We start from the raw sequence: 48,766 nt of genomic DNA on the forward strand, positions 1-48,766 counted from the left end.
GCATACAGTTTAACCTTAATTATTTATCAGAACGACCAACTGCCCAAGGCGAGGATTCTAGATTTATAGTGCCTAATTCATCTGTAAAGCAAAGCTTTTTAAATGGTAGGTTAACAGCTAGCCTACTTTGGCAAAACATGAGTTTAGGGATGATTAATAGCAACGAACAACGCATCACTACCCGCGGTAGAGATTTCTTTACCACAACCAATTACATTCATGAGAAAGATATCTTCATGATTAACCTAAGCTTTAACCTAAACCCTTTAACCAAAAAGTTAAAACTACCTAGTAGCGAGTTTGGGGAGAGAGAGTTTTAAGTTTTAAAAAACATCCACAAAAAAATAAGCAATAAATAATTGCAGATATGAATATTTATATTTTACTTTGTATTTCAAAGTACTTTTAAATGAAAGAAAAATATCTAGAAGATATCAAAGAAATTAAGGAAATCATGAACCGCTCAACAAGGTTTATTTCTTTAAGTGGCTTGTCTGGTGTTTCTACGGGTTTAATAGCATTGGCTGGGCTTACAGCGGCATATCTTATCGTTTTCCAAAAACAAAACTGGTTAATAGAACAAGCTGTAAGTATAGATGCTACAAACTTATTTTATTTATTACTTATTGCTGTGGTAACGCTAGGCCTGTCTATTGGCTCGGCTATTTTCTTCACTACGCAAAAAGCTATCAAGCAAAGTCAAAAAGTTTGGGATCAGCAAAGTAAAAGATTGCTGGTTAATTTAGCTATTCCTTTACTTACTGGTGGTTTGCTATGTTTATTGCTTTTATTTAAGGGTTTTATTGGGTTTTTGCCAGCTTTAACACTTGTTTTTTATGGCTTAGCACTTATCAATGCGAGTAAATACACATGGCCAGAGCTCAGAAATTTAGGTTTGTTTGAGATTATTCTAGGTTTAATAGCTATGCAATTTATAGCATATAGCCTTTTGCTGTGGGCTTTAGGTTTTGGAGTTATCCAAGTTATTTATGGTTTAATTGTCCAAAAGAAATACAAATAGTGAAGGAAGTCTTAAAAGATTTAGACAAAGCATTTGAAAACAGAATTCGGTTAGGAATTATGTCTGCCTTGGTTGTAAACGACTATATAGATTATACTTCCTTGAAAGAGCTTCTAGATGTTACCGATGGTAACTTAGCTAGCCATTTAAAATCTTTAGAGAAATGTGGTTATGTAAGCTATGAGAAAGCCTTTGTAGACCGTAAACCTAATACCAATTACACTGCAACAGAAAAAGGTAAAGAAGCATTTATCAAACATATAAAAGCGATAGAGCAACTTCTGCAATAGAAATATCAATAAAAAAATAAAATTTTAAGATTATGAAAATGAAAAGCTTAATCATCATTTTAGGGGTAGTGGGTGCAATATTGCTTATTCCATTCATCGCTATGCAATTTACTTCAGAAGTAGATTGGTCTTTGTTCGATTTTATCCTTATGGGGATATTATTGACTGGTACAGGTTTATTAATCGAATTAGTTATCAGAAAAATAAAAACCAATCCGCAGAGGTTAATGGTGTTGGGAGTTATTCTACTTGGTTTCTTTTTAATTTGGGTAGAATTAGCAGTAGGTATATTTGGGTCTCCTTTTGCAGGGAGTTAGGTTTTAATCGATATTTAGGATTCATGAAATCATTCTAAAGGGCAGCAATGCTCTTTTTTTATGCTTTAATTTTGTGTTTTCACTATTTCTATCAATAAAAATTTAAATTTGATTAAATAAAGCCTAATTAAATAAACGCCTCTTAACAGAGCACACAACCATTTTATGAGAAAATATAGATACCGCTATTTTAGCCTTTTTCTTGGGTTTACATTTTTAAGTGTATTTTGTACAAGTATTCAGGCGCAAACCCAAGAAAGAGCTAAATACAATTTTAATGCTGCATGGAAACTTTTTGTTGGAGATGTAGCAGAAGCACAATCACCAGATTTTAACGATAAAGATTGGAAAGCAGTTACATTGCCAAGTGCTTGGAATGAAGATGCCGCTTTTAAACTACCTATTCATGAGCATCCAACAGGGATAGTTTGGTATAGAAAGCACTTTGTTATACCAGCATCAGCTAAAGGAAATAAAGTTTTTTTAGAATTTGAAGGTATTAGGCAAGCCGGAGATTTTTATGTAAACGGTAAACATATTGGCTTTCATGAAAATGGTATCACAGCTTTTGGTTTTGATATTAGCGATGTTATAAAACCCGGTGAAGAAAATATTATTGCCGTAAGGATAGATAATGCCTGGGATTACAGAGAGCGAGCTACAAAAACCAAATACCAGTGGAGCGATAAAAACTTTAATGCCAATTACGGTGGTATCACTAAAAATGTTTGGCTACACGTTACTAGCAAGCTTTATCAAACTTTGCCTTTATTCTCTTCTTTACAAACTACAGGACCATACATTTATGGGCAAAATTTTAATATAGCTAAGAAGAGAATGACTTTAGTAGCCCAAACTGAGGTTAAAAATGAATATCAGGAAGATAAAATATTTGATTATGAAGTTGAAGTAAAAGATATAGAAGGGAAAATCATTAAACTAATCCATGGAGGTAAAGTAGCCATTAAGGCCGGAGAAACTAAAGAAATTAAGGCTCAAGCTGCTTTAACAGATGTTAATTTTTGGAGTTGGGGTTACGGATATTTATACACCATCAATACCAAATTAAAAATAAACGGCCAGCTGATAGATGAAGTGGCTACCAAAACCGGTTTTAGAAAGGTAGAATACCAAAATGGCATGGTTTACCTTAACGATAGAGTTTTGATGATGAAAGGCTATGCTCAACGCACCAGTAATGAGTGGCCCGCTTTAGGGCTTTCTGTAGCGCCTTGGTTAAGTGATTACAGCAATGGCTTGATGGTAGAAAGCAATGCTAATTTGGTTAGATGGATGCATATTGCCCCTTGGAAACAAGATATTGAATCTTGTGATAGAGTTGGCTTAATACAAGCTATGCCTGCTGGCGATGCTGAAGCCGATGTACAAGGCGTAAGATGGCAGCAGCGTGTTCAGGTGATGCAAGATGCCATAATCTATAACAGAAATGCACCAAGTATTTTCTTTTACGAGAGTGGTAACGATGGGATTAGTGAGGCACACATGCTTGAAATGAAAGCATTAAAAGAAAAGTACGACCCACACGGAGGAAGAGCGATAGGTTCTAGGGAAATGCTAGACAGCAAAGTGGCAGAGTATGGTGGCGAGATGTTATACATCAACAAAAGTGCTGATATACCTTTATGGGCAACAGAATATTCTAGGGACGAAGGCTTAAGAAAATATTGGGATGAATTTAGTCCGCCTTTTCATAAAGATGGCGATGGGCCTCTTTACAAAAATATGCCAGCCAGAGAGTATAACAGAAACCAAGATTCTCATGCCATAGAAAACGTTATCAGGTGGTTTGATTATTGGCGAGAAAGACCTGGTACCGGAAAACGTGTAAGTTCTGGCGGTGTAAACATCATTTTCTCTGATTCTAATACCCACTTCAGAGGGGAAGAAAATTACCGAAGAAGCGGCGAGGTTGATGCACTTAGAATTGCTAAAGATGGTTTTTACGCCCACCAAGTGATGTGGGATGGCTGGGTTGATGTAGAAAATCATCGGGTACATATTATTGGGCATTGGAATTATCAAAAAGGAACGGTTAAAAACATATATGTTATTGCTTCCGGAGAAAAAACTGAGCTATTCATCAATGGTAAATCAAAAGGTTATGGAGAGCGCAGCCATAATTTCTTATTCACTTTTAAGAATATTGCTTGGGAACCTGGTGTCATAAAAGCTATTAGTTACGATGCAGCCGGTAAAATATTAGCTCAAAAAGAAATAAAAACTGCTGGCGAGCCTTATGCTTTGCGTTTAAGTAAGATGATGAATCCCGTTGGCTTTAAAGCCGATGGCGCAGATTTAGTTTTGGCAGAAGTTGAGGTTATTGATCAAGCAGGAAACCGTTGTCCTACGGCTTTAAACATGATTAATTTTAGTTTGGAAGGCGAAGCCGAGTGGCGAGGTGGTTTAGCACAGGGCGCTGATAATTATATTTTAGCCAAGAATTTACCGGTTGAGTGTGGTGTAAACCGAGTTTTAATTCGCTCTACCACCAACGCTGGTAAGATAATGTTAACCGCAAAAGCAGCAGGTTTACAAAGTGCCTTACTAGAATTTAGTTCTATCCCGGTTAAGGTAGAAGGCGGTTTGTCAAAAGAAATGCCAGCTGATGGTTTAAAGCCTCTATTAAAAAGAGGGCCAACACCATTAAGTCCATCTTATCAAGTGTCTGGAAAAACTTTAGAAATTAAGTCTATTAAAGCAGGTGCAAATCAAGATGTCTCTTTTGCAAGTATAGATGATAATGAATTAAGCGATTGGTCTAACGATGGTAATTTAGCTACCGCTTGGATTACTTATACATTTAAAGAAGCTTCAGTAGTAAATGAGCTTAATCTTAAGCTTAATAATTTCAGAACTAGGATTTATCCACTTCAAATAAAGGTTGATGATCAAGTGGTTTTTGAGGGCAATACCCAAAAAAGTTTAGGCTATTTTAAAGCTATTTGCAAACCTGTAAAAGGCAAAACACTAACTATTAGGTTAATGCGGGAGAACTCTGGTAAAGATGATAGCCAGATTGCAGCAGAAATGGGAGGTAAAAAGTTGGATGATGGTATAGCAAGAAATGATGCAAATGCAAAAGGTAAGCTCAGCATCATTGAGGTAGAGATTATTCAAATAGTTAAATAAATTTTTATAAATTACACTAATAATTAATATAAATCCTAAAATTAAAACAAATGAAAAGAATCTTTTTAAGTGTAATTTTTGCCTTAACAATAGTTTGTGCGGTACAAGCTCAAGAAGCTAAACCTGCTATGTCCAAAGAACAAGCAGCTGCTCTTAAGGAAGCTAGAGCTAAAGAAGAACAAGAAATTTTTGCTAAATCGGGTTTAACTGACGCAGATATTGTTCAGGTGAAAGCAATTTCAAAAGAAATAGATCAGAAAGTACGTGAAGTAAAAAAAGAGCAAATTTCTGAAGAAGACCAAAAAGCTAAACTTAAAGTATTGAGTGCTGAACGAAAAGAAAAAATCATTGCGGCTATTGGTGAAGCAAAATATAAAGCTTGGCAACAAGAAAGAAAAGCTGTTGCGGATGCTAAAAAAGCTGCTGCTCCTACAACAAACTAAAAATAAAAAAGGTGGTTTAGAAAAACTAAACCACCTAAACATATATACTGATTGGCTTAAATTAAGCTAATTCAAAACGGTCAAGATTCATTACTTTGTTCCAAGCGGCAACAAAGTCTTTTACAAATTTTTCTTGTCCGTCTGCACATCCATAAACTTCTGCAATAGCTCTTAATTCAGAATTAGAACCAAAAATTAAGTCTACTCTTGTACCTGTCCATTTTACAGCGCCAGTTTTACGGTCTCTACCTTCAAATACATTTTTAGCATCTGCTGTAGCTTGCCATGTGGTGCCAAAGTCTAATAAATTCACAAAGAAATCATTAGATAATACTGCTGTACGGTTGGTAAATACACCATGTTTAGAACCATCAAAGTTTGCGTTTAATACACGTAAACCACCAACTAAAGCAGTCATTTCTGGTGTAGTAAGTGTTAAAAGTTGTGCTTTATCTACCAATAACTCTTCTGGTGAAGCGGTATGATGTGTTTTTAAATAGTTGCGGAAACCATCAGCATGTGGCTCTAAAACTGCAAAAGAATCAACATCTGTTTGTTCTTGAGAAGCATCTGTACGACCAGGAGTGAAAGGTACTTCAACATGGAAGCCAGCATTTTTCGCAGCTTGCTCAATACCTGCACATCCACCCAGTACAATTAAATCAGCAAGAGAAACTAATTTTCCATCAGTTTGAGCTGCATTAAAGTCTCTTTGTATTAGCTCTAATTTATCTAACACTTTAGCTAATTGAGAAGGATTGTTAACTTCCCAATATTTCTGAGGCGTTAAACGTATACGAGCACCATTAGCGCCACCACGTTTATCAGAACCTCTGAAAGTAGAAGCAGAAGCCCAAGCTGTAGATACCAATTCTGAGACGCTTAATCCTGATGCTAGTATACTTGCTTTTAAAGCAGCAATATCTTGGCTATCTATTAATTTATGTGTTACAGCCGGAACTGGATCTTGCCAAATTAATTCTTCCGCAGGTACTTCTGGACCTAAATAACGAGATTTTGGTCCCATATCGCGGTGCGTTAATTTAAACCATGCTCTTGCAAAAGCATCTGCAAATTCATCAGGGTTTTCGTAAAAACGTCTTGATATTTTTTCGTAAGCTGGGTCTATCCTTAAAGCTAAATCTGTAGTTAGCATAAACGGAGCATGTTTTTTAGCTGAGTTATGTGCATCAGGTACAGTACCTTCGCCAGCGCCATTTTTTGGTCTCCATTGGTGTGCTCCGGCAGGGCTTTTAGTTAATTCCCACTCAAAACCAAAAAGATTTTCAAAGTAATTATTACTCCATTTTGTAGGCGTAGTTGTCCACGCACCTTCTAATCCGCTGGTAATGGTATCTTCACCGTTTCCAGTGCCGTAAGTGTTTTTCCAGCCTTGGCTTTGCTCTTCTATCCCGGCTCCTGCAGGTTCTTTACCCACATATTTGCTAGGGTCGGCAGCGCCGTGTGTTTTACCAAAGGTATGTCCACCAGCTATTAAAGCAACTGTTTCTTCGTCGTTCATCGCCATACGGGCAAAAGTTTCACGAATATCACGAGCAGAAGCTAGTGGGTCTGGGTTACCATTTGGTCCTTCTGGGTTAACATAAATTAAACCCATTTGTACAGCAGCAAGAGGGTTTTCTAAATGACGGTCGCCACTATAACGCTTATCGCCTAACCACTCTGCCTCAGAACCCCAATAAATATCTTCTTCTGGTTCCCAAACATCATCACGGCCACCACCAAAACCAAAAGTTTTGAAACCCATAGATTCTAGCGCACAGTTACCTGCTAAAATCATTAAATCTGCCCAAGAAAGTTTCTTGCCATATTTTTGTTTGATAGGCCAAAGTAATAATCTTGCTTTATCTAAGTTGGCATTATCTGGCCAACTGTTTAAAGGCGCAAAACGTTGTGTTCCTGCTCCTGCACCACCTCTTCCGTCGGCAATACGATAAGTACCGGCACTATGCCATGCCATACGAATAAAAAACGGACCGTAATGACCGTAATCTGCCGGCCACCAGTCTTGCGAGGTAGTCATTAACTCATATATATCTTGCTTAACAGCGTTAAGGTCTAAAGATTTAAATTCTTCGGCATAATTAAAATCCTTATCCATAGGGTCAGACAAATTAGAGTGCTGACGAAGAATATTTAACTTTAATTGATTTGGCCACCAGTCGCTGTTTCTGGTACCACCGCCTGCACTTTTTCTAAGTGCTCCGCTAGAGAAAGGGCATTTTGCTGCGCCGCCTTCATTAACATCAGCTAAGGTTGTTTTTAAATCTTTTTTCTCTTCCATTACAATAATATTTATGTATGATATATAATTTTTTCTGAACTCTAAATTAAAGGTATAGGCATGATAATTTTCATCTATATTTCTGATAAGGATATAGCGAAAATCTATTAAGTATAAAATGATGCTTCAAGATAAGCAAATTATTAACAATAAATTAGCTTATTTCTTAAGAGGGATGGTTTTGAATAAAAACTATTGCTAGCTTTTCAAAAGCCAGCAATAGTTACTAATGTTTGCTTAGGGTTGAGCAACCCTTTTAATGATGAAATTTTGTATCCCGCTAGGCATTTCCCAGCTTACTTTTACACCTTCCTGATAGCCTAATACCGCTATCGCCATAGGGCTAAATACTGATATTTTATTTTCTTTCATATTGGCTTCTTCTACAGGAACAATCTGAAAAGAAAAGGTTTTCTTACTTGTTAAATCCTCAATAACTACTTGAGCGTATAAACCAATAACGTTTTCTGGAAGGTTGCCTGTTTTAATAATACTTGCATGCTTAAGCTCTTCCATGAGTTTTTTTCTGTTAAAATCAGAAAGTACTGAGGTTTTGAAATGTTTTTCTAGTAATTGATGTTCTTTTAAACCTAATATTAATTGTTCTTTTGTCATGTCTTTATTTTCTATGTTATAAAACATGGTTCAAATAATAAATGCTTACCACCTTAAATGAGGAGGTATTTTATCATTATACAAAAACCATATAAACTATTTGATAATTTATACCGCCCCATAAAATATCTATGGGGCTTAAGAAATAAAGGCTTTATTTGAAGAAAGTAGCAAGAAATTAAATAGTAATAAGTTTCTAATAGCTATGATTTTAGCTTTATGGTTAGAAACAGTAATAATTGCAAAAAGAATCATCATTATAAACTTAAGAATTAGTAAAACAAGCAGTTTAATGGGGCCCCTTGTGAATTGTTTAAGTTGGGGCTTAAATGATAAAGTCTTTAGAAGAATGAAATTGCGAAGAAGAAACACATGATGAGCTACTCCCTAAAAACATAGGTGCATTTGTTGATGCAAAAAAAACGTTTTGAAGAGAATAAATCATGGTAGATTAAATCATTGTTTCTTATCAAATATAAAGAATTCGGTAACTAATCGGCAATTTTTATTAATTTTCCCTCATGGCTTCGGTACTTATCATATTTGCACATCCGGTTTATGAGAAATCTCGGGTAAACCAATATTTGGTAAAAGCAGTAAAAGGTTTAAAGCAAGTTACTTTTCATGATTTGTATGAACTTTACCCAGATTTTGACATCGATATCAAAAAAGAACAAAAATTATTAGCCAAGCATGATATTATTGTGCTACAGCACCCCTTTTACTGGTATAGCATGCCTCCGCTTTTAAAGCAGTGGCTAGATTTAGTATTAGAATATGGATGGGCTTATGGCAAAGAGGGTACTCAACTGAGAAATAAAAAGCTGTTTAATGCTATAACTACTGGCGGTACTTTTGAAGCTTATCAAAAAGAAGGTCATAATCGTTATACCATTCCAGAGCTTTTATATCCATTAGACCAAACTGCTTTTTTATGTAAAATGACTTATTATCCGCCTTTCATTATTCATGGTACGCATCGTCTAACTGATGTTGAAATGCAGCAATTTGCTCAAGATTATCAACAAATCATTACAGGCTTAAGAGATGATTTATTTCTAGAGGATGATTTGGTAAGTGCTGCTTATATGAATAACTTAATTGACAAACCTTACTCGCTATAGTTATGGATAAATCTTTTCTATTTCAGGCAATTGTTTATTTAGCTTCGGCAGTTATAGGCGTTAATATAGCTAAGCGCCTAGGCTTGGGAACTATTTTAGGCTATTTACTAGCTGGCGTTGCTATTGGTCCGTTTGTTTTAGGTTTTGTGGGCGAAGAAGGGAAAGACATTATGCATGTGTCTGAATTTGGCGTGGTCATGATGCTTTTTGTGATAGGTTTAGAGTTAGAGCCTAACCTTTTATGGCGCATGCGTAAGTTGGTTATAGGTTTAGGTGGGATGCAGGTTTTGGGTACAACCATTGCAATTAGTCTTGCGGCATATTTTTTAGGACAGAGTTGGCAAGCGGCTTTAGCTATTGGCGCAACGCTTTCTTTATCATCAACAGCAATAGTGATGCAAACTTTAAACGAGAAAAGTTTACTCAAAACTTCATCCGGGAATTCCGCATTTGCAGTATTGTTATGTCAAGATATTGCTGTTATTCCCTTATTGGCTGTTTTTCCAATTTTAGCAACAGAGGTGGTTGATAATCAAAGTGCAAGTTTGATTGGAAACTTCTCAGGCTGGCAACAAACTTTAATTGTTTTAGGCGCTATTGCAATCATTATTGTGGCAGGTAAATATGTAGTGGGTCCGGTTTTTAGATGGGTGGCCAAAACCAGACAAAGAGAGTTATTTATGGCAACAGCACTTTTGCTTGTTTTCTTAATTGCAGAATTGATGATTGTAGTAGGTCTAAGTCCTGCTTTAGGGACTTTTTTAGCAGGTGTTGTATTAGCAAATAGCGAGTTTAGGCATGAATTGGAAAGCGATATAGATCCTTTTAAAGGTTTATTATTAGGCTTATTCTTTATATCTGTTGGGTCTACCATAGATTTTGGCTTAGTAAAAGATAATTTTCTGTTAGTAATTGCCTTGGTTTTAGGTTTGATGTTCTTAAAAGGTATTATCTTGTATGTGCTAGGAAAATCTTTCGGTTTAAAAGGCGACCAGAATATGCTCTTTGCAGTTTCTTTAGCGCAAATGGGTGAATTTGCTTTTGTACTTTTTTCTTTTGCTGGTCAGTATGCCTTAATTAGTGCCGGAGATATAGATTTATTAATTGCAGTAGTTGCGCTTAGTATGGCGCTTACACCGCTATTCTTTGTGGTGAATGAAAGGCTTATCTTACCTAAGTATTTCACCAAAGAAAAATCAAACCGTAGGGCTGATGAAATTCATGATAAAAACCCGGTTATTATTGCAGGCTTTGGCAGGTATGGTAATATTGTTGGTCGTTTTTTAAGGGCCAACGGTGTATCTGCAACAGTATTAGATAACGATTCTGATAGGGTAGAGCTATTAAGAAGATTTGGCTATAAGGTTTATTATGGTGATGCATCGAGGTTTGATTTAATGAAAGCCGCAGGAGCAGAAACCGCTAAAATCATTATCATTGCGATGGATACACCACAACAATGTTTAGAAATGGTAGCTATGGTAAAGAAGAATTTCCCTCATCTGAAAATATTGTCTAGAGCGTATGATCGTAATGATTCTTTTGATTTGATGGAGTCTGGTGTGGATTTTATTTATCGTGAAACGCTTGATTCTTCTTTGCGTTTAGGTGCCGATGCTTTACAAATGATTGGTTTTAGAGCTTATCAAACACACAGGGCGGCCCGTACTTTTTTAAAGCATGATGAGCGTGTTCTGGCAGATTTAATCAAACACAGGCATGATAGCAAATCTTACATCAGCGTAGCGAAAGAAAAAATAACCGAGTTAGAAGAGCTTATTTTACGGGATATTAAAGACGAAGGAATTTTAGAAAGAGATAGCGGCTGGGATAGCGATAAGCTAAGAACAGCCCCAAAATCTTAAATGGTTTTCATCTTTTTGATTAAGCCCTCAATAACTTTAGGGAAGTGTTGATGTTCTAACTGCTGCCCTTTAAACTTTATCATTTCTAAATCGTCTGTGGCTTCAATTTTAAACCTCGCTTGTTGTATAACTTCTCCTTCGTCAAAATGCTCGTTTACAAAATGGATGGTAATGCCAGATTCTAGCTCTTTATTTTCTAGAACAGCTAAATGCACTTTATCTCCATACATACCTTTACCACCGTATTTAGGTAATAATGATGGATGTATATTGATGATTTTATTAGGGAATGCTTTTAATAAGTTTTCAGGAACCAACCATAAAAAGCCCGCAAGTACAATTAAATCTATTTGTAAGTTTTTGAGTAATTGTACCACGTCATCGGTCTCTCTAAATTCTTTTCTATCAAAAACATGAGACGGAATTTCAAAGTTATCTGCTCTTTGCAGTACGTAAGCATCAGGATTATTGGTTAAAACAATAGCAACTTCTGCATCATTACTTTTTTTGAAATATTCCATGATTTTTTGGGCATTAGAGCCCGAACCAGAGGCGAAAATAGCTATGCGTTTCTTCAAAACTTCTTAATTTTTGTATCAAAGATAAAAGTTTGAACGTTTTTTAGAAATCCTAAATGAGAAAATGAAACTTAAAGCGAAAAATGAAGTAAAAAATGTTTGTTAAATGTAAATTAAATAAGCTCGATACTTTTTTCTAATTTCATTTTAATATCAAATAGGCAAATTGCCAAGAAGTGCTTAAATAAACATCCATGAATATATTAATTGTTGAAGATGAATTTGATGTTCTTAAAGTGATTAAAAAAGCACTTGAACAAGAAAATTATACGGTTAGTGTAGCTATGGATGGCAATACGGCCTTAAAAATGTGCCTCGAGCATCATTTTGATTTAGTCTTACTTGATGTCATGCTGCCAGAAAAAAATGGTATTGAAGTTTGCCGAAGGTTGAGAAGTGAGGATTACACTGTCCCCATTTTAATGTTAAGTGCGCTAGACTCAACAGAAAATGTAGTTACAGGTTTAGATGTTGGTGCAGATGATTACCTAGCTAAACCCTTTAAATTGGTAGAGCTTCTAGCCCGTATAAAGGCTTTGTTAAGAAGAAAGCAAGCTGTTTTACCCAAGGAAAACAATACCATTAAAATTGCCGATTTAGAATTTAACTCCGAGGCTAGAACTGTTTTTAGAAATGGCGAGGCTATTAATTTAACCGCCACGGAGTATAGGTTGTTAGAGTATTTTATCAAAAACAAGAAAAAAGTATTATCAAGAATAGATATTTTAGAAAATGTTTGGGATGTTACTTATGATTTAGGTACCAACGTGGTTGATGTTTATGTAAATTATCTTCGTAAGAAAATAGATAAAAACGCAAGTCAAAAGCTTATCCACACCAAAGTAGGCATGGGTTATATCTTGAACGACGAATATGAGTTTTAAACAACAGATAACATTAGCTTTTACTGGTTTAACAGCATTAATTTTTTTGATGATTGGTTTGATGATGTATTTTTTAACTGAGAAATACACCCGTCAAGAATATTTTACTCGACTAAAATTACGCTCTGAAGTAGCTGCAAAGGCGGTATTTGGGGCCGATAAATTAAGTAATAACATTTATCAAGAGGTAAGAAAACAACATTTGCAAGCTTTACCTAATGAGAAAGAACACATCATTAAAGTAGAAAACGGAAAACCTATTCTAGATGCAGATGCAAATCTTCCATCGGTATTAATAAGAAAAGTTATACAAAGTAATTATGCAGAGTATACCCAATACGGAACTTATTTTGTAGCCACACTTTACAGAAATTCTCCCAATGAAACTTATATCGTTGCTATTAGTGCTACAGACCCAGTAGGTAAACAAGATTTACAGCGCTTAAAGTTTATTTTATTGTTTTGTTTTTTGGTAATGAGCTTATTGTCTTATTTTATTGGGAATTGGTTTGCTATTCGTTTTACTGCTCCAATTTCTAAAATGATAACCAAAGTGAATAATATTAGCGCTTATAACCTTGATTTACGTTTAGATCCATCAAAAAAGGCTAAAGGAGAAATGGAGAAGCTAGCTATTACATTTAACAATATGCTAGATAGACTAGAAACGGCTTTCCAAATTCAAAATAACTTTGTAAGCAACGCTTCGCATGAATTAAGAACACCTCTAACAGCTATTTTAGGTGCGGCAGAATTAGCACTAATGAATCCGCAGGGGGATAACAAAGAAGCTTTAGAACTTGTTTATAAGCAAGCATCACGCTTAAATGATATAATAAATGGTTTATTAAAATTGGCCCAATCTGGCTATAACTATAAAAAGCAGTTAAATGATGTCATTAGGTTAGATGAGTTATTGCTATCTATCATAGAGGATTTAAATGTTACCAATCCAGATAACCGGGTTCAATTAGATTTTTCTGAACTACCAGAACAAGCTTCTGATTTAGCACTTTTTGGTACAGAACCCTTGTTAAGATTGGCTATTAATAATATTATTCAAAATGCTTGTAAATACTCTGATAATAAGCCGGTTTTAGTTAAATTGTCTACTAAAAAGGATAAAATATGCATACTTGTGTCAGACCAGGGTATCGGTATCCCACAAAAAGATTTAGAACATATTTTTGAACTTTTCTTTAGAGCCTCCAATCATGGTGATAGGATGGGCTTTGGGTTGGGGCTACCACTTTCATATCGTATTTTTAAAGTACATCAAGCTATTTTGGACATACAATCTGTTGAGAGTAAGGGTACAGATGTTTATGTATATTTCAACAAGAAGACTTAATCTCACTAGAAAGAGTCTCATCTATATGATTAAAATCCTCTAATGTTATATAATCCCTATAAAACGGTTTTTTTAGTTTAATACATCATTAAAATTTTAAAGTGCTTGTAAAATTTAATGTCCTTCTAATCTGTTTAATTGCTTTTTAATTTCTGTTTAAATCTGTTTTAAGTGTTGTAACAGATATTTATGAAAAACAATGGAGATTATGAAGACAATCAAAAATATTTTAGTTCCTACCAATTTAACCGTTGGTTCTTTAAGTGTGGTACAATATGCTTTGCATCAGTTTAAAGGCTATGCTTTTAATATTACACTGTTGCATGTTTTGCCATTACCAGACGCTATTTCAGATTTGTTGATGCTATCAAGAAAATCAGATGAAAATGAGCATATTCCGGCCGAATTTCATGAGGCTGTACAAAGGCTTACTTTATTATTCCCACTTCGTATTTCAGGCATCCAGATAGAACATCAATATGGTTTATCCGCTTCAATTTTATCGCAAATCATCACTAGTAAAGAGATAGATTTGATTTTACACTGTAAAACAGTATTTAAAAGTGCCGCCAATAGTGATGAGCAAAAGCTATTGAAATTGCTAGACGAGAGCGCTTATCCGGTGTTGTATGTTCCAGAAGTTCCACTTACTGATACTCCCAAAAACATCAGTTTTATTTTAGAAGAAAATGTAAACTGCGTTGCTATTTTAAAAAATATGTTAGACCAATTGTTGGTACAAGCCCAAACAGAAATAAGATTGGTTGCTGCAATGCCCATAGCAAAAGTTGCAACTTTAATATCGCAATTTAAAAACGAGGTAGAAAAAGGGAAGCTTTTTGGCATTTATAAGTTTTCTATACATATGCTTCAGGGCGAGAGTTATGAAGAATCTGTGATGCAATTTACAGAAGATTTTGAGGTTGATATGATTTTCTTGTTAAAGAAAAAAACATTTTTAAATAGGTATTTTATCAATCAGCATATCCTTAATCAAACATTAAAACAAGCCAGAATTCCAATATTTACACTGGCTTAAAAGTCTGGTATGATTGTTTTGGTTTAGTGTTTGCTTATTCTCAAATATGTTTCACCTAAAAAACATTGTCATGGGAAAATTAAGTCATAAAAGAATCGCTATTTTAAGTGATCATGGTTTTGAGCAATCTGAACTTACAGAACCTAAAAATGCTTTACACGAAGCTGGTGCGTTGGTACACATTGTATCGCCACAAAAAGATAAAATTAAAGCTTGGAATGAGGATAACTGGGGGATAGAAGTTAAAGTGGATATTCATTTAACTGATGCTAAAGCTGATGATTATGATGCTTTACTTATACCAGGCGGTGTAATGAACCCTGATTTTATGCGTAAAAACCAAGATTGTGTAGCATTTGTGAAAGCATTTTTTGATGCTCAAAAGCCTGTTGCCGCTATCTGCCATGGACCGCAATTATTAATAGAAACGGGGCTTTTAGAAGGTAGGAAAATTACTTCTTATCCATCTATCAAAACAGATTTGATAAATGCCGGAGCCTTATGGGAAGATAGCGAAGTCGTGGTAGATGAAGGTTTAGTAACCAGTCGTTCTCCAGAAGATATTCCAGCTTTTAACCGCAGCATGATTGAAGAATTTGCTGGAGTTCAAACAGAAGCTTAGTTTTAAAACTTTAGAAATTTAAGCAGTGTCATTTTTTGGATGACACTGCTTTTTATTTTAATATCAGGTAGCACAAACAAAAATAAAGGTGATGCTGCCTTTATAGCTTATTTATGAGTTAGATAGCTTAGGATATTATTTTTTACTAGCTTCATAAACTCTAAACTTTCTTAACTCATGCGGGCTAGTGCCAACACCTAAAGAAATACTGTTTTTAGGGATTCCAAATTTTTCATGTGTGCCTATTACAGTAACACCATTACAAGTTGCCCTTACCACATTTCCTATAAGTTCTAAACGCAAGGTATACCATTTTCCGGGTTCAAAAGTAGCCGGTTTGTTCATCACGGTAGTGATAACACCTGGTTTCCATTCATCATGTTCTAATACCATACCTAATGCCCGCCCAGTATTGTTAGCATTTGCCCAAACAGAAGCTGCATAAGCTCTTGGATTAAGCTGAGGATTTGTTGCAGAAATTCTACAAGCAGACCATTTACCTTCTTGTGCAAAAAATTTAAACTCTAATTCTATAATGGCATCTTTAAAATTACCTTCATAGGTAAGTACAGGCATGTGACCACTTTCAAAAATGCTTTTTACCGAATTATTTTCTTGCTTCCATTTGGCATGATTAGCCCTTACCCGCCAACCATCAGCCACTTGTTGATATTCCTTAGAATAAACCATGCCGTTGTTAAAATCGTCCTTAAAAAGGAGTTTACCTTTTTTCGCAATAGGAGCATCTTTTTCTTTCTTAACCCTTGCTTGCTCAAACATTTTTTGAGTTTCCCCGATAGTACTTCGCATAGCTGATAAGGCTAGCATACTGCATAGCAGTAATGGTGCAATAAAAATTTTCTTCATTTTATTTTTGATGAATAGGTTTAACAAAGCCACCCGGGGTTGTGGCTACTGATAGCTAAAGTAATCAATCACATCTGAAATATAGCGAAGATTAAAAGAAAATATTTTAAAGCTCAATTTTGACAAGTACAAGAGTTTCTTTTTCCCAACTCATTTATAAGGGAGAGACTGTATAAGACTACTTATATACAACCTCTCCTGATATTGTGCTGGCAGCTAGCATAAATACTACTTCTTGTCTAGCATTAAAATTTCGCTTACTACAATTTCTGTAGAGTAACGTTTGATACCTTCTTTATCTGTATAAGAATTATTAACCAATTTACCTGAGATAGCAACCTCGCTTCCTTTCTTTAAATATTTTTCTGCAATGCCGGCTTGTTTATCCCAAAAAACCAATTGATGCCATTGGGTTTCCTCAACTTTTTCGCCTTTATCATTTTTATAAGTCTCATTGGTGGCGATACGTACTCGAGCTAGTTTTTTCTTTGTTTTTGCAAGTTCTTTAACTTCTGGGTCTGCGCCTAAAAATCCAATTAATGTTACGTTGTTTTTTAAAGTACTCATGATCTTAATTTTTTAAATGTTAATGTTTCTTGATGTTTAACGACCAGCTAGCTTCCTTGCCAACCGACGATACAAAGATGTGGAGCTGCCAGAAAATTAGCCGGATATTAAACGGATATATCCGTATATATCCGGGTATACACGGATAATTTGATTAAATCAACTTAAGTATTATCTTAGTGTTTAAACTTATAACCTATGAGTAAAAATTGTCTAGACTGTGGTAAGCCTATTATGGGCAGAATTGATAAGAAATTTTGCGATGACCAATGTCGCAGTAATCATAATAACAAGAATAAAAACAAAAACAACAGTTTTATAAAAACGGTAAACGCTATTTTACTGCGTAATAAAAAGATTTTGGAAAAGCTAAATCCCGAAGGAAAAACTAAAACCACCTTAGAAAAATTGCAAAAAGCGGGTTTTAATTTTTCTTATCATACCCATCAATTCACTACACAAAAAGGTAGCGTATACACATTTTGTTATGATTATGGTTATTTGCCTTTAGAAAATCATTGGTTTTTGTTGGTGAGGAAGGTGGAGTAGGGTTATTTTGGATGATTATAAGTAAGTGATAAATGTTCAATAGACATAATAGTCATAAAATAAAATACTTTAAATGAATATTAAAAGGGTTACTCTAAGCAATGGAGAATATGTTTGCGATATAGATATTTCAATAAATGAATGGAAAGTTATACTTCAAGATGAAAATTTACTAAATGAGAACTATAGGGATGTGTTAATTAAATTTTATTCTGAACCTAATCACAAATCAACATGCAAAGCTCTTGGAGATAAATACAATGTTTCTCCACAATCATATAACAGTACAATAACAAATTTTGCAAAAGCCGTTCAGAAAAAACTAAACCGCTTTGAAATAATTGGTACAGACGGAAAACCATCATATTGGATAATCCCAATGCAAGGGAGATATATAGGAGGTTTTTTTGAATGGACGTTACGACCTGAATTAGTGCAAGCAATGGAAGAATTGAATTTAAAAGGTAAGCATTTGTTACAAAAAATATATGATGAAGCAATTGAAAATAAAAATTGGGTCTTTTTTGATTGGTTTCCCTCATACAAAAAGTCTGTGCAAGAATTTAAAGAACAAACAATAAATAATAATTGGACAGATACAGTATTTCAAAAATTAGTAAAGGATACAACTAAAAATGGTATTTCAGATTTGCAGCAAGGAAATTTTACTTGGGAAGAATTTGAGAAAATTAAAAACAACTGGTCTGAAATACAACCAATAATAAAAAGCATTGCAGAAGAAAACCAAATAAGTAAAGCTCAATATCAGGAAATTTTAGTTTTTTTGGTAAACAAACTTCGGGGAATAGACCTTCTGGAACTAACAGAGTTGTTGCGGCATTTCTTCCAAACTTAGTAACAACAGTAGTAAATTACAGATATTTAAGAGATGTAATTGCTAATTTAAAGAATAGACTTCCTGATTATCCAATAATTCAAGAAGAATGGTTAAGCGACAATTTTAATTTTATTAACTATTGTAATTCGCATGTTGAGTTCAAAGATTCATGGCACAGTTCTTTATTTGCTTGGTATTTAAAAGAATATTTTGAAAAAGAGAGACAATTAACTCAAAAAAATGAAGCTTATATGCAAAAATATATTGACTTGCTTTTGAACAATAAGAATTTAATTCTTACAGGAGCACCAGGGACAGGTAAAACATATTTAGCAAAAGAAATTGCTAAAGCATTAAATGCAGTAACTGAATTTGTTCAGTTCCATCCTTCATACGATTATACGGATTTTGTTGAAGGTTTAAGACCAACCGCACCTGACGATAATGGTAATATTGGATTTGGAAGAAAAGATGGAGCTTTTAAAGAGTTTTGTCGTAAAGCACTAAAAGCAAATACGACCAATAAAGTTGATAATTTTGACGAAACGTGGGATAAACTGCTTGTTTTAGTAAAAGATAATTTAGCAAGTGGTCAGTTAACAAAAATTGGTTCTTGGGATTTTAGCCTTTCAACTAAGGATTCTCTCAAATATTCGTCAACAAATACTCCATCTCAATATAATTTTACAATTACCAAGCAAAATGTTTATGACGCATACCAAAATAAAAAAGCAAGACCTTCTGGGGCTTTTCAAAAAGATATGGAGGATGTTGTTGAATACATGAAAGAAAATTTTCAATTAAAAGATTATCAAGAAGGAACAATATTACAAGAGGCTGAAAATAACTTTTTTGTTTTCATTATTGATGAGATTAATAGAGCAGAAATATCAAAGGTTTTCGGTGAACTGTTTTTCTCAATAGATGCAGGATATAGAGGTGAAAAAGGGCGAGTAAAAACACAGTACACAAACCTTCAAAATGATGGAAATGATTTTAAAGAGGGGTTCTATATTCCAGAAAATGTTTATATTATAGGGACAATGAATGATATTGACCGTAGTGTCGAATCTTTTGATTTTGCAATGCGTAGGCGCTTTGCATGGAAAGAAATAAAAGCTATTGATAGAATTTCTATGTGGGATGGTGTAATTGATGATTGGAAAGATGAAGCTTTAAAAAGAATGTTATCACTAAATACAAAAATCGAATCAATTCAGGGTTTAAATTCTGCTTTTCATATTGGACCTGCATATTTTCTAAAACTTAAAAACTACGAAGGAAGTTTTGACCAGCTATGGGATAATCACTTAGAAGGCCTATTGTTTGAATATTTACGGGGCTTTCCTGACAGTGATTCACGATTAAATGAATTGAAAACGGCTTACGAAGGTGTCATTTAATCCTAAAGTAATGTTGATAACGACTGATAATAACTGCGGAAAGGATATTGAAAAGGATTTTTTGCCTGACCTTAATTTGATTGCTAATAAAAAGATAAGCGATTTGATTTTGGAGGACAATCCTAATTTGCTCATATTCCCAAACGATTTAAACCAAACTTGCGATAAAATTAGTGAGGAGCATATTTTTTCACTGGATGGTTCTATTCTGACAACTGGTAATATTATGGGTTTTGTTGGCATAAATAATACTGAGATTACTATTCATTCAAGATTTGCAAAAAATAACAATGACTATTTTTTGCATTATATGCTTCAAAAAGTATTTTCAATTAACCTATTTGATTTGAAACATGGTATTAATAATGAATCAGTATTTGATTTTCTGTTATATATGTTTCCATTCTATTTGAAAAAAGCCTTAAGACAAGGTTTATATAAAGAGTATCACAAACAAAATTATAATGATTCAAATGTTAGAGGAACAATTGATATAAATCGGCATTTAAGAAAGAATATTCCTTTTATTGGAAGTATTGCTTATCGCGTTCGAGAACATAGTTTTGATAATAAAATCACGCAATTAATTAGGCATACAATTGAATTTATAAAACAGCACAAGTATACACAAGGTATTTTAAATCTCGATTTAGAAACGCAAACTTTTGTAAATCAAATACTTCAAGTTACGCCAAGTTATGAATACGGACAGAGAATCTCTATTGTAAATAAGAACCTAAAACCTTTTTCTCATCCCTATTATTTTGAGTATAAATCATTAAAAAAGATTTGCATGCAAATCTTGAGGTATGAAGGTTTAAAATATGGAAAGGAAAAGGATAAAGTTTATGGATTACTCTTTGATGGTGCATGGTTATGGGAAGAGTATCTCAATACTTTTTTAATTAAGTGCGGGTTTAATCATCCGCAAAATAAAAGTTCAAAAGGAGCAATATATTTGTTTAAAAATTTAATTGGGAAAAGATTTCCTGACTTTTGGAAAGAAAATTTCATATTGGATGCTAAATATAAAAGGTTAGCAGGAAAAAAAGCTGAAAATATTGACAGAAATGATATGAACCAAATAATTTCATACATGTATGTTAAAACGGCTCAAATAGGCGGTTTTATATGTCCTTCTGACGATGATGAATTTAGAGCAGAGAAAACAAATATTGGACAACTAAATGGTTACGATGGAGAAGTAAGTATTTGGACACTTTCTATTCCTCAGCAGACTAGTAGTTTTTTTGATTTTTGTAGTAAAATGAAAGAAAACGAAAAACTAATGATTGATATACTTGAAAGATAAACTAAAAGCATATACATCTTTAACGTTTTAACAACACTTTCCGTTTTGTAAAAACAACTCAGTCTATAAGTTAACAAATAGAAAAGAAATCATTTATAAACCTCTACAAGATTAATCACTATATTTAATCATCACAACCAAAACATTAGAGATACTCATATTCACCCCCTCATGACTCCCAATAACCCATTTCAAATCTCAGGTTTAAGTACAGAAGAAGTACTGCAATCAAGATTGAGCCATGGTGATAATAAGGTCGTTTATAAAAAGCAAAATAGTTTTGTAACCTCTTTAGTCGGCTTGGTAAAAGAACCTATGGTGATTTTACTTTTTGCGGCTTCTTTCATATACCTCATCAGTGGCGAGCCTGAGGACGCCCTATTTCTTGCCGTAGCTATTGTGCTTGTTGCTACCATTTCTATTTATCAAGATTATAGAAGTAAAACAGCTTTAGAAAAGCTCAAAGAGTTTACACAGCCGGTTTGCAAGGTTGTCAGAGATGGTGAAATTATCGCTATAAAAACCGAAGATTTGGTTATTGGAGATTTTTTAATTGCCGAGGAAGGCACTACCATTACCGCAGATGGTATGATGGTGAAAGGGAATGATTTTTCTGTGAATGAAGCGGTACTTACCGGAGAGTCTTTTGCCGTTTTTAAAAATCATAAAGACAATAGGGAGCTTTATCAGGGCTCCCAGGTGGCAAGTGGTATGGCTTTAATACAAGTTACGGCTATTGGGAAAGCTACTAAATTGGGTAAAATAGGGAAAAGCCTTGGCGATATCGAAGAAGAAAAAACACCTCTAGAAATACAGATTGGCTATTTTGTTAAGAGGATGGTGATTATTGGCGCCCTTGTATTTGCGATTGTTTGGGCTTTAAATTATCTAAAATCTTACAACCTGCCAGATAGCTTATTGAAAGCTTTAACCCTAGCTATGAGTATTTTGCCAGAAGAAATACCGGTAGCATTTGTGACTTTTATGGCCTTAGGTGCTTGGCGATTGATGAAAATGGGTGTTGTGGTAAAGCAAATGAAAACCGTAGAAACTTTGGGTAGCGCAACAGTGATTTGTACAGATAAAACAGGTACACTTACAGAAAATAAAATGGCTTTAGCCCGATTATTTTTATTGAGCGCTAATCAGGTAAGTACTTTTCAAGAAGATGTTAAGCCAGAGGAAAAAAATCTGATAGAAGTAGCTATGTGGGCTAGTGAGCCTAATCCCTTCGACCCGATGGAAATTGCCCTTCATCAAGCCTATAAAAAAGCTACGGATAGCGATAAAAGACCCGATTTTCAGATGTATCATGAGTATCCGCTAGGAGGTAAGCCACCTATGATGACACATGTTTTTGAAAATCAACAAAAAGAAAGAATAATTGCTGCAAAAGGTGCACCGGAAGCTATTATAGCCGTTTGTCAGCTTACCGAGGATGAAAAGAATAGCATCCAAAAAGCAATAGCAGAAATGGCTTTTGAAGGTTTTAGGGTATTAGGTGTAGCAAAGTCTGATTTTAGGGGCGATGATTTTCCTCAACAACAGCAAGATTTTGATTTTCAGTTTGTAGGGTTGGTTGCCTTTTATGACCCACCAAAAAATAATATCTCTGAAGTGCTTCATGGTTTCTATCAAGCGGGTATAAAAGTGAAAATTGTAACGGGCGATAATGCTTTAACAACTAAAGCTATAGCTAAAGAAATTGATTTTAAAGGTTACGATAAAGGTATAAGTGGCGATGAATTGATGCAGTTAAATGATGAAGAGCTTGTAAAAGCTGTACAAGAAAATGCAGTTTTCACCAGGATGTTTCCAGAGGCTAAACTCAAAATCATTAATGCCTTAAAAAGTAATCAGGAAATTGTAGCCATGACAGGCGATGGCGTTAACGATGGTCCGGCTTTAAAAGCATCTCATATCGGTATCGCTATGGGTAAAAAAGGAACTGAAATTGCGAAACAGGCAGCTTCTTTAATTTTAGTTGAAGATGATTTATCTAAGATGTTAGATGCCATAGCCATGGGTAGAAGAATTTATACCAATTTAAAAAAGGCTATTCAGTATATCATTTCGATACATATTCCTATTATTTTAACGGTTTTTATTCCTCTAGCTTTAGGATGGTTGTATCCAAATATATTTTCCCCTATTCATGTGATTTTTCTTGAGCTGATTATGGGGCCAACTTGCTCTATCATATATGAGAATGAACCTATAGAGCAAAACAGCATGTTGCAAGCGCCAAGACCATTTACAGTAAGTTTCTTTAATGGTAAAGAGTTATTTACGAGTGTGATACAAGGTTTAGCCATTACAGCCGGAACTTTGTTTGTTTATCAATACGCTATTCATCAGCAGCTATCAGAAGAGCTTTGTAGGACGATGGTTTTTACAACCCTTATTTTCGCTAATATCTTCTTAACCTTAGCTAATCGCTCTTTTTATTATAGCATTTTTACCACGCTATTTTATAAAAATTCATTAGTCTCTGTTATAATTGCAATCACACTAGTTATTTTATTTGCCTTACTTTATATCCCTGCTTTTACAAATTTCTTCGAGTTTGAAAGCTTAGGTGTAACTCAATTATTGCTTGCTTTTGTTGTAGGTTTTATAAGTGTTATTTGGTTTGAGGTAGTGAAATGGTGGAAGAGGTCTTGATATTTTAAAATTAGCTATTACGCAGAAGGCTTTCCAACCCTAGCCGGGTAGTGGCTTCTTTCTTCTTGTAATAGCTTTTTCGCACAAGGCTTTCCGGCCTCATAGGCGGCCAACCCTATTTACTTTTTTCTTGATAAAAAAGTGCCCAAAAAACGAGGAACGAGTTCATGAATACCTAAGAAAGCCATAACCAAAAAATGAATAAATCCTGCCTACCGGCAGGCAGGCAAGGCTATTGAATATTTGTCGTTCCGTCTAAATAAATCTTCATTCACAATCCTGAGTGGTGTGAATGTTTTTGCTTGATGAAAGTATCTACAACACCCGTCGGATTGTTTTCCGCTAGTTCTCTATGAAAGTTTTTGCAAAAGATTTATTTGCCTTCACTTCCAAATCTTCATAGGCCGTCCTCGTTCTTCGGAAAGGCATATTTAATTTTCAAAGGAGCTTCCTAAATATCCACATTTCAGGTTCTTTATACTTTTGCCGTCTTGAAAGAAACAACCATTCATAAATAACAGTCTAAACCGAAGCGCATGGGCAACAATTAGTTATTCGTTACTAGTTGATTAGGTTGTTAGGCCGAAATATCTAATATTTAGGCATCTTTTTACTTTATACTTTTGACTTTTTACTTAAATAAAGCCTATAGCGAATGTGGTTTTGCGTTCGAGTTTACACTAACGTACAAAAACTATAACCTAGCAAAAATAAGCGCTCCTTGTTTTTGAGTGTGGGAGAGTCTTGTGCGGCAAAGGCTCCAGTGGGATTGTTCAGGACTTTTGGTTCCTTTTGGTCCCGCAAAAGGAACGAGCCCCGCCGGCGATAGAGGCGGGTAATTATTATCATTAAAAATTACTGAGCTAAGTGAAGCGTTTGGAAATGGCAATTTCGCACAAGGCTTTCCGGCCTCATAGGCGGCCAACCCTATTTACTTTTTTCTTGATAAAAAAGTAAACAAAAAATCAAGGCTATTGAATATTTGTCGTTCCGTCTAAATAAATCTTCATCCACAATCCTGAGTGGTGTGAATGTTTTTGCTTAATGAAAGTATTTACAACACCCGTCGGATTGTTTTCCGCTAGTTCTCTATGAAAGTTTTTGCAAAAGATTTATTTGACTCCATGTCCAAATCTTCATAGGCCGTCCTTCGTTCTTCGGAAAGATAAGTTTTATGTTCAAAGGCAGTTCCTAAAAATCTCAATTTTAGGTTCTTTATACTTTCTACACCCAGACAGGAACAACCATTCATAAAAAACAGGCTATCCCGAAGCGCATGAGCAATCCCCCAGAGCCGGAAAGGACGAAAAAACAGCAGCAGAAATTAAAAAATCTTGCACTTCCAAGCCTATAGCGAATGCGGTTTTGCGTTCGAGTTTGTAAAAACCTTCCTAAATCACTTGCTAGCAAAAATAAGCGCTCACTGTTTTTGAGTGTGGGTGAGTTTTGTGCGGCAAAGGCTCCAGCGGGATTGCTCAAGGGTTTTGATTACTTTTTTCCTCTAAAAAGTAATGGGCCCCGCCGGCTCTTGAGGCGGATAATTATTGTTTTATGGAGATTGTGAACTAATGGGCTATTACGCCCAAGGCTTCCCAACCCTAGCCGGGTAGTGGCTTCTTTCTTCTTGTAATAGCTTTTTCGCTCAAGGCTTTCCGGCCTCATAGGCGGCCAGCCCTAGGCACTTTTTTCTTAAAAAAAAGTTCCCAAAAATTCAAGGCTGATGAATATTTGTCGTTTCGTCTAAATAAATCTTCATCCACAATCCTGAGTGGTGTGAATGTTTTTGCTTGATGAAAGTATCTAAAACACCCGTCGGATTGTTTTCCGCTAGTTCTCTATGAAAGTTTTTGCAAAAGATTTATTTGACTCCATGTCCAAATCTTCATAGGCCGTCCTTCGTTCTTCGGAAAGATAAGTTTTATGTTCAAAGGCAGTTCCTAAAAATCTCAATTTTAGGTTCTTTATACTTTCTACACCCAGACAGGAACAACCATTCATAAAAAACAGGCTATCCCGAAGCGCATGAGCAATCCCCCAGAGCCGGAAAGGACGAAAAAACAGCAGCAGAAATTAAAAAATCTTGCACTTCCAAGCCTATAGCGAATGCGGTTTTGCGTTCGAGTTTGTAAAAACCTTCCTAAATCACTTGCTAGCAAAAATAAGCGCTCACTGTTTTTGAGTGTGGGTGAGTTTTGTGCGGCAAAGGCTCCAGCGGGATTGCTCAAGGGTTTTGATTACTTTTTTCCTCTAAAAAGTAATGGGCCCCGCCGGCTCTTGAGGCGGATAATTATTGTTTTATGGAGATTGTGAACTAATGGGCTATTACGCCCAAGGCTTCCCAACCCTAGCCGGGTAGTGGCTTCTTTCTTCTTGTAATAGCTTTTTCGCTCAAGGCTTTCCGGCCTCATAGGCGGCCAGCCCTAGGCACTTTTTTCTTAAAAAAAAGTTCCCAAAAATTCAAGGCTGATGAATATTTGTCGTTTCGTCTAAATAAATCTTCATCCACAATCCTGAGTGGTGTGAATGTTTTTGCTTGATGAAAGTATCTAAAACACCCGTCGGATTGTTTTCCGCTAGTTCTCTATGAAAGTTTTTGCAAAAGATTTATTTGACTTCGCTTCCAAATCTTCATAGGCCGTCCTTCGTTCTTCGGAAAGACATATTTAATTTTCAAAGGAACTTCCTAAAATATCTGCTCTTTAGGTTCTTTCTACTTTGTACTCAATACTTTTTACTTAAAAGTCAGTCCCTAAATATTCGTTTTTTAGGCTCTTTCTACTTTCTACTCAGTACTATTTACTTCTCGTCCCTCAAATTCTCTAAATTAAGAACACCTCTTGGGCAAACTGCCGAGCATACACCACAACCAACACAAGAAGCTCTGATGATATTTTCGCCTTTTTGTGCGTAAGCTCTTACATCAATACCCATTTCACAATAGGTAGAGCAATTGCCGCAAGAAATGCACTGTCCGCCGTTGGTAGTTATCCTAAATTTAGATTTAAATCTTTGAAATAAACCTAAAATAGCAGCCATTGGGCATCCAAACCTACACCAAACGCGATTTCCAAAAATGGGATAGAAGCCTGTACCAATAACTCCAGAGAAAATTGAGCCTATAAAAAAGCCATACCATTGGGAAAAATTGCCAGACCATGTGCCTAGTAAGCCACCTTCCCAAGCAGAATTAAGCCATAACATGATGGTGGTGATGATGATGAAAACTAAAACACCATGTACGGTATAGCGTTCTATTTTCCAAGCTTTTAAAGATTTATCAGAAAGTTGCCTGTAAGGGTCGCCCATAGTTTCTGCCAAACCTCCGCAGCCACAAACCCAAGAGCAATACCACCTTTTACCATACTTGTAGGTAAGTAAAGGTGTGGCAATAAAAGTCATGATAGCTCCCCAAAAAATCATGAAATAGCCCAAACCTCCAGAAGAAACTACGTAATTAATATCGTTTGGCCATAAATAGCCATATTTTAAAGGCCAGAAATAAGAGAAATAGAATTCAGGTTGATTAAACATCAGTAGCAATCCGGGTAAAACAAAGGCAAAACCCAACTGAAAAAACATCACCGAAAGGGTACGGATAATTTGATAGCGGTTATGTCTGTATTTTCCAATAAACCTAAATCCCATAACTAAAACCGCCAGCGTATATAAAGTTCCGTAAAGAAACCATTGGTCGGCAGCTTTATTTCTAAGCAGCCAGCTCAAAGGGTCACACATCCTGATTAAGCCTTCCAAATACTGCGGAAACCAATATAAAATGATGTAAAAACCAGTAAGAACTAGCCCTGTAAACCAAGCTAAGGCACCTCTGTTGGTCATCCCGTTTTTAAAGATGTTATTGTTTTTTATACCCGCTTCATGCTGAAAATATGGGTAGGCATAAACCAAAGTTCCGGCACTTATGAAACCTACAGATAGCCAAAAAAATAATACAGGTTGCGTAGCACCAGCACCAAAAGCAGCTATAATAGTAGCTAGTACGCCAAATGCCAAAAGAGCAATGCCTGTTTTTTGAAGTTTATTAGCTCCCGAACCATCGGTTACAGCCAAGGAAATATCTTTACTCATCTTTCTATCTTTACCAGATTAAAAACTTCTTTTTCTTTTTCACCGAAATTGCCATTTCAGGATAATCGGTATTAAATTTCTCTACAATTGCTAAGTAATGATTTTCAAAAAACTCTGGGTCAAAAAAACCTTTTTCTAATTCTTGCATAACGTTTTGTAAAGGCATTTCATTTTTTATCCAGTCGTTTGCTGTTTGTTGTCTAAAGCGCATCCCTAAAAAATTAAACCCGGTAACAGCTTTACTTGTTGCTTTAAAATTTATTCTACAAGCTATTTTTCCTTTCGGATGTTCCCAATAAAAGCTTTGTTCACCTTCCAAAGGTTTGTTAAACATGTAGCCATAGGTTTGATACTCTATATCCAGAAACTTGGCCGAGTTAAACCAAACACCTCTTTCATAGGCCCTTTTATCACCACAAATATTTTGCGCTAAAGTTTCGGCTTGCATTTTACCGGTATACCAAAGTTGTTCTACCGCAGGGTGTAAGTTTTTAGGGTGTCTAAATTGCGCACAATCTCCAAGGGCATAAATATCAGGATGGTTAGTTTCTAGATATTCATTTATCAGAACACCTCTATCGGTTTCAATTTCGCTATTTTGAAGGAAATTTATATTGGGGTTTACCCCGATGGTTAAGCCTACAAACTGACAAGCTATTTCTATACCATCATGAGTTATTACGGCTTTCACTTTGCCATTTTCATCGCCAATAATTTCTTTTAATTGTGTGTTTGTATGTAAATGGATGTGATGAGCAGCTATATGATTATTGATTAAACTGGCTTCTTCTTTGGGTAATACACTATTCCAATAATATTGTTCTCTTATTAAAAAATGTACATTGATATTTCTAGAACGTAGCATTTCTGCCATTTCTATCCCAATTAAACCACCACCTACAATAACGGCATCAGTAATGTCTTTGGTGTTTTCTTCCATCAAATCTACATCTTGTTTGCTATATAAACCTTGCACACCTTTTAAATTTACACCAGGCCATTCTAGCGTTTTAGGAGTAGAGCCTGTTGCAATTACCAGCTTATCAAAAGTTATCATTCTACCATCTTCAAGCTGTAATTGTTTTTGTTTGGCCTGTACTTGTGCAACTTTGGCAAATAGTAAATCAATACGGTTTTTGTCCCAAAACCAATCTTCATAGGGTTTGGTATGCTCGTATTTCATGTGCCCCATGTAGATATACATTAAGGCCGTACGAGAGAAAAAGTGTTCTGTTTCTGATGAAATGACCAATATTTCGTGGTTACTAAGCTTGCGGATATGCCGGGCTGTAGTAATGCCACTGATACCATTACCAATGATAACAATTTTCATGTTGGATGATTTATGGATACAAGCTACAAATTATTTGTCATTCAAAGACCAATTGTAATTGATGTAGTTTAATGGCGTATTTTCTTTGATTTTTAACTTCGCATATTTGTTAACGAAAGCTGCAACACTTCCTTCTGCTTTAACAAAATCTACTTTATACCAATTAAAAATATTAGATAATTGAGCCTTTGCGGGAGATATTTTATTAAACTCTGTATCATTTAAAAATGCTGAAGTATTTGCATTTAAAAGACTTTCTACGTTATCTGCTGTGTAAGCTTTGTTTAATAATTTAGGGCAAGATATTGCCGCACAGTTTACCGCAAAATGTACCCTGGCATCGTCTAATTCCTCAATTAGTTTTACCTTCTCTATTTCATTTAAAGTATAGCTTTTCCCTGCAAAAGTATAAGGTAGTTTTTGGTCCCAAACTTTCCCTCCAGAAATATCCATGATAGATTTTACTGGGTAATTTCTTAGGATTTGATCTATAGTTGCGGCATTATAAATGTTTATCCAAAAAGCCAATTGCTCATCTTTAGATAAAGTGTTAAGCTTAACATTTGCTAATGATTTTAAATACTGCTGTAAGGTTAATTTATCTTTCAAAAAAGCTTTATAATTAACCACACCAGCACCATTTACATAGGTATTTAAGAGTTTATTTAAAACAGCATGGTTTGGTTTTGCAGTTTGCGAGGCCTCTAAACTTGAGCTTAATCCTATTCTAGTACTGCTTTTTGCTATAACCTGAGGAACTGCAAAAGAAGCTAGCATGAAAGCTGCGACATACTTTTTCATTTTATACATACTTTAAATACGGTTGAAGATGCGGATAAGTTTTTTACTCTAGTTGATTATAGCGTTAAAATATGTTAAATGAAATGTTGAGGTTGTTAACTACTTAAAATCAGCTCTTTGATAAGCGCCTGGCGATGCATGGTCTCCGGCTTCAAAATCAAAATAGACAACCTTTATCCCCGAGATTTCTGTGATAGAAAAGGTGCTTTCTGCTAAAAATATTCTTGCCCCTAAAGAACCGCTAGACTGTGTTAAATAAAAAGCATTGGGGATGTTTACATAAGCAGTATCATTACTTTTTCTCTTCCATACCAATTGGTTTTCAGGATACTTTTTGTTGATAATTTGTATCACATTTTTGGCATCTAAGTTTTGTGTAGATACCTGAAGATTTCTTTTTAAGGAGATATTCAAGGTAACAGTATCAACCTCTGCAAGCCAAGGCAGCTCTTTAAGTTCTACATAGGTAGTGGTAGTTTCTGTTGTTGTAGATGAAACATCAGAACTTACGCTATCTGCCACGTCTTGCGTTTCTTGTTTATTATCTCTTACACAAGATGCAAGTGTAACAATAAATATTAATGTAGCATATAATTTAAAATTTTTCATGATGTTTTGTTTTTACAAGAGCCACAATATTGCTGCCAATAAAACTTATTTAAGGTGTTGCCAAAGCAACCGGAAGAACTTTACCGTTAAAAAATTTATGTCCGGTTAAGGCAAAATCTGCAACGTACTTACCCATTTCATAAGCTTGTACCGGAGATTGGTAACCCGGAAATGCTTTTTCTAGCATTTCTGTTTGTGCCGAGCCTAGCGCTAAACAATTTACACTTATTTTCTCTTCGCTCAATTCTTGCGCTAAACATTCTGTTAAATTATGCAAAGCAGCCTTACTAGCTGAATATGCTGCCAAGCCCGGGAATTTTGAACTTCCTAAATAACCACCCATCGAGCCAATATTGAGGATATGAGCATTAGGCTGTAAAAAGGGTAAGCAAGTTTGTATCATCCTAAAATGACCCATTACATTAGATTGGAACATTTCTGCCATATCTAATTCGCTAAGCTCTTTAAAAGGTTTATTAATTAAAGCTCCTGCGTTATTAATAAGGATATTGAAGCTTCCCCATCTTTGTTGAATAAATTGGGTTAAACCCTGATAATCATCATTTACGATATCAAAAACAATAGGATATAAAACAGCATCAGGATTTAAGCTGAGCGTAATTTTCTGCAAATTTTGCAACTTTTCTTTAGAGCGTGATAATGCAATTACTTGATGACCTTTAATAGCCAATTCTATAACGGCTTCAAAACCAATGCCACTGCTTGCGCCTGTAATGATGATTTTTTGTGGCAATTGCTCGTCTGTTAATGATGTAGTTTGCATAAAAATGTGATGGTTTATTTTTTAAAGATGGTTCTGATACCTTTCTTAATCTTGTTAACTTTTTGTACTCCTTTGATGAATAATTCGGCATTCATGTCACTATACTCGGTGTACTTATTGTCTGATGTTTTAACTGAAGGATATATCAATAAAATATTATGGTCATTGATATCTTTATTCAAGGTAGAATTTAAATTATCTAACATAGAATGATAAGAGATTGAACCCTTACGGGCAGATACAAATATCATCAAATGATCAAAAGGAGCATTACTTAACAATTGTGGGTATTGATTAAAGTCTAATAAATTTAGACTGTAAGCAGTTTTACTTTTTGCCATTTTGGTATATTTGATAATGGCTTTTTGTGTTTCTGCTACAGCGTGAAAATCAATCATGACACTAAGCTCATTTGCTAATTTCAAAATTTTATCCATCCAGTAAGCAAAACCATCTTCTAGCTCTGTTAAAGGCGGACAAACCAATACAATTTTTTTGCTGGTGTTTAGTGGTTTTACAAAATCGCAAAAGAAAATTGTTTTAGTTGTAGCATTGATGATAGCTTCAGATTTTGGTCCAAAAATTTTATCAAGAAAGGTTTCTTTATGTGGCCAACCTAATATTAATGTGCTAGCCAAAATTTCTTTTGATATTCTTGTTATACCATCTGATATATTGATATCTATGGTTGCAATAGGATTAACCCCCGTTTCTGTAGCTGATGCGTATTTTACAAAATCTTCTAGTTTGCGTTTAACTTGGATGATATTGGTCTCCGCATCTTTATCATTACTTACTATAGATAAAATATTAAGCGGATAAGGCGATTTTTTATCTTTTATGAGGACTGTAAAATCAACAATAGGTTCTAGCTTATTAAAGTTTGAAACCGGAACCAAGATGTTTTCATAATAAACAACTTCTTCTGGTTCTTCCTTAAAATCGGGATTTTCTTGGTTTTGTACTATTTTTTTAACAGCACCTTCTGTTGCAAAAGAAGCAACCACACAGGTTACCAATATTAAAATAATAGTACCGTTAAGGATATTTTCATCCAGAATATTAGCTTTATAACCTACTAAAATTACCGCTAAGGTTGCTGCGGCATGGGCACTACTTAATCCAAAGATTAATTGTCTTTGCTCTGCCTTATATTTAAAAGCAATTTGGGTAACAAAAGCTGCTAACCATTTACCTGCTAAAGCTACTATTGATAATGTGGCAGCCACAAATATGGCAGTATAGCCGCTTAAAATAACTCTTACATCTACCAGCATTCCCACACTTATTAAAAAGAAAGGGATAAATATGGCATTACCTACAAATTCTAACCTGTTCATCAAAGCTGATGAATGAGGAATAAGCCTGTTTAATGCTAAACCAGCCATAAATGCCCCAATAATTGGCTCTACACCTGCAACTTCTGCTAAGAAAGCTGATAAGAAGACTAAGGAAAGCACAAATACATAATTAGATGTTTTATCGCCATCCATACGGTTAAAAAACCACTTGGCAATACGAGGTAAAATCAAGAATATAATCAATAAAAATATGCTTAACGATATACCCAATTTCATCCAAAACTGTGTTGTTAAACCTCCGTTAGCAGAGCCTACAATGATAGCCAAGATAATTAAAACTGCAGTATCTGTTAAAATAGTGCCACCAACGGATATGGCTACGGCAGGGTTTTTAGTAACACCAAATTTAGTAACAATAGGGTAGGCCACTAAAGTATGGGTAGCAAACATACTGGCTATTAAAAAACTAGCATTTAAATCGTAACCTAAAATATAATAGCATGCTGGTAAGCCTAAAGCAATGGGAATGATAAAGGTGAAAAATCCGAAGCCTAAACTTTTAAACTGATTTTTCTTAAACTCGTTCATATCTAACTCTATACCAGCAATAAACATGATATATAATAAACCTATGGTAGAGAATAAATCAACTGCCGAGTTTTTAGCTAAAAGGTTAACACCATGTGGACCAATAACAACGCCAGACAAAATAAGCCCTATGGTGCCAGGTATTTTAAGTCTCCTAAGTAAAATAGGAGATAATAAAATGATGAATAAGATGAGTGAGAATATTAATACAGGATTTTGTAACGGCAGCTCAAATTCATGTATTAGGTGCTCAAAAAAGTCGATATTCATAGCCTCTAAGATAGGTAATAATAATAAAAGAGAATTATTATTTCTTAGGATTTGCCGCTTTTAAGATGTTTTTATCTCTCGAAATCTAAACGTAAAGAAAAAACATTGCTGTAAAGTGCGTCGCTTTGGTTGCCTACATTGGTTAAAGCATAATCAATAGAAAAATTCTTAATTCTAATACCTAAACCAATATTTGGTTGTATGCTATAGGTTTGTTTGCCTTCAAAATCGCTAATTTTTTGGATATTTCCAATGCCACTTCTAAGGTAAACGGTTTTTTTAAAATCGGCTTCTAGGCCAATGGTTGGGTCTATACTTACTGGGTCGGCAGAGAGCAGTACATTTCTTTGCCCATCTGTAGTTAAATTAAGATTGGTCTCTGTAGTCAATCCAAATTTATCTCCAAAAGCTTTATAATAGGCGGCGCCTAAAACAATTCTGGGTAAGGTAGTTTCGGTAGAGTTTTGCGGAATATCATTTCCCGTTGCGGTATATACACTTCCAAATTTATCTGGATTGTAGCTCCAAGCATTAAAAGTGGTGGTAATATCTCTGCCAACGGCAGAAAAAATGAAGTTATTTAATTTGTATTGAGCGCCAACATCAAAGCCAAAACCCCAAGATTTTCCGTATTCCCCAACCTTTCTATGGATAACTTTTACATTAGCACCATAGCTAAGGCCGTTTTCATCGCTTTGTCTTCCTCTGTGGTTGCGGGCATAGCTAAACATAAAAGCATAATCTGCCGCAGAGAAAGAACGTACCCTATCGTAATTGATGCTACCATCGGCGCTTATTAATTCTGAAGTATCAGGAATATCATCTACACCAAATCTTATGACAGATACGCCTACAACAGCAGTATTATCGGCAACAAAAGTTGCAAAGCCTGCATAGTCATACTTGGCAATTCCGGCAAAGTAAGAAGAGTGCATTAAACTGGCTTGCGCATTGGTTCTCATTCTGGTTAGGCCGGCAGGGTTCCAATAGCCTGCTGTTACATCATTTGCAGATGAAGCTACCGAGCCAGACATACCAAACGCTCTAGAGCCAATACCAATCTGTAAAAATTCATTAGAATATTTTCTAGTTTGGGCTTGTGCAAAAAATGGTATCGTTAAAAGTAAGATTAAGAAGCGTTTAGTCATCCAGTAATTGCCGTTCTATCTCGTCAAATATAATTATAAATTTTTCTTCGATATCAAAAATATAATCAATTAAAACTTGGGTAAGTTTATTTTCTTGCTCGGGATGAAGTGGGTTAGGCCATACCCGCATGAAAATCCTTTTCAAAGCATAACTAATATTTGCAACATCTATATAACTTTTAAGGTATTGCTCTTTCTTAAATAGCTCAAAAAATTTAAAAAATTTCTCTTGTTCTGGTGCATTGTTGAGGTTTAAAAAATCTGTTATATGATTTTTAGATACAGCATTTAAATGGAAATAAAGTTTTGCAGCATCTATTTTTTGATGTTTCAATAGCAAGTGGTCTAAAATTAGTTCTATGGCGATATGACCTGCAAAAAATGGTTTTATAGGCGTATCTTTTAATGTTTCTTTTATTTTTAACTTAAGTTGATGCTGATGTTCTAGAAAAAAGCTGGCATTATGAAATAGCTTATCTACATCAAGATGTTTTTTCCACCCTTTTAAAATGGCTATTTCATGTGGCTGTTTAAATTTGTCTTGGTCTTTTTCTGGAAAGATGTTACTGCTTTTATCTGCATTCTTTAATAAATCGGGCAAAATGCTCCCTAAAACTTCATAAGAATTGGTATTGTAACGGTCAAAATAATAGTGCGAAAGGAAATTCATCTTTAATAGTTAAACCAATTCTATCTAAATCTTATATTTGCCACCTTGTTAATATAGTAAAAATTTAAATCTTATAAGATGAATTTTGTTGAAGAATTACGCTGGAGAGGTCTTTTGCATGATATTATGCCCGGTACAGAGGAAGAATTGGCTAAAGGTATGGTTACTGGTTATATTGGTTTTGACCCCACTGCGGATTCTTTACATGTAGGTAGTTTGTCTCAAATATTTACTTTAGTACGTTTCCAACAAGCTGGACATAAGCCTTTAGCTTTGGTTGGTGGCGCAACTGGGATGATAGGCGACCCTACCGGTAAGTCTCAAGAACGTAACCTTTTATCAGAAGAAGATTTGCAAAAAAATCTTCAAGGTATACAAAAGCAATTAGAGCAATTTTTAGATTTTGATTGCGGCGCCAACAGTGCAGAAATTGTAAATAATTACGATTGGTTTAAAAACTACTCTTTTCTAGATTTCATCAGAGATGCTGGTAAGCATATCACTGTTAATTATATGATGGGAAAAGATTCTGTTAAAAAACGCTTAGAAAGTGAAGTGGGCATGTCTTTTACAGAGTTTACTTACCAATTGATACAAGGTTTTGATTTTTACCACCTTTGGAAAGAACGAGGTTGCCTGCTACAGATGGGCGGCTCAGACCAATGGGGTAATATTGTTACCGGTACCGAGTTTATTAGAAGAAAAGCAGGCGGACAAGCTTTTGCTTTAACATCTCCTTTAATTAAAAAATCAGACGGAACTAAATTTGGTAAAACCGAAGGCGGTAATATTTGGCTTGATGCTAAGAAAACCAGTCCGTATCAGTTTTACCAGTTTTGGTTAAATTCTTCTGATGAGGATGCTGCTAATTTTATTAAAATTTTTACTTTCTTCTCTAAACAAGAGGTAGATGATTTATTGGCACAGCATCAGCCAGCGCCTCATTTAAGGGTGTTGCAGAAAGCTTTGGCAGAAGATATTACCAGAAGAGTACACGGCGAAGCAGCTTTGCAAACAGCTATCAATACTACTGATTTTCTTTTTGGTAATGGTTCTTTAGATTTCTTGAAGGCTTTAAGTCATGAAGATGTTATTGGCGTTTTTGAAGGTATTCCACAATTTACAATAGCTAAAAGTTCTTTAGACGCTGGCGCTGATATTCTAACTTTGTTGGCAGAGGAAACTCAAATTTTTCCTTCTAAAGGCGAGGTCAGAAAAATGATTCAAGGTGGTGGCGTTTCTTTAAATAGAGAGAAAATTGCAGCTCCAGATGTTGTTGTAAATGCTTCATCCTTAATAAATAATAGCTTTTTAGTAGTGCAAAGGGGTAAGAAAAATTATTTCTTAATTATAGCATCTTAAATTTGTGAAATCAGACAAAATTTATATTTTTGTGTATAAATGTCTGTTTTATGGAAAATAATAAAGTTGAAGAACCCCTCATAGAATACTTAACACAACCGCAAGAAATGCTTCATGCGGTTGTGTCTTTACTTGGCGGCTTAAGTGTTTTAAACTTCAAAAAACCTATTTCCTCAGATTTTGATTTACTTGAGCTCACTAGAGCTGGTTTGCCTAAAAAAGCATTGGCTCATTTAATTAAATCTATTGCTTTTACTTTTCAAGAGTTGGCTGCTATAATGCATATTTCTGAGCGTACTTTACAACGTTTTGATGAAAACGCTTTAATAGATGCTGCATATTCAGAAAAAGCTATAGATTTAGCTCGTCTTTATGTAAGAGGTGAGCAAGTTTTTGGTTCTCTAGAGCGCTTTAAACTTTGGATGAAATCGCCTTCTTATGTTTTTAAAAATCAAACTCCAGCATCCTTTTTAGATACTTCTTTAGGTTTTGATTTAATTTCAAAAGAACTTGGTCGTATAGAGCATGGTTTATTTGCTTAATAATGGAGCTTTTTAGATTAGCCAATGCTAAATATATTGAGGATTTATCGGGTACAGGTGCCCGCTTATATGGCGGCAGGTGGAATAGTGTTGGCTCTCCGGCAGTTTATTTGGCTTCTTCAAAATCGTTGGCAGTTTTAGAGGTCTTGGTGCATTTAAATCCAGCGCTATTTCCGGATAATTTTTGCATGGCAAGTTTTGAAGTGCCTGATGATAGTTTTATAGCTTTACCTATGGATAAACTCCCGTTTGATTGGAAAAATAATCAGGAACAGCTTCTTAAGCGTTTTGGAGATGAGTTTATCCGGAAGAATGAATATTTGGGTTTAAAAGTCCCTTCTGCAATTGTTGATGATGAGTTTAATTATATCTTAAACCCAAATCATCCATACATCAATAAAGTGAAAATAAAATTGGTGAAGCCTTTTGTTTTTGATAATCGCTTGGTTTAGCCTATCAAAAGGTTGCATCCTCTGATATCACTATTGTCAAACCTTCCTAGTACTTCAAATGTGTTATCACTGTGGCATTTACCCAAATCTTGGGTTGCTATAAAAGAACAAGAATGTATATTGGCTAAATCTATCACGTTAATGCCGCCAGTTTTATTATTTTCTAAATAAGTTAAAGGGTCATTTATATCTCTTATTATAACTTTCATCCAAGGTGGGCATTCAAAAATTCCATCTCCTGTAGAGTAAGCCTGAGATAAAAGCTCTGTCATCCCGTATTCAGAATGAATATGTTGAACACCAAAACCATTACATAGCGTTTGGTGTAATTCTTCTCTTATCATCTCTTTTCTTTTGCCTTTCATTCCTCCAGTTTCCATAATAACTAAGTCTGGGAAATGTATTTGGTAAGCCTCAATAAAATCTAATAAAGCGTAGGTTACACCAATTAAAACTGTTTTTTGATTTTGCTTTCTTAACTTTTCCAGTTTATTGAAAAGCAACTCATGGTCATACAATAAGAAAGCGCTTTCTGGGTGTTGGCTTGTTTTAATCAAATCATCAATCATATAAATTAATGATGAACCTTCTCTTTCTAAATAATTAGGTAATAAAGCTAAAAAACAATATTCAGTAGCGGTGCCATAAAAAAGCTCAAAAGCTTTTTTATAGCTATCTTCATAATAGCTAACATCCTGTACAAAATGTTTGCTGGTAGAAATTCCGGTAGTACCAGAGCTACTAAAAACAATTTCTGATTCTTCATTTCTAGCTATGAGTTCATGTGTTTTAAAAAACGATATGGGTAAAAATGGGATGTCTTTATAATAATTTATAGATGACCAGTTTGGATTTAAATGATTTACAAACTCCTGATAAACAAGTATTTCTTTCATTTGAAACTGAAAAACTGCTAAAGCCAATTCATTGAATTGTTCCTCCGTTTCAATTTCAAAAATATGTTTCTTATTTATGTTCATGAGTTGCAAATATAAGCATTAGGCGTATGATGCTTTAGTTGTTAGTATAAAATTACAGAGGCACAAAAAGGGGAGTTAAATGTCGTAATTCTTAATGATTTATTTAATTTGTTGATAAAATCATAACAAATCGTTACTTAATTTGTAGTAGTCTTATCAAAAATAAGTGTTTTATTTGTACAAGATTATCATGATATTAGAAGCAAAGAAATCATAACATGAAAGAACAAGAGCCAAAAGGCCTCCCTATAGAAATAACAGCAGAAGATTTAGAACAAGATATACAACACGTTAACAACCCTATTGTAGGTTTAAAGCCTATTGAGAAAAAATATTTGGGTAAAGTAACAGAAGTTAGACAAGAAAATAACCGTTATATATTTAGTGATGGAGACGCTTCTGTTGAGATTAGAGTTGTAAGCGATGAGATTATTAAGGTAAGAATGGCGCCTCATAGCGTGTTCTTGGAAGAGTTTTCTTACGCAGTACCAAAGTTAGACCAGCGTGTGGCTGTTTTTACTTTTACTGAAGAAGATGATAAATACGCTGTTTCTACCAATACGGTAACCTGCTTTATCAATAAAGAAGATTTTAGAATCTCTTTTGCCGATAATGAAAGTAACATCATCAATGAAGACTTTCAAGCTATGCATTACGAGGAAAATGTACAGTTTGGTGGTTATTATGTGTATTGTACGAAAACTTGTTTTCCAGAGGAGAGTTTCTACGGTTTAGGTGATAAACCTACCGATTTCAACCTAAGAGGTAAGCGTCTACAAAATTGGAATTCTGATACTTATTCTTTTGCAAAACATCAAGACCCATTATACAGAAGTATTCCTTTTTATATCAGCTTAAATAAAGGGGTTGCCCATGGTATTTTCATGGATAATACCTTTAAAACACATTTTGATTTTGCTCAAGAAGATAATGGTAAAACCAGTTTCTGGGCAGATGGAGGAGAACTTCAATACTACTACATCCATGGGCCACACATGATGGATGTGGTAAAAAGATATCACACTTTAACAGGTACACATAAATTACCTCCAATCTGGGCTTTAGGCTATCATCAATGTAGGTGGAGTTATTATCCAGAATCTAAATTGAAAGATTTAGCAGATAATTTCAGGAAGAGAAAAATCCCTTGCGATGCTCTTTATCTGGATATAGATTATATGGATGGCTACCGTTGTTTCACTTGGAATAAGAAATATTTCCCTAATCCTAAAAAGATGATTAAGGAACTATCTGATGATGGTTTTAAAACGGTAGTGATTATAGATCCAGGAATTAAGGTTGATAATAATTATTGGGTATTTAAAGAGGGTAAAGAGAATAAATACTTCTGCCGCAGAAGTGATGATTATTTTATGGAAGGTCATGTTTGGCCAGGTCGTTGCCAGTTTCCTGATTTTACCAACCCAGAAGTAAGACAATGGTGGGGAACTTTATTCAAAGAATTAGTAGAAGTTGGCGTTGCCGGCGTTTGGAATGATATGAACGAGCCAGCTGTATTTGGCTCAGGAACTTTCCCTGATGATGTTCGCCACCAATACGATGGTCATCGTGGTTCTCATCGTAAAGCGCATAACGTTTACGGTATGCAAATGGTAAGAGCAACTTATGATGGTTTAAAACTCTTACAAAAAAATAAAAGACCATTCACCATTACCAGAGCAGGTTATGCTGGTGTACAAAGATACAGCAGCGTATGGACAGGCGATAACGTAGCAACTTGGGAACATCTTAAAATAGGAAGTATTCAAATGCAACGCTTGTCAGTATCAGGAATTCCTTTTGCGGGTACAGATATAGGCGGCTTTAGTGGCGAGCCTTCTGGCGAGTTATTCACCAGATGGATACAACTAGGCGTTTTTTCTCCATTTATGAGAGCCCATTCTGCTGGCGATACTGCCGAGCGTGAACCTTGGAGTTTTGGCCCTGAATTAGAGGATATCAACCGTAAATTTATCGAGTTACGTTATAAGCTATTACCATATATCTACTCTACATTTTGGGAGCATCACCGTTATGGTTTCCCAATTTTACGTCCGGTAGTGATGATAGAACAACATAACCCTACCAACCATTATCGCGAGGATGAATTTACTTTCGGAGATAAAATTTTAGTTTGTCCTGTTTTAGAGGAGGGCGCTACCAGTCGCCGTTTATATTTACCAGAAGGGCAGTGGTTTGATTACTGGACGCATGAAACTATAACAGGTGGTAAAGAATTAGATGTGCTTGCACCTTTAGATTCTATGCCAATTTTTGTAAAAGCGGGTTCTGTAATTCCAGAATTCCCGGTTATGCAACATGTTAACGAGTTTGAAGTAGAAGAAATGATTTTTCAAGTTTACTACTCAGATTATGAAGTAAACTCTTTCTATTTTGAAGATCATGGAGATACTTTTGCTTACGAACAAGATATTTATCTAGAGAAAAAGTTCGTGGTAAATGGAGATAAAAAGTCTATGCTTATTAAACAAAGCATAGAAGGCTTATTTACTCCTCGTTACGAAACTTATGATTTAAAAATTATTGGTCTTCCATTTAAACCATCTAAAGTAGTTGTAGATGGTAAAGATTATATTGGCGATCTTGCTTTTGATGACTTAAAAAGGGTAAGATTAAAAGTCAATAAAAACTTTAGACAAGTTCAAATCTTTAAATAATAAATAAGAAAGCCGGAATTTTCCGGCTTTTCTTATTTAAATCTGTATCCTAAGGATAATCCTAAATTAGCATGTTTTACATCAATATTTTCTTGATTATTTTTTGGACTAACATTATACATTCCAATTCCTAAGCTCAATCCTAAATTAAATCCTTTTTTAAACTCATAACCTAGTTGAACATTTGTACCAAAGTCTAAGTTTTTAAAATCATCTTCAGCATCATTACCAAAACTGGTTTTTTCTTTCTCTTCTGAGACTAATTCTAAGCCATTGTTAGCCGTAGTTGATTGTACAAATAATTCTCTTTTAATTTTGCCTCCTACACCTATGGCAGCATAAGGTCCTGCGCCAATAAAGAAATTACCCTTTCCTGCGTTAAATCTAAAAAGACCATAAATAGGAATTTCAATATAATTAGCTTTAATCTCTCTATTTAAGTTTAGAAATTCTCCCATATCATTTACAGTGGTTAAATCAGTACCATATCCTTTTACAATATAATTGACACCGCCTTGTATGTAAAACAACTTCCCAACATGGTGCTCTGCAAATCCTGAAATAGTAAAGGAGCTTATGCTTTTATCTGAATAATTAATCGATGAGTTGGCTATAAAGTTTCTTCCAACAGAAGCATTACTAGATGTAACTCTTATTCCATAAGTAAAATTTTTAAGGCCATCTTGAGCCATGCTTTTAAAGCATAATAAAGCCAAAAAAGATAGAAGTAGTTTCGTTTTCATGTAAATTAATTTTTGTTAAAAATATCATTTTATTTATTTCCTGATAAATTATTCTTTCAATCGCAATCCTTTTCATAAATTGTACATGTAAAAACAGGCATGGCTTGTTTATTGCTTAAATCCATCCAAAAAATCAATCGAGAAAGCACCAATTTTATAGATCATCCATGGCTAAAAAAACTAAAGAACTAAATATAACAGAGGTTAAGGAAGTAAAGAAAAAAGCTCCTGTAGCAAAGAAAAAGGTAGTTTCAACAGCCGCTGAGGAGGTAGGGAATGTGAAAAAAACAGCTGCAAAAAAGGTAGCTAAAGTAAAAGAAGAAGTATTACCAGTTCATAACTATCAGGTTAAGTATTATTCAAAATTTACAGATTTTGATATTAGTTTATTTAGGTCGGGTAAGCATTTTAAATTATATGAAAAATTTGGTTCGCATGTACTAGCAATTGATGGTGTTTTAGGAACTTATTTTTCTGTTTGGGCACCCAATGCACAATACGTATCAGTAACTGGTAATTTTAATGGTTGGGACAAAGGGTCTCACCCGCTTATGGTTCGTTGGGATGGTTCTGGCATTTGGGAAGGTTTTATTCCTCATATAGGTAATGGCGAAATCTATAAATATTTCATTAGCTCTTTTAGTGGTGAGGAAATGGAAAAAGCAGATCCTTTTGCTTTAAGAAGTGAAGAAGCTCCAAAAACAGCATCTATCGTTTGGGATACTTGGTACGAGTGGAAAGACCAAAGCTGGATGAAGAAAAGGCATCAGCATAATGCGCTAAATAAACCTATGTCTGTTTACGAGGTGCATTTTGGTTCTTGGGCTCGCGGTCCAGAATCTCCTGATCAATTTCTTTCTTTCAGAGATATGGCACCAAAATTAGTAGCTCATGTTAAAGAAATGGGTTTTACACATGTAGAATTTATGCCTTTGATGGAGCATCCATTTTACCCGAGTTGGGGTTATCAAATAACGGGTTATTTTGCCGCTACTTCCCGTTACGGTACGCCACAAGATTTAATGTTCTTAATAGAAGAGTTCCATAAAAACGATATAGGTGTCATATTTGACTGGGTACCTTCTCATTTCCCTGGAGATGCACACGGTTTATTTAAATTTGATGGCACACACCTTTATGAACATGCCGATGAACGAAAAGGCTTTCATCCAGATTGGAAATCGCACATTTTTAACTATGGCAGAAATGAGGTAAGAGCTTTTCTTATTTCCAATGCTTTGTTCTTATTAGACCGCTTCCATACAGATGGTTTACGTGTTGATGCTGTTGCATCTATGCTATATTTAGATTATTCTAGAAAAGAAGGAGAATGGATTCCTAATGAATATGGTGGCAGAGAAAATTTAGAAGCTATATCTTTTTTAAAAGATTTTAATGAGGCTGTTTATGCTCATTTTCCTGATGTACAAACCATTGCAGAAGAATCAACATCGTTTGGTGGTGTAAGTCATCCAACCTTTACAGGAGGTTTAGGTTTTGGCCAAAAATGGATGATGGGTTGGATGAATGATACCTTGAAGTACTTCAAAAAAGACCCGGCACATCGTAAATTCCATCATCAAGATTTAACATTTAGTACAGTTTACGCTTTTAGCGAGAACTTTATGTTGCCTTTATCTCATGATGAAGTTGTACATGGTAAGCATTCTTTAATCAATAAAATGCCTGGCGATGAGTGGCAGAAATTTGCTAACCTCAGAACTTTGTATGGATACATGTGGACACATCCTGGTACTAAGTTATTGTTTATGGGGGGCGAGTTTGCACAAACAAAAGAATGGAATCAGCAACATTCTTTAGATTGGCATTTACTAGAATATGCGCCACACCAAGGTATCAAAAAATTAGTAACAGGGCTTAACAAGCTCTACAGAACAGAACCAGCCATGTACGAGCGTTCTTTTACAGGTACAGGTTTTGAGTGGATTGTGAATGATGACGCAGAAAATTCTGTTCTCGTTTATGCAAGAAAAGGTAATAATCCTAAAGACGATTTAATAGTTGCTATAAATTTAACTCCTGTTCCAAGAGAGCAATACAGGTTTGGCGTTACCAGACCAGGCAATTGGCATGAAATCTTTAACTCTGATGATGAACAATATTGGGGTAGCGGCATAAAAAATTTACCAACAGCAAGTGAGGCACATGGTAGCCATTGGAAATCTAATTCTATAAAAGTTAATATCCCACCTTTATCAATTGTAGTATTTAAGGCTATATAATGGAAAACGCCGTACTTGGGAATAAGTACGGCGTTTTCATTATCAAAACTAAAAACTAATTTTTAAACAGAAAAGCTGGTGCCACAGCCACAAGTTTTAGCGGCATTTGGGTTGTTAAAAACAAAACCTCTAGAATTTAATCCTTGCTGAAAATCAACTTCCATACCTGCTAAATACAAGCCATGAGCCTTATTCATAAAGCATCTTATGCCATCTATATCGTATTCTGTATCGCCTTCTTTCTTTTGGTCAAAACCTAAAATATAATTCATTCCGGCACAACCACCACCCTCAACACCAAGTCTTAAACCAAATTCTTCGTTTAATTCTTGTTGTTCCATTAACTTTTTCACTTCTTTTTTTGCACCTTCGGTTAATGTTACAGGTGAAACTGCTGTTACTGCTGTACTCATAATATTATTTTATTGTTGCACAAATATAAGGTAAAATGCAGATTTTTGTTTTTACAAGAATCAATTTTACCAATACTTTACAATTTAAAATGGACGCTTTAACGTTTTTATTAGATGTTTTAAAATACACATTATCAGGTTTTTTTGTAATCCTGGGCTCTTACTTCTTGTTTAAAAGCCAGTTTGATGCTTATTACAATTTAAAAGAACTAGAATATCGTTCATCTGTACTTAAAGATATTTTACCACTAAGGTTGCAAGCTTATGAAAGGATGACTCTTTTTATAGAGCGTATCAATCCATCAAACTTATTATTAAGATTACATGTCTCTGGTATGTCTGCCAAAGAAATGCAGAATTTAATCTTAACAGAGGTTAGAGCAGAGTATCAGCACAATTTAGCTCAGCAAATTTACCTTACTAATGATGCTTGGCAAATCATCAAAAGAGTAAAAGATGATACCATAAGTATCATCAACTCGGCAGTAAAGAGCCTTCCGGCTGATGCTAGCGCCGTAGATTTAAGTAAAGTTGTTTTTTCTCGTTTAGATAGTATCGAGGAAAACCCTTACGAGTTAGCTTTGTTAGTGATTAAGAAAGATATTCAAGAAATGTAATTCATCATCATATGGCAGATAAACTCAATAAAACAACTTCAGGTATTGAAATTAAAGAAGTTTATCATCAGCCTAAGCAGGATATTGAAAAACCTGGCGAATTCCCATTTACTAGAGGTATACAAAAAGATATGTATCGCGGTAGATTATGGACAATGCGCCAATACGCAGGTTTTTCTACCGCCGAAGAATCAAACAAAAGATATCATTATTTACTGCAACAAGGCACTACAGGTTTATCTGTTGCTTTTGATTTACCAACGCAAATAGGTTATGATTCTGATCATGACATGGCAGAAGGCGAAGTAGGTAAAGTAGGTGTTGCTATAGACTCTTTAGAGGATATGGAAATACTTTTTGATGGTATTAAGCTAGCGGATATCACTACTTCAATGACTATCAATGCTACAGCCGCCACATTATTAGCCATGTACATTGCATTAGCAAAAAAACAAGGAGCAGATTTATCTCAAATTTCTGGAACTATTCAAAATGATATTTTAAAAGAATACGCTGCCCGAGGTACTTATATTTATCCACCAAAGCCTTCTATGCGCCTCATAACAGACGTTTTTGAGTATTGCAGCAAAGAACTTCCAAAATGGAATACCATTTCAATATCAGGTTATCATATCAGAGAGGCGGGTTCAACAGCGGTACAAGAATTAGCCTTTACTTTGGCAAACGGAAAAGCATACTTGCAGGCCGCCATAGATAAAGGCTTAGATATTAATCTTTTTGCACAGCGTTTATCATTCTTCTTCAATTGCCACAATAATTTTTTCGAAGAGATTGCCAAATTTAGAGCAGCAAGAAGAATGTGGGCAAACATCACTAAATCTTTAGGGGCAACAAATAATAAGGCACAACAATTACGTTTTCATACGCAAACAGGAGGCTCTACTTTAACAGCACAACAACCTCAAAATAATATTGTAAGGGTAACAAACCAAGCTTTAGCTGCCGTTCTTGGAGGAACACAGTCTTTACACACCAATGGTTTTGATGAAGCTTTATCTCTCCCAACAGAAGAGGCCGCTAAAATAGCCTTAAGAACACAACAAATTATTGCATTTGAAACAGGTGTTACCCAAACGGTAGACCCTTTGGCAGGTTCTTATTTTATAGAATCTCTTACAGATGAGTTAGAAAAATTAGCTCAAGCATACATAGATAGGATAGATAGCATGGGTGGGGCTGTACAAGCTATAGAAAATGGTTTTGTACAAGGTGAAATTGCAGCAGCAGCTTATGATTATCAAAAAGCTATAGAAAATGGCGAGCAAATTATTGTTGGGGTAAATAAATATCAAGAACAAGAAAGTATTAAGCAAGATGTTTTTCGGGTTGATGACAGCATCAGAAAAACACAAATCGATAAGATTAAGCTATTAAAAGAAAGAAGAAACCAAGAAGCCGTTACCCAAAAACTAGCCGATTTACAGCTTGCTGCAAAAAATAACCTTAACGTAATGCCTTTTTTACTTGCCGCAGTTGAAGAATATGCAACTTTAGGCGAAATTGCCGATACTTTTAGAGAAGTATTTGGAGAATACTAAAAACACTAACTAAATCATTAATATGAAATTTAAATTTTTAATAGTTGCTCTTGCAGCACTATTATTACAGGCTTGTGGTGTTCATTATCAAGTAAAGAATACCCAAAAGCAAATTTATCTTGTCTCAGCAGATTTCCCAGCCGATGCTGCCCTCAGTAATTTTTATAAGCCATACAAACAACAGCTAGATTCTATCATGAATGATGTTGTAGTTGTATCAACTAAAGAAATCCAAAAAGGGAAGCCAGAAGCGCCTTTAAATAATTTCTTTGCGGATGCTATGTACCATAGTGCCAAAGCAAAAAATATTCAGTTTGATTTTACTTACACCAATTACGGTGGTTTACGCACATCCTTGCCTAAAGGCAATGTACCACGCTATAAAATTTTCGAGCTCATGCCTTTCGAAAATGCATTTGCCACGGCTACTTTCTCTGGTCAGCACATCGTAGAATTCTTCAATTTTATAGCCAACAGCGGTGGCGAGCCTATTTCTGGAGCAACTTTTACCATAGATAATGGCAAAGCTATAGATGTTAAAATCAATGGCGAGCCTATCAACTTAGAAAAAAGCTATACCATCTTAACATCAGATTATATGATAAACGGTGGCGATGGCGGTGAAATTTTCACCAAAGCAATCTCTAAAAAAGTTTATGAATATAAGCTTAGAGATGGCTTATTAGATTATCTCTCAACATTTAAAAACAAAAATCAAATTTTAAATCCTGTAAACGATGGAAGAATTAAGCTTAAATAGAAGAGGTTTTTTAAAAGGTTCTCTATCAGCCGCAGCTTTATTAGCAATGGGTTTTAGCCCGCAAAGTGTATTTGCCGAAGAAGATTTCGTGAAACTTACCATACTACATACTAACGATGTGCATAGTAGGATAGACCCATTCCCAATGGATGGCTCACGTAACCAAGGCAAAGGTGGTGTTGCACCTAGGGCCACGCTCATCAATAATATCAGGAAAGAAGAACAGAATGTTTTACTGCTTGATGCTGGTGATATTTTCCAAGGCACACCTTATTTTAACTATTGGGGTGGCGAGTTAGAAATTAAAATGATGAGCATGATGGGCTATGATGCCGCTATCATGGGTAATCATGATTTTGATAACGGAGTAGAAGGCTTTGCTAAGCAATTACCACACGCAAAATTTCCATTCTTAAATGCCAATTACGATTTTACAAACACCGCGTTAGAGGGCAAAACCAAAGGCTATCAAATTTTCAAGAAAGGAGGTTTGAAAATTGGTGTCTACGGCTTAGGGATAGAGTTAACAGGTTTAGTAAACCAGCAACAATACGGAGAAACCAAATACCTAGACCCCATAAAGAAAGCTTTAGAAATGGAGCGCTTTTTAAAACAAGACCAAAACTGCGATTTAGTCATCTGCCTTTCTCATTTAGGCTTCAAATATCGCGAAAAGAAGGTTTCTGATATAGTTTTAGCCCAAAGCACATATTTTACAGATTTAATTATTGGCGGCCATACCCATACATTTTTAAACACGCCAGAAAGCGTAAGAAATTTATCAGGTAAAGAAACTTTGGTTAATCAAGTAGGTTTTGCCGGAATTAACTTAGGTCGTATTGATTATATTTTCACCAAAGAAAAAAAGAAAAAAATAACGTATTCTTCTGCTATTGAAGTAATTGAAAATAAATTCAAAATTTAGTTTTTTTAAACCAATTTTTTTTTCAATCTTCGAGACTCGGAAGCAAGCAACCCCGCAATGCTTCCATCGCATTTAGAATCAGATTATTAAAGAAATAT

The 48,766-nt window shown here is 35.0% G+C and carries 42 protein-coding genes (1 of these 42 cut by a window edge); 26 read left to right on the top strand and 16 right to left on the bottom strand.

The genetic code is table 11. The features are described from left to right. The 6 genes from FYC62_RS16760 to FYC62_RS16785 form a co-directional block, all read left to right on the top strand. On the top strand, nt 1-320 hold the final stretch of the coding sequence (locus FYC62_RS16760; protein WP_149075771.1) for a TonB-dependent receptor domain-containing protein. Its footprint begins 2,137 nt before the window's first position; 320 of the gene's 2,457 nt are visible here — the last part of the coding sequence; the start codon falls outside the window, past its left edge; the stop codon is at nt 318-320. Between the two features lie 89 nt (nt 321-409). Further along, on the top strand, nt 410-1,021 hold the full coding sequence (locus FYC62_RS16765) for a hypothetical protein (RefSeq protein ID WP_149075772.1): 612 nt from the start codon (nt 410-412) through the stop codon (nt 1,019-1,021). Continuing rightward, on the top strand, nt 1,021-1,311 hold the full coding sequence (locus tag FYC62_RS16770; protein WP_149075773.1) for a winged helix-turn-helix domain-containing protein: 291 nt from the start codon (nt 1,021-1,023) through the stop codon (nt 1,309-1,311). Before FYC62_RS16765 ends, FYC62_RS16770 begins: the two co-directional genes overlap by 1 nt. A 32-nt stretch (nt 1,312-1,343) precedes the next feature. Further along, nucleotides 1,344-1,628 carry a hypothetical protein gene (locus FYC62_RS16775; protein WP_149075774.1) on the top strand — a complete coding sequence of 95 codons (285 nt, stop codon included), beginning with the start codon at nt 1,344-1,346 and terminating at the stop codon, nt 1,626-1,628. Nucleotides 1,629-1,793: 165 nt separating this feature from the next. Continuing rightward, the gene (locus tag FYC62_RS16780; RefSeq protein WP_149075775.1) at nt 1,794-4,778 is read left to right on the top strand and encodes a glycoside hydrolase family 2 protein; all 2,985 of its coding nucleotides are present in this window, start codon (nt 1,794-1,796) and stop codon (nt 4,776-4,778) included. Nucleotides 4,779-4,828: 50 nt separating this feature from the next. After that, complete coding sequence (locus FYC62_RS16785) at nt 4,829-5,221, top strand: hypothetical protein (protein WP_149075776.1); 393 nt, start codon at nt 4,829-4,831, stop codon at nt 5,219-5,221. A 61-nt stretch (nt 5,222-5,282) separates the two neighbouring features. On the opposite strand, the gene katG is transcribed toward FYC62_RS16785, so the two are convergent. Together katG and FYC62_RS16795 are read right to left on the bottom strand one after the other, a co-directional pair. After that, entirely contained in the window at nt 5,283-7,526 is a 2,244-nt protein-coding gene (gene katG / locus FYC62_RS16790; RefSeq protein ID WP_149075777.1) for a catalase/peroxidase HPI, read from the bottom strand. 237 nt (nt 7,527-7,763) lie between these two features. Beyond that, complete coding sequence (locus FYC62_RS16795) at nt 7,764-8,141, bottom strand: GreA/GreB family elongation factor (protein ID WP_039448414.1); 378 nt, start codon at nt 8,139-8,141, stop codon at nt 7,764-7,766. 521 nt (nt 8,142-8,662) lie between these two features. Between FYC62_RS16795 and kefF the strand changes: the two genes are divergently transcribed. Then, the gene (gene kefF / locus FYC62_RS16800; protein WP_149075778.1) at nt 8,663-9,265 is read left to right on the top strand and encodes a glutathione-regulated potassium-efflux system oxidoreductase KefF; all 603 of its coding nucleotides are present in this window, start codon (nt 8,663-8,665) and stop codon (nt 9,263-9,265) included. Nucleotides 9,266-9,267: 2 nt separating this feature from the next. Next, a complete protein-coding gene (locus FYC62_RS16805) occupies nt 9,268-11,130 on the top strand; it encodes a monovalent cation:proton antiporter-2 (CPA2) family protein (protein WP_149075779.1) in 1,863 nt (620 codons plus the stop codon). Here FYC62_RS16805 and purN read toward each other — a convergent pair. Next, complete coding sequence (gene purN / locus FYC62_RS16810; protein ID WP_149075780.1) at nt 11,127-11,708, bottom strand: phosphoribosylglycinamide formyltransferase; 582 nt, start codon at nt 11,706-11,708, stop codon at nt 11,127-11,129. The genes FYC62_RS16805 and purN overlap by 4 nt on opposite strands. Before the next feature lie 194 nt (nt 11,709-11,902). On the opposite strand from purN, the gene FYC62_RS16815 reads away from it, so the two are divergent. From FYC62_RS16815 to FYC62_RS16830, 4 genes are all read left to right on the top strand, one after another. Then, the gene (locus tag FYC62_RS16815; protein WP_149075781.1) at nt 11,903-12,592 is read left to right on the top strand and encodes a response regulator transcription factor; all 690 of its coding nucleotides are present in this window, start codon (nt 11,903-11,905) and stop codon (nt 12,590-12,592) included. After that, a complete protein-coding gene (locus FYC62_RS16820; protein WP_149075782.1) occupies nt 12,582-13,943 on the top strand; it encodes a sensor histidine kinase in 1,362 nt (453 codons plus the stop codon). Before FYC62_RS16815 ends, FYC62_RS16820 begins: the two co-directional genes overlap by 11 nt. A gap of 208 nt (nt 13,944-14,151) precedes the next feature. Further along, nucleotides 14,152-14,982, top strand: a complete 831-nt coding sequence (locus tag FYC62_RS16825; protein ID WP_149075783.1) for a hypothetical protein — start codon at nt 14,152-14,154, stop codon at nt 14,980-14,982. Nucleotides 14,983-15,052: 70 nt separating this feature from the next. After that, entirely contained in the window at nt 15,053-15,604 is a 552-nt protein-coding gene (locus tag FYC62_RS16830) for a type 1 glutamine amidotransferase domain-containing protein (RefSeq protein WP_149075784.1), read from the top strand. Between the two features lie 135 nt (nt 15,605-15,739). Here the strand turns inward: FYC62_RS16830 and FYC62_RS16835 are convergent, their stop codons facing one another. Together FYC62_RS16835 and FYC62_RS16840 are read right to left on the bottom strand one after the other, a co-directional pair. Further along, nucleotides 15,740-16,471 carry a family 16 glycoside hydrolase gene (locus tag FYC62_RS16835; RefSeq protein ID WP_149075785.1) on the bottom strand — a complete coding sequence of 244 codons (732 nt, stop codon included), beginning with the start codon at nt 16,469-16,471 and terminating at the stop codon, nt 15,740-15,742. Between the two features lie 228 nt (nt 16,472-16,699). Then, a complete protein-coding gene (locus FYC62_RS16840; protein WP_039448324.1) occupies nt 16,700-17,038 on the bottom strand; it encodes a single-stranded DNA-binding protein in 339 nt (112 codons plus the stop codon). Between the two features lie 198 nt (nt 17,039-17,236). Here FYC62_RS16840 and FYC62_RS16845 point away from each other — a divergent pair, with 198 nt between their 5' ends. From FYC62_RS16845 to FYC62_RS16865, 5 genes are all read left to right on the top strand, one after another. Then, nucleotides 17,237-17,587, top strand: a complete 351-nt coding sequence (locus FYC62_RS16845; RefSeq protein ID WP_149075786.1) for a DUF2116 family Zn-ribbon domain-containing protein — start codon at nt 17,237-17,239, stop codon at nt 17,585-17,587. A 73-nt stretch (nt 17,588-17,660) separates the two neighbouring features. Then, nucleotides 17,661-18,443 carry a hypothetical protein gene (locus FYC62_RS16850; protein ID WP_149075787.1) on the top strand — a complete coding sequence of 261 codons (783 nt, stop codon included), beginning with the start codon at nt 17,661-17,663 and terminating at the stop codon, nt 18,441-18,443. 233 nt (nt 18,444-18,676) lie between these two features. Beyond that, nucleotides 18,677-19,828, top strand: a complete 1,152-nt coding sequence (locus FYC62_RS16855) for an McrB family protein (protein ID WP_149075788.1) — start codon at nt 18,677-18,679, stop codon at nt 19,826-19,828. Nucleotides 19,829-19,838: 10 nt separating this feature from the next. Further along, nucleotides 19,839-21,140, top strand: coding sequence for an McrC family protein (locus FYC62_RS16860; protein WP_149075789.1), 1,302 nt, complete (start codon nt 19,839-19,841; stop codon nt 21,138-21,140). Between the two features lie 171 nt (nt 21,141-21,311). Continuing rightward, nucleotides 21,312-23,804, top strand: coding sequence for a cation-translocating P-type ATPase (locus FYC62_RS16865; RefSeq protein ID WP_149075790.1), 2,493 nt, complete (start codon nt 21,312-21,314; stop codon nt 23,802-23,804). Nucleotides 23,805-26,600: 2,796 nt separating this feature from the next. On the opposite strand, the gene FYC62_RS16870 is transcribed toward FYC62_RS16865, so the two are convergent. The 8 genes from FYC62_RS16870 to FYC62_RS16905 all read right to left on the bottom strand — a co-directional run bounded on the left by FYC62_RS16870 (nt 26,601) and on the right by FYC62_RS16905 (nt 35,394). Then, complete coding sequence (locus FYC62_RS16870) at nt 26,601-27,890, bottom strand: 4Fe-4S binding protein (RefSeq protein WP_149075791.1); 1,290 nt, start codon at nt 27,888-27,890, stop codon at nt 26,601-26,603. A 10-nt stretch (nt 27,891-27,900) separates the two neighbouring features. Then, on the bottom strand, nt 27,901-29,223 hold the full coding sequence (locus FYC62_RS16875; RefSeq protein WP_149075792.1) for an NAD(P)/FAD-dependent oxidoreductase: 1,323 nt from the start codon (nt 29,221-29,223) through the stop codon (nt 27,901-27,903). A 30-nt stretch (nt 29,224-29,253) separates the two neighbouring features. After that, a complete protein-coding gene (locus FYC62_RS16880; protein WP_168199470.1) occupies nt 29,254-30,024 on the bottom strand; it encodes a DUF547 domain-containing protein in 771 nt (256 codons plus the stop codon). 99 nt (nt 30,025-30,123) lie between these two features. Continuing rightward, a complete protein-coding gene (locus tag FYC62_RS16885; RefSeq protein WP_149075794.1) occupies nt 30,124-30,633 on the bottom strand; it encodes a hypothetical protein in 510 nt (169 codons plus the stop codon). A gap of 49 nt (nt 30,634-30,682) precedes the next feature. Next, nucleotides 30,683-31,417 (bottom strand): SDR family NAD(P)-dependent oxidoreductase, encoded by a 735-nt coding sequence (locus FYC62_RS16890; protein ID WP_149075795.1) that lies wholly within the window; start codon nt 31,415-31,417, stop codon nt 30,683-30,685. Nucleotides 31,418-31,431: 14 nt separating this feature from the next. Beyond that, nucleotides 31,432-33,576, bottom strand: a complete 2,145-nt coding sequence (locus tag FYC62_RS16895) for a cation:proton antiporter (protein ID WP_149075796.1) — start codon at nt 33,574-33,576, stop codon at nt 31,432-31,434. 71 nt (nt 33,577-33,647) lie between these two features. Then, nucleotides 33,648-34,724, bottom strand: a complete 1,077-nt coding sequence (locus FYC62_RS16900; RefSeq protein WP_149075797.1) for a putative type IX sorting system protein PorV2 — start codon at nt 34,722-34,724, stop codon at nt 33,648-33,650. Then, complete coding sequence (locus FYC62_RS16905; RefSeq protein ID WP_149075798.1) at nt 34,717-35,394, bottom strand: ACP phosphodiesterase; 678 nt, start codon at nt 35,392-35,394, stop codon at nt 34,717-34,719. Before FYC62_RS16905 ends, FYC62_RS16900 begins: the two co-directional genes overlap by 8 nt. A 78-nt stretch (nt 35,395-35,472) precedes the next feature. On the opposite strand from FYC62_RS16905, the gene tyrS reads away from it, so the two are divergent. Genes tyrS through FYC62_RS16920 form a run of 3 tightly spaced genes read left to right on the top strand, consistent with a single transcriptional unit; the run spans nt 35,473 to nt 37,750 of the window. Next, on the top strand, nt 35,473-36,756 hold the full coding sequence (tyrS, locus tag FYC62_RS16910) for a tyrosine--tRNA ligase (RefSeq protein ID WP_149075799.1): 1,284 nt from the start codon (nt 35,473-35,475) through the stop codon (nt 36,754-36,756). Nucleotides 36,757-36,806: 50 nt separating this feature from the next. Then, the gene (gene parS, locus FYC62_RS16915) at nt 36,807-37,298 is read left to right on the top strand and encodes a type II RES/Xre toxin-antitoxin system antitoxin (RefSeq protein ID WP_149075800.1); all 492 of its coding nucleotides are present in this window, start codon (nt 36,807-36,809) and stop codon (nt 37,296-37,298) included. Between the two features lie 2 nt (nt 37,299-37,300). Further along, nucleotides 37,301-37,750 (top strand): RES family NAD+ phosphorylase, encoded by a 450-nt coding sequence (locus FYC62_RS16920; protein ID WP_149075801.1) that lies wholly within the window; start codon nt 37,301-37,303, stop codon nt 37,748-37,750. Here FYC62_RS16920 and FYC62_RS16925 read toward each other — a convergent pair. After that, entirely contained in the window at nt 37,747-38,730 is a 984-nt protein-coding gene (locus tag FYC62_RS16925) for an acyl transferase (protein WP_149075802.1), read from the bottom strand. The genes FYC62_RS16920 and FYC62_RS16925 overlap by 4 nt on opposite strands. A gap of 218 nt (nt 38,731-38,948) precedes the next feature. Here FYC62_RS16925 and FYC62_RS16930 point away from each other — a divergent pair, with 218 nt between their 5' ends. Continuing rightward, a complete protein-coding gene (locus FYC62_RS16930) occupies nt 38,949-41,408 on the top strand; it encodes a glycoside hydrolase family 31 protein (RefSeq protein WP_149075803.1) in 2,460 nt (819 codons plus the stop codon). A gap of 32 nt (nt 41,409-41,440) precedes the next feature. Here the strand turns inward: FYC62_RS16930 and FYC62_RS16935 are convergent, their stop codons facing one another. After that, a complete protein-coding gene (locus tag FYC62_RS16935; protein WP_149075804.1) occupies nt 41,441-42,151 on the bottom strand; it encodes an outer membrane beta-barrel protein in 711 nt (236 codons plus the stop codon). Between the two features lie 167 nt (nt 42,152-42,318). Here FYC62_RS16935 and glgB point away from each other — a divergent pair, with 167 nt between their 5' ends. Beyond that, nucleotides 42,319-44,394, top strand: a complete 2,076-nt coding sequence (gene glgB / locus FYC62_RS16940) for a 1,4-alpha-glucan branching protein GlgB (protein WP_205943742.1) — start codon at nt 42,319-42,321, stop codon at nt 44,392-44,394. A 62-nt stretch (nt 44,395-44,456) separates the two neighbouring features. On the opposite strand, the gene FYC62_RS16945 is transcribed toward glgB, so the two are convergent. Next, nucleotides 44,457-44,807 (bottom strand): HesB/IscA family protein, encoded by a 351-nt coding sequence (locus FYC62_RS16945; protein WP_149075805.1) that lies wholly within the window; start codon nt 44,805-44,807, stop codon nt 44,457-44,459. Between the two features lie 35 nt (nt 44,808-44,842). Here FYC62_RS16945 and FYC62_RS16950 point away from each other — a divergent pair, with 35 nt between their 5' ends. The 4 genes from FYC62_RS16950 to FYC62_RS16965 are packed head-to-tail and all read left to right on the top strand — an operon-like array spanning nt 44,843 to nt 48,668. Beyond that, nucleotides 44,843-45,424: a DUF7935 family protein gene (locus FYC62_RS16950; RefSeq protein WP_240534770.1), complete on the top strand. Its 582-nt coding sequence runs from the start codon at nt 44,843-44,845 to the stop codon at nt 45,422-45,424. An 11-nt stretch (nt 45,425-45,435) separates the two neighbouring features. Continuing rightward, nucleotides 45,436-46,983 (top strand): acyl-CoA mutase large subunit family protein, encoded by a 1,548-nt coding sequence (locus tag FYC62_RS16955; protein ID WP_149075806.1) that lies wholly within the window; start codon nt 45,436-45,438, stop codon nt 46,981-46,983. A 22-nt stretch (nt 46,984-47,005) separates the two neighbouring features. After that, entirely contained in the window at nt 47,006-47,743 is a 738-nt protein-coding gene (locus FYC62_RS16960) for a 5'-nucleotidase C-terminal domain-containing protein (protein ID WP_149075807.1), read from the top strand. Then, nucleotides 47,721-48,668: a metallophosphoesterase gene (locus FYC62_RS16965; RefSeq protein WP_149075808.1), complete on the top strand. Its 948-nt coding sequence runs from the start codon at nt 47,721-47,723 to the stop codon at nt 48,666-48,668. The genes FYC62_RS16960 and FYC62_RS16965 overlap by 23 nt, the downstream gene beginning before the upstream one ends. Nucleotides 48,669-48,766 lie beyond the last annotated feature (98 nt).

Origin of the sequence: Pedobacter aquae (genome assembly GCF_008195825.1) — a bacterium.
Lineage (GTDB): Bacteria > Bacteroidota > Bacteroidia > Sphingobacteriales > Sphingobacteriaceae > Pseudopedobacter > Pseudopedobacter aquae.

Bases quoted from the DNA above. Each gene is read 5' to 3' on its own strand.
- FYC62_RS16765 (WP_149075772.1), top strand. From the start codon at position 410: ATGAAAGAAAAATATCTAGAAGATATCAAAGAAATTAAGGAAATCATG.
- FYC62_RS16775 (WP_149075774.1), top strand. From the start codon at position 1,344: ATGAAAATGAAAAGCTTAATCATCATTTTAGGGGTAGTGGGTGCAATA.
- FYC62_RS16780 (WP_149075775.1), top strand. From the start codon at position 1,794: ATGAGAAAATATAGATACCGCTATTTTAGCCTTTTTCTTGGGTTTACA.
- FYC62_RS16785 (WP_149075776.1), top strand. From the start codon at position 4,829: ATGAAAAGAATCTTTTTAAGTGTAATTTTTGCCTTAACAATAGTTTGT.
- katG (WP_149075777.1), bottom strand. From the start codon at position 7,526: ATGGAAGAGAAAAAAGATTTAAAAACAACCTTAGCTGATGTTAATGAA.
- FYC62_RS16795 (WP_039448414.1), bottom strand. From the start codon at position 8,141: ATGACAAAAGAACAATTAATATTAGGTTTAAAAGAACATCAATTACTA.
- kefF (WP_149075778.1), top strand. From the start codon at position 8,663: ATGGCTTCGGTACTTATCATATTTGCACATCCGGTTTATGAGAAATCT.
- FYC62_RS16805 (WP_149075779.1), top strand. From the start codon at position 9,268: ATGGATAAATCTTTTCTATTTCAGGCAATTGTTTATTTAGCTTCGGCA.
- FYC62_RS16815 (WP_149075781.1), top strand. From the start codon at position 11,903: ATGAATATATTAATTGTTGAAGATGAATTTGATGTTCTTAAAGTGATT.
- FYC62_RS16820 (WP_149075782.1), top strand. From the start codon at position 12,582: ATGAGTTTTAAACAACAGATAACATTAGCTTTTACTGGTTTAACAGCA.
- FYC62_RS16825 (WP_149075783.1), top strand. From the start codon at position 14,152: ATGAAGACAATCAAAAATATTTTAGTTCCTACCAATTTAACCGTTGGT.
- FYC62_RS16830 (WP_149075784.1), top strand. From the start codon at position 15,053: ATGGGAAAATTAAGTCATAAAAGAATCGCTATTTTAAGTGATCATGGT.
- FYC62_RS16835 (WP_149075785.1), bottom strand. From the start codon at position 16,471: ATGAAGAAAATTTTTATTGCACCATTACTGCTATGCAGTATGCTAGCC.
- FYC62_RS16840 (WP_039448324.1), bottom strand. From the start codon at position 17,038: ATGAGTACTTTAAAAAACAACGTAACATTAATTGGATTTTTAGGCGCA.
- FYC62_RS16845 (WP_149075786.1), top strand. From the start codon at position 17,237: ATGAGTAAAAATTGTCTAGACTGTGGTAAGCCTATTATGGGCAGAATT.
- FYC62_RS16850 (WP_149075787.1), top strand. From the start codon at position 17,661: ATGAATATTAAAAGGGTTACTCTAAGCAATGGAGAATATGTTTGCGAT.
- FYC62_RS16855 (WP_149075788.1), top strand. From the start codon at position 18,677: ATGCAAAAATATATTGACTTGCTTTTGAACAATAAGAATTTAATTCTT.
- FYC62_RS16860 (WP_149075789.1), top strand. From the start codon at position 19,839: ATGTTGATAACGACTGATAATAACTGCGGAAAGGATATTGAAAAGGAT.
- FYC62_RS16865 (WP_149075790.1), top strand. From the start codon at position 21,312: ATGACTCCCAATAACCCATTTCAAATCTCAGGTTTAAGTACAGAAGAA.
- FYC62_RS16870 (WP_149075791.1), bottom strand. From the start codon at position 27,890: ATGAGTAAAGATATTTCCTTGGCTGTAACCGATGGTTCGGGAGCTAAT.
- FYC62_RS16875 (WP_149075792.1), bottom strand. From the start codon at position 29,223: ATGAAAATTGTTATCATTGGTAATGGTATCAGTGGCATTACTACAGCC.
- FYC62_RS16880 (WP_168199470.1), bottom strand. From the start codon at position 30,024: ATGAAAAAGTATGTCGCAGCTTTCATGCTAGCTTCTTTTGCAGTTCCT.
- FYC62_RS16885 (WP_149075794.1), bottom strand. From the start codon at position 30,633: ATGAAAAATTTTAAATTATATGCTACATTAATATTTATTGTTACACTT.
- FYC62_RS16890 (WP_149075795.1), bottom strand. From the start codon at position 31,417: ATGCAAACTACATCATTAACAGACGAGCAATTGCCACAAAAAATCATC.
- FYC62_RS16895 (WP_149075796.1), bottom strand. From the start codon at position 33,576: ATGAATATCGACTTTTTTGAGCACCTAATACATGAATTTGAGCTGCCG.
- FYC62_RS16900 (WP_149075797.1), bottom strand. From the start codon at position 34,724: ATGACTAAACGCTTCTTAATCTTACTTTTAACGATACCATTTTTTGCA.
- FYC62_RS16905 (WP_149075798.1), bottom strand. From the start codon at position 35,394: ATGAATTTCCTTTCGCACTATTATTTTGACCGTTACAATACCAATTCT.
- tyrS (WP_149075799.1), top strand. From the start codon at position 35,473: ATGAATTTTGTTGAAGAATTACGCTGGAGAGGTCTTTTGCATGATATT.
- parS (WP_149075800.1), top strand. From the start codon at position 36,807: ATGGAAAATAATAAAGTTGAAGAACCCCTCATAGAATACTTAACACAA.
- FYC62_RS16920 (WP_149075801.1), top strand. From the start codon at position 37,301: ATGGAGCTTTTTAGATTAGCCAATGCTAAATATATTGAGGATTTATCG.
- FYC62_RS16925 (WP_149075802.1), bottom strand. From the start codon at position 38,730: ATGAACATAAATAAGAAACATATTTTTGAAATTGAAACGGAGGAACAA.
- FYC62_RS16930 (WP_149075803.1), top strand. From the start codon at position 38,949: ATGAAAGAACAAGAGCCAAAAGGCCTCCCTATAGAAATAACAGCAGAA.
- FYC62_RS16935 (WP_149075804.1), bottom strand. From the start codon at position 42,151: ATGAAAACGAAACTACTTCTATCTTTTTTGGCTTTATTATGCTTTAAA.
- glgB (WP_205943742.1), top strand. From the start codon at position 42,319: ATGGCTAAAAAAACTAAAGAACTAAATATAACAGAGGTTAAGGAAGTA.
- FYC62_RS16945 (WP_149075805.1), bottom strand. From the start codon at position 44,807: ATGAGTACAGCAGTAACAGCAGTTTCACCTGTAACATTAACCGAAGGT.
- FYC62_RS16950 (WP_240534770.1), top strand. From the start codon at position 44,843: ATGCAGATTTTTGTTTTTACAAGAATCAATTTTACCAATACTTTACAA.
- FYC62_RS16955 (WP_149075806.1), top strand. From the start codon at position 45,436: ATGGCAGATAAACTCAATAAAACAACTTCAGGTATTGAAATTAAAGAA.
- FYC62_RS16960 (WP_149075807.1), top strand. From the start codon at position 47,006: ATGAAATTTAAATTTTTAATAGTTGCTCTTGCAGCACTATTATTACAG.
- FYC62_RS16965 (WP_149075808.1), top strand. From the start codon at position 47,721: ATGGAAGAATTAAGCTTAAATAGAAGAGGTTTTTTAAAAGGTTCTCTA.